The 40924-nt window shown below is 72.1% G+C and carries 38 protein-coding genes (1 of these 38 running past the window's edge); 16 read left to right on the top strand and 22 right to left on the bottom strand.

Annotation, left to right across the window (positions count from 1 at the left end):
• On the top strand, nt 1–228 hold the 3' portion of the coding sequence (locus tag ACIBEA_RS13700) for a Gfo/Idh/MocA family oxidoreductase (RefSeq protein ID WP_399260334.1). 777 nt of this gene lie to the left of the window's left edge; 228 of the gene's 1005 nt are visible here — the last part of the coding sequence; its start codon lies beyond the left edge, outside the window; it ends in the stop codon at nt 226–228.
• A gap of 18 nt (nt 229–246) precedes the next feature.
• Here ACIBEA_RS13700 and ACIBEA_RS13705 read toward each other — a convergent pair whose 3' ends face one another.
• The 3 genes from ACIBEA_RS13705 to ACIBEA_RS13715 all read right to left on the bottom strand — a co-directional run bounded on the left by ACIBEA_RS13705 (nt 247) and on the right by ACIBEA_RS13715 (nt 3231).
• Nucleotides 247–1443 carry a cytochrome P450 gene (locus ACIBEA_RS13705; protein WP_399260335.1) on the bottom strand — a complete coding sequence of 399 codons (1197 nt, stop codon included), beginning with the start codon at nt 1441–1443 and terminating at the stop codon, nt 247–249.
• Nucleotides 1444–1567: 124 nt separating this feature from the next.
• A complete protein-coding gene (locus tag ACIBEA_RS13710; protein ID WP_399260337.1) occupies nt 1568–2497 on the bottom strand; it encodes a DMT family transporter in 930 nt (309 codons plus the stop codon).
• A gap of 125 nt (nt 2498–2622) precedes the next feature.
• Entirely contained in the window at nt 2623–3231 is a 609-nt protein-coding gene (locus ACIBEA_RS13715) for a dihydrofolate reductase family protein (protein ID WP_399260339.1), read from the bottom strand.
• Nucleotides 3232–3403: 172 nt separating this feature from the next.
• Here ACIBEA_RS13715 and ACIBEA_RS13720 point away from each other — a divergent pair, with 172 nt between their 5' ends.
• Entirely contained in the window at nt 3404–4186 is a 783-nt protein-coding gene (locus tag ACIBEA_RS13720; RefSeq protein ID WP_399260340.1) for an SDR family oxidoreductase, read from the top strand.
• A gap of 157 nt (nt 4187–4343) precedes the next feature.
• On the opposite strand, the gene alc is transcribed toward ACIBEA_RS13720, so the two are convergent.
• Nucleotides 4344–5474: an allantoicase gene (gene alc, locus ACIBEA_RS13725; protein WP_399260342.1), complete on the bottom strand. Its 1131-nt coding sequence runs from the start codon at nt 5472–5474 to the stop codon at nt 4344–4346.
• 2 nt (nt 5475–5476) lie between these two features.
• Entirely contained in the window at nt 5477–6820 is a 1344-nt protein-coding gene (gene allB, locus ACIBEA_RS13730) for an allantoinase AllB (RefSeq protein ID WP_399260344.1), read from the bottom strand.
• Between the two features lie 327 nt (nt 6821–7147).
• On the opposite strand from allB, the gene ACIBEA_RS13735 reads away from it, so the two are divergent.
• Complete coding sequence (locus ACIBEA_RS13735) at nt 7148–7954, top strand: IclR family transcriptional regulator (protein ID WP_354383087.1); 807 nt, start codon at nt 7148–7150, stop codon at nt 7952–7954.
• Between the two features lie 177 nt (nt 7955–8131).
• On the opposite strand, the gene ACIBEA_RS13740 is transcribed toward ACIBEA_RS13735, so the two are convergent.
• A complete protein-coding gene (locus ACIBEA_RS13740; protein WP_399260346.1) occupies nt 8132–8833 on the bottom strand; it encodes an ABC transporter ATP-binding protein in 702 nt (233 codons plus the stop codon).
• Entirely contained in the window at nt 8830–9930 is a 1101-nt protein-coding gene (locus tag ACIBEA_RS13745; protein ID WP_399260348.1) for an ABC transporter permease, read from the bottom strand. Before ACIBEA_RS13745 ends, ACIBEA_RS13740 begins: the two co-directional genes overlap by 4 nt.
• 134 nt (nt 9931–10064) lie before the next feature.
• Between ACIBEA_RS13745 and ACIBEA_RS13750 the strand changes: the two genes are divergently transcribed.
• Nucleotides 10065–11393, top strand: a complete 1329-nt coding sequence (locus ACIBEA_RS13750; protein WP_399260350.1) for a sensor histidine kinase — start codon at nt 10065–10067, stop codon at nt 11391–11393.
• Nucleotides 11390–12019, top strand: a complete 630-nt coding sequence (locus tag ACIBEA_RS13755) for a response regulator (protein ID WP_399260352.1) — start codon at nt 11390–11392, stop codon at nt 12017–12019. The genes ACIBEA_RS13750 and ACIBEA_RS13755 overlap by 4 nt, the downstream gene beginning before the upstream one ends.
• Before the next feature lie 17 nt (nt 12020–12036).
• Here ACIBEA_RS13755 and ACIBEA_RS13760 read toward each other — a convergent pair whose 3' ends face one another.
• A complete protein-coding gene (locus tag ACIBEA_RS13760) occupies nt 12037–13524 on the bottom strand; it encodes a PLP-dependent aminotransferase family protein (RefSeq protein WP_399260354.1) in 1488 nt (495 codons plus the stop codon).
• 374 nt (nt 13525–13898) lie between these two features.
• Between ACIBEA_RS13760 and ACIBEA_RS13765 the strand changes: the two genes are divergently transcribed.
• The 3 genes from ACIBEA_RS13765 (at nt 13899) to ACIBEA_RS13775 (ending at nt 17867) form a co-directional block, all read left to right on the top strand.
• Nucleotides 13899–14480, top strand: coding sequence for an NTP transferase domain-containing protein (locus ACIBEA_RS13765; protein WP_399260819.1), 582 nt, complete (start codon nt 13899–13901; stop codon nt 14478–14480).
• 250 nt (nt 14481–14730) lie between these two features.
• Nucleotides 14731–16350 (top strand): malate synthase A, encoded by a 1620-nt coding sequence (aceB, locus tag ACIBEA_RS13770; protein WP_399260356.1) that lies wholly within the window; start codon nt 14731–14733, stop codon nt 16348–16350.
• 326 nt (nt 16351–16676) lie between these two features.
• Nucleotides 16677–17867, top strand: coding sequence for a hypothetical protein (locus ACIBEA_RS13775; RefSeq protein WP_399260358.1), 1191 nt, complete (start codon nt 16677–16679; stop codon nt 17865–17867).
• A 110-nt stretch (nt 17868–17977) separates the two neighbouring features.
• Here ACIBEA_RS13775 and ACIBEA_RS13780 read toward each other — a convergent pair whose 3' ends face one another.
• The 7 genes from ACIBEA_RS13780 to ACIBEA_RS13810 form a co-directional block, all read right to left on the bottom strand.
• A complete protein-coding gene (locus ACIBEA_RS13780; RefSeq protein WP_399260360.1) occupies nt 17978–19360 on the bottom strand; it encodes a nucleobase:cation symporter-2 family protein in 1383 nt (460 codons plus the stop codon).
• Between the two features lie 317 nt (nt 19361–19677).
• On the bottom strand, nt 19678–21081 hold the full coding sequence (locus ACIBEA_RS13785; protein ID WP_399260362.1) for an 8-oxoguanine deaminase: 1404 nt from the start codon (nt 21079–21081) through the stop codon (nt 19678–19680).
• Between the two features lie 189 nt (nt 21082–21270).
• Nucleotides 21271–22194, bottom strand: coding sequence for a factor-independent urate hydroxylase (gene pucL, locus ACIBEA_RS13790; protein ID WP_399260364.1), 924 nt, complete (start codon nt 22192–22194; stop codon nt 21271–21273).
• Nucleotides 22195–22196: 2 nt separating this feature from the next.
• The gene (gene uraH, locus ACIBEA_RS13795) at nt 22197–22586 is read right to left on the bottom strand and encodes a hydroxyisourate hydrolase (RefSeq protein ID WP_399260365.1); all 390 of its coding nucleotides are present in this window, start codon (nt 22584–22586) and stop codon (nt 22197–22199) included.
• Nucleotides 22583–23095 carry a 2-oxo-4-hydroxy-4-carboxy-5-ureidoimidazoline decarboxylase gene (uraD, locus tag ACIBEA_RS13800; protein ID WP_399260367.1) on the bottom strand — a complete coding sequence of 171 codons (513 nt, stop codon included), beginning with the start codon at nt 23093–23095 and terminating at the stop codon, nt 22583–22585. The genes uraH and uraD overlap by 4 nt, the downstream gene beginning before the upstream one ends.
• Nucleotides 23096–23246: 151 nt before the next feature.
• Nucleotides 23247–23645 carry a helix-turn-helix domain-containing protein gene (locus ACIBEA_RS13805; protein WP_399260369.1) on the bottom strand — a complete coding sequence of 133 codons (399 nt, stop codon included), beginning with the start codon at nt 23643–23645 and terminating at the stop codon, nt 23247–23249.
• Nucleotides 23642–23893 (bottom strand): hypothetical protein, encoded by a 252-nt coding sequence (locus ACIBEA_RS13810; RefSeq protein WP_354383872.1) that lies wholly within the window; start codon nt 23891–23893, stop codon nt 23642–23644. Before ACIBEA_RS13810 ends, ACIBEA_RS13805 begins: the two co-directional genes overlap by 4 nt.
• A gap of 125 nt (nt 23894–24018) precedes the next feature.
• Between ACIBEA_RS13810 and ACIBEA_RS13815 the strand changes: the two genes are divergently transcribed.
• The 3 genes from ACIBEA_RS13815 to ACIBEA_RS13825 all read left to right on the top strand — a co-directional run bounded on the left by ACIBEA_RS13815 (nt 24019) and on the right by ACIBEA_RS13825 (nt 27527).
• A complete protein-coding gene (locus tag ACIBEA_RS13815; RefSeq protein WP_399260370.1) occupies nt 24019–24852 on the top strand; it encodes a TIM barrel protein in 834 nt (277 codons plus the stop codon).
• A 75-nt stretch (nt 24853–24927) separates the two neighbouring features.
• Nucleotides 24928–25827 carry a 2-hydroxy-3-oxopropionate reductase gene (locus ACIBEA_RS13820; protein ID WP_399260372.1) on the top strand — a complete coding sequence of 300 codons (900 nt, stop codon included), beginning with the start codon at nt 24928–24930 and terminating at the stop codon, nt 25825–25827.
• A gap of 242 nt (nt 25828–26069) precedes the next feature.
• The gene (locus ACIBEA_RS13825) at nt 26070–27527 is read left to right on the top strand and encodes a catalase (protein ID WP_399260821.1); all 1458 of its coding nucleotides are present in this window, start codon (nt 26070–26072) and stop codon (nt 27525–27527) included.
• 543 nt (nt 27528–28070) lie between these two features.
• Here ACIBEA_RS13825 and ACIBEA_RS13830 read toward each other — a convergent pair.
• Both ACIBEA_RS13830 and ACIBEA_RS13835 read right to left on the bottom strand, forming a co-directional pair.
• Entirely contained in the window at nt 28071–29063 is a 993-nt protein-coding gene (locus ACIBEA_RS13830; protein ID WP_399260374.1) for a nitrilase-related carbon-nitrogen hydrolase, read from the bottom strand.
• A complete protein-coding gene (locus ACIBEA_RS13835) occupies nt 29060–30073 on the bottom strand; it encodes an agmatine/peptidylarginine deiminase (protein ID WP_399260376.1) in 1014 nt (337 codons plus the stop codon). Before ACIBEA_RS13835 ends, ACIBEA_RS13830 begins: the two co-directional genes overlap by 4 nt.
• 174 nt (nt 30074–30247) lie before the next feature.
• Here ACIBEA_RS13835 and ACIBEA_RS13840 point away from each other — a divergent pair, with 174 nt between their 5' ends.
• Entirely contained in the window at nt 30248–30838 is a 591-nt protein-coding gene (locus ACIBEA_RS13840; protein WP_399260378.1) for a TetR/AcrR family transcriptional regulator, read from the top strand.
• 102 nt (nt 30839–30940) lie between these two features.
• On the opposite strand, the gene gcl is transcribed toward ACIBEA_RS13840, so the two are convergent.
• The gene (gcl, locus tag ACIBEA_RS13845) at nt 30941–32728 is read right to left on the bottom strand and encodes a glyoxylate carboligase (protein WP_399260380.1); all 1788 of its coding nucleotides are present in this window, start codon (nt 32726–32728) and stop codon (nt 30941–30943) included.
• 237 nt (nt 32729–32965) lie between these two features.
• On the opposite strand from gcl, the gene ACIBEA_RS13850 reads away from it, so the two are divergent.
• The 3 genes from ACIBEA_RS13850 (at nt 32966) to ACIBEA_RS13860 (ending at nt 35105) form a co-directional block, all read left to right on the top strand.
• On the top strand, nt 32966–33769 hold the full coding sequence (locus tag ACIBEA_RS13850) for a hypothetical protein (protein ID WP_399260381.1): 804 nt from the start codon (nt 32966–32968) through the stop codon (nt 33767–33769).
• A 112-nt stretch (nt 33770–33881) separates the two neighbouring features.
• Nucleotides 33882–34370 (top strand): glutathione peroxidase, encoded by a 489-nt coding sequence (locus tag ACIBEA_RS13855; protein WP_399260383.1) that lies wholly within the window; start codon nt 33882–33884, stop codon nt 34368–34370.
• A 126-nt stretch (nt 34371–34496) separates the two neighbouring features.
• Nucleotides 34497–35105 carry a GNAT family N-acetyltransferase gene (locus ACIBEA_RS13860; protein WP_399260385.1) on the top strand — a complete coding sequence of 203 codons (609 nt, stop codon included), beginning with the start codon at nt 34497–34499 and terminating at the stop codon, nt 35103–35105.
• Here ACIBEA_RS13860 and ACIBEA_RS13865 read toward each other — a convergent pair.
• The 4 genes from ACIBEA_RS13865 to ACIBEA_RS13880 are packed head-to-tail and all read right to left on the bottom strand — an operon-like array spanning nt 35081 to nt 39198.
• Nucleotides 35081–35842: a nucleoside 2-deoxyribosyltransferase domain-containing protein gene (locus tag ACIBEA_RS13865; RefSeq protein WP_399260387.1), complete on the bottom strand. Its 762-nt coding sequence runs from the start codon at nt 35840–35842 to the stop codon at nt 35081–35083. The genes ACIBEA_RS13860 and ACIBEA_RS13865 overlap by 25 nt on opposite strands.
• A complete protein-coding gene (locus ACIBEA_RS13870; protein WP_399260389.1) occupies nt 35832–36707 on the bottom strand; it encodes an alpha/beta fold hydrolase in 876 nt (291 codons plus the stop codon). The genes ACIBEA_RS13865 and ACIBEA_RS13870 overlap by 11 nt, the downstream gene beginning before the upstream one ends.
• A complete protein-coding gene (locus ACIBEA_RS13875) occupies nt 36704–37684 on the bottom strand; it encodes a macrolide 2'-phosphotransferase (RefSeq protein WP_399260391.1) in 981 nt (326 codons plus the stop codon). The genes ACIBEA_RS13870 and ACIBEA_RS13875 overlap by 4 nt, the downstream gene beginning before the upstream one ends.
• Nucleotides 37681–39198 carry an AMP-binding protein gene (locus ACIBEA_RS13880; RefSeq protein ID WP_399260394.1) on the bottom strand — a complete coding sequence of 506 codons (1518 nt, stop codon included), beginning with the start codon at nt 39196–39198 and terminating at the stop codon, nt 37681–37683. Before ACIBEA_RS13880 ends, ACIBEA_RS13875 begins: the two co-directional genes overlap by 4 nt.
• A gap of 58 nt (nt 39199–39256) precedes the next feature.
• Between ACIBEA_RS13880 and ACIBEA_RS13885 the strand changes: the two genes are divergently transcribed.
• A complete protein-coding gene (locus ACIBEA_RS13885) occupies nt 39257–40831 on the top strand; it encodes a CocE/NonD family hydrolase (protein WP_399260395.1) in 1575 nt (524 codons plus the stop codon).
• Nucleotides 40832–40924: the final 93 nt, after the last annotated feature.

Below are 40924 nucleotides of genomic sequence, written 5' to 3' on the forward strand. Positions count from 1 at the left end.
GAACCCCAGGGCCCGCCCCCGGCGACCAAGCCGTGGACGGGCTTCCTGGAGCGGTTCGGGCCCGCCTACGAGGCGGAGCTGGCCGCCTTCGTCAGCCTGGTCCGCGGCGAGGGCCCCAATCCGTGCGACGGCCGGGAGGCGCTGGCCGCGCTGCGGATCGCCGAGGCCTGCGAGCTGTCCCGGCGGGAGCGCCGCCGGGTCGCCCTCGCCGAGCTGCCGGACCTCTGAGCGGGCGCTCACCCCCGGCTACCAGCTCACCGGGAGCCGGGTGACCCCCCTCATCAGGCTGCCGCCGAGCCACACCGGCGGGCCGCCGGCCGGGTCCTCGGCCAGGTCGGGGAAACGTTCCAGCAGCGACCGGACGGCGATCTTGCCCTCCATCCGGGCGAGCGGGGCGCCGATGCAGAAGTGCAGGCCGTGCCCGAAGGCGAGGTGGCCGTGCGGGGCGCGGCGGACGTCGAAGGTGTCCGCGTCCGCGAAGCGGCCCGGATCTCGGTCGGCGGAGGCCAGCGAGACCACCACGGTCGCCCCGGCCGCGATGAGCGTGCCGCCGATCTCCAGGTCCTCGCGGGCGTAGCGGTATGTGGAGTTCTGCACGGGGCCGTCGTAGCGGAGCATCTCCTCCACGGCGCCGTCGATGAGCCCGTCGTAGTCGGCGCGCAGGGCGGCCAGCTGGTCGGGGTGGGCGAGCAGCGCCCGTACGCCGTTGGAGATGAGGTTGACGGTGGTCTCGTGGCCGGCGACCAGCAAGAGGAAGGCCATCCCGATCAGCTCGTCGGGCGAGAGCGAGTCGCCGTCCTCGTCCCGGGTCCGGATCAGCTCGCTGAGCAGGTCCTCGCCCGGGGCCTTGGCCTTGGCCTCGACCAGGTCGGCGAGGAAGGCGCTGAGCGCGCGGTGCGCGCTGCCGTCCCCGCTGCCGGCGGCGGTGGGCGCGACGATCTCGTTGGACCAGAAGCGGAACCGCTCGCGGTCCATGTCGGGGACACCGAGCAGCTCGCAGATCACGGTCATCGGCAGCGGGAAGGCCAGGGCCGCGATCAGGTCGGCGGTGCGCTCGGGCCGGGCGGCCATCGCGTCGAGGAGTTCGTCGGTGACCTGCTGGACGCGGGGGCGCAGCGCCTCGATGCGGCGGCCGGTGAACGCCCGGGCGACCAGTCGGCGCAGTCGGGTGTGGTGCGGGGGGTCGGATTCCAGCATGTTCGCGTTGGCCGCGGTGACGAGGGCGTCGGAGAACTGGCCGGAAGTGCGCCAGTCCTTCGACAGGGCGGGGTGGTTGAGGGCTTGGCGGGCCTCGTCGTGGCCGACGATCAGCCAGCTGGGTTCGAACTCGTCGGCGTAGACGGTGGCCCGGTGGACCGGTCCCGCCGCGCGAAGTCTGGCGTAGAAGGAATAGGGGTCGGCGGTGAAGTCCGCATCGCTCCCGCTGATGTCCACTACTGGCATCGGTCCACCGTACGACCGCCGTTCACCCGGTGGATGCGGCGTTTTCGGCCACTCGCCGACGGTGTACCGCGCCGGCTCGGACGTCCGCCGGTTCGGACGTCCGCCGGCGTGGCGCCCCGCCGGCTCAGACGTCCGCCGGGGTGGCGGTGCGGCGGCCCCACGCGGTGCCCACCAGGACCAGGGCGGCGCCCACGAAGCCGGCCGCGCCCAGGTGTTCGCCGCCGATGGCGATGCCCGCGGCGGCCGCCCAGAGCGGTTCGGTGCCGAGCAACAGGCTGACCCGGGACGGGGAGGTGCGGCGCACGGCCCATATCTGCACGAAGAACGCGAACAGCGTGCACAGGACGGCGAGGAAGGCGAGCCCCGCCCACTGACCGGGGCCGAGGTCCGCCGCCGCGGCCCACGGCGTGGCGCCGGTGCCGGGCAGGGCCGCGAGCAGGGCGAAGACCAGGACGGCGGAGCCGAGCTGAACGGTGGTCAGCGAGAGCGAGTCGGCGTCCTGGAGGGCCTTCATCCGGGCCATCAACAGGACGTGCAGGGTCCGGGCGCAGGCGGCGCCGAGGATGAGCAGATCGCCGGTGGAGGGTGCGGTGAAGCCCGCGCCCTGGGTGAGCAGGACGACCCCGGTGACGGAGACGGCCGCAGCGCCCAGGAAGGCGGCGGGGGGCCGCACCCGGCGCACGGCGGCCTCGGCGAGCGGGGTGAGGATCATGGTCAGGCTGATGATCAGCCCGGCGTTGGTGGCGGAGGTGTGCACCACCCCGTAGGTCTCCAGCAGGAAGATCCCGCCGACGACCAGGCCCAACAGGGCCGCCCCGCGGACCTGGGCGGACCGCAGGGCGCGCAGCCGCCGGGCGCCGGCGATCACGAGGACGGGCAGCACGAGGAGGAAGCGCAGCACCAGGACCGCGATCACGGTGTGGCTGGTGGTGACGCCCTTGGCGGCGAGGTAGCTGCCGCCCCACACCACGGCGACGAGCAGGACCGGCAGGTCGGCGAGCCAGGCGCGGCGGGGTGCGAGGGCGGGCGCCGGTACGGCGGCGAGCGTGGACACGGGTCTCCAACAGTCGGCGGGAGGTGGAGACTTCGGTGGCTCGCACGGATGCGGTCACCGTACCGGAGCACTAGCTGCGGGGTACACCCTGTTTCGCCTGGTGGGCGGGTGGCCCGCCGGGCGCCTCAGAAGGAGCCGAAGGCGGCCCGGCCCGCGGGGCGGTAGGTGAGCACGGCGACCCCGCCGTCGGTGATCCGGGAGGCGGTGAGTTCGCAGGTGGTGGGCGCTCCCCCGACCGGGAAGAGGTGCCGCCCGGCTCCCAGGAAGACGGGGTAGACCAGCAGGTTCAGCTCGTCGACGAGGTCGCGGGCGAGCAGTTCCCCGACGAGTTCCGCGCTGCCCCAGATGTGCACCTCGCCGTCGGTGGCCGCCTTGATCCGGGCGATCTCCGCCTCCAGGTCCGGGCCGAGGACGGTGGCGCCCTCCCAGGCCGGGTCTTCGAGGGTGCGGGAGACCACGTACTTGGGCGCGGAGTTCAGCTTGGCCGCGATGGCGTTGGCGGGGTCGGTCTGCCGGGGCCAGTACCCGGCGAAGATCTCGTACGTGCGGCGCCCGAGCAGGAAGGCGCCGGCCCGGTCGAAGGCCTCGGTGATGAACTCGCCCACGCCCTCGTCCTCGAAGGGCACCTGCCAGCCGCCGTAGGAGAACCCGCCGCTCGGGTCCTCTTCGGGGCCGCCGGGGGCCTGCATCACGCCGTCGAGGGTGAGGAAGGTGATGAGGGTCAGCTTGCTCATGATGGTTCGTCTCCTTGCGAGGGGCTCGTACGCCAATTCAGACTCCCCGCCGCCGCGGAACTCATCGGTGCGGCGCGCGTGAACGCGAGGTCCGATTCCTGCCAGCGCGGGTACCGCCCCGCCGGTTTCATTGAACCCGCAACCACTTAAGGCTTTCCCGCGGAGGAACACGATGGACGCGACCGTGAACACGAACGGCAACACCGGCAGCACCGGCCACGGCACGACGGGCCGGGTCGCCCTGGTCACGGGCGGCAGCCGGGGCATCGGCGCCGCGACCGCGCTGCGCCTGGCCGCCGACGGCGCGGACGTGGCGATCACCTACGTCAGCGACGCGCAGGCGGCGGCGGAGGTCGTCCACAAGATCGAGGCGTACGGACGCCGCGGCCTGGCCGTACGGTCGGACGCGGGCGACCCGGCCGCCGCCGCCGGCGCGGTGGAGCGCACCGTCCGGGAGCTGGGGCGCCTCGACGTCCTGGTCAACAACGCGGGCGTGGGAGTGCTCGGACCGCTGGAGACCCTCACGGTCGCCGATGTGGACCGGGTGCTCGCGGTCAACGTCCGCGGGGCGTTCCTCGCGGCCCAGGCGGCCGCGGCCCTGCTGGACCGGGGCGGCCGGATCATCACCATCGGCAGCTGCATGACCCAGCGCGTCCCGGGGCCGGGCGGCTCCCTCTACGCGATGAGCAAGGCGGCGCTCACCGGGCTGACCAAGGCCCTGGCCCGGGAGCTGGGCGAGCGCGGCATCACGGCGAACCTCGTGCACCCGGGTCCGGTGGACACCGACATGAACCCGGCCGACGGGCCGTACGCCGCCGGGCAGAGCGCGATGACGGCCCTCGGGCGCTTCGCCGCCCCGGACGAGGTGGCGGCGATGGTCTCCTTCCTCGCCGGACCGGACGCGGCCTACGTCACGGGCGCCGAGTTCTCGGTGGACGGCGGCCACGCGGCATAACGGCTCGTCGCGGCGACTCGGTGCGACGGCTCGGCGCGACGGCTCGGTGCGACGGCTCCGCGCACGGACGCCCCGCGGGGCGGACGCCCGGGCACGCCGGTGGGGCGTACCGGTCACCTGGTGACCGGTACGCCCCACCGGGCGGTTCAGCGCGGGATCAGCCGCCCAGCTCCTGGTGACGGGCGGTCAGGGCGGTCGTGCCCTGCTCCGTCAGCGAGCCGAACAGGCGCAGGCGGGAGAAGCCGCCGTCCGGGAAGATGTCGATGCGGACGTGGCTGCCGACCGCCGGGGCGTCCAGCACGAACCGGTGGTTCGTGTCGGGCTGCAGGCGGGTGCGCGGCAGGAACTCCTGCCACTCGCCCTCCTCGCCGGACTTGATGGAGAGCGAGGCCCAGCCGGCCGAGTTGCCCTTGAGGTAGGCGGTGTCGATCTCGACCGCGCGGATCTCGGACTCGGCGACGAGCTGGTAGCGGATCCAGTCGTTGCCGTTGTCGCGGCGACGGGCGGTCTCCCAGCCGTCGTCCATCTTGCGGGAACGGCCCGGGGCGATGGTGTTGGTCGGCGGGGAGTAGAAGCGGTTGGACGCGTCCTGCACCGAACCGCCGTTCTCCAGCGCGACCACGTCGAAGGAGCCGAGCGCGGCGAGCCACTGCGGGTCCGGGACGACCTCGCCGTAGACGCGCAGGCGGGCCACGCCGCCGTCGGGGTGCTGGTTGAGGCGCAGGTGCGTGAAGCGCTGCTCGGCGGTGACCTCGAAGCCGTTGGCCGCGTGGCCGCCGACGGCGGTGCGCGGTACGAGGGTCGTCCACTTCACGTCGTCGCCGAGGAGCTCCTCGGGGGTCGGGGCGCCCGCCACCGAGGCGCCCTCGACGGACACCGCCTGCGGCATGTTGCCGCGGAAGTGCGCGGTGTCGACGACGATGCCGCGGATCACACCGGGGGCACCGAGGCGGATCAGCGCGAAGTCGTGGTCCTCGGGGGTCGGCCAGGGCTGCTCGGCGGAGATGCCGCGGCGGCGGCGGGTCTCCCAGCCGTCCATGACCTTCCCCTTGTGGCCGAAGTGCTCGGGGTCGAAGTGGGCGGCCTCTTCGATGAGCAGGTTCTCCCGCTCGGCGAAGAACTCGTCGTTGGCGAAGGTGACACCGGCCCCCAGGGTGCGGGCGGCAAGGTTCGCGTACTGGGTGAACGGGAAGTCCGCGGTGCGGTAGTCCGCGTACGGGTCGCCGCCGCCGTACGGGTTCGCGTTACCGGTGAAGGAGGCCAGAGGAGTTGAGCGCTGCGCCGTCACAGTCAGTTCTGCCTTTCGAGGAGTCGGCCGGTGGGCTCGTTCGGGGTGCCGTGGTCGGCGATCTGCGTACCGCGCAGCCAGGTGGACTTCACGACGCCGTGCAGGGTCCTGCCCGCGTACGCCGTGACCCGGTTGCGGTGGTGCAGGTGGGCCGGATCCACGGTGAAGGTCTCTTCGGGGGCCAGGACGGCGAAGTCGGCGTCGCGGCCGACCTCGATCGCACCCTTGTCCGGGAGGCCCGCCAGCTTCGCCGGAGCGGCGGACATCCAGCGGACGACGTCCTCCAGGGAGTGCCCGCGCTCGCGCGCCGCGGTCCAGATCGCCGGGAGGCCCAGCTGGAGGGAGGAGATGCCGCCCCAGGCGGTGGCGAAGTCGTTCGTCTTCAGGTCCGCCGTGGAGGGCGAGTGGTCGGAGACGATGCAGTCGATGGTGCCGTCGGCGAGCGCCTCCCACAGGAGGTCCTGGTTCGCGGCCTCGCGGATGGGCGGGCAGCACTTGAACTCGCTCGCGCCGTCCGGCACTTCCTCGGCCGTGAGGGTGAGGTAGTGCGGGCAGGACTCGACGGTGATCCGCACGCCCTCGGCCTTGGCGGCGGCGATCAGCGGCAGCGCGTCGGAGGAGGACAGGTGGAGCACGTGGACCCGCGCGTCCAACCGCTTGGCCTGGGCGATCAGGTTCTGGATCGCGGTGTTCTCGGAGTCCCGCGGGCGGGAGGCGAGGAAGTCGGCGTACTTGGGGCCCGGCACCTGCGGCGCGGACTCCAGGTGGTGCGGGTCCTCGGCGTGCACGATCATCAGGCCGCCGAAGCCGCTGATCTCGGCGAGGGAGGTGGCCAGCTGCTCCTGGTCGAGCTCGGGGAACTCGTCCACGCCGGAGGGCGACAGGAAGCACTTGAAGCCGTAGACCCCGGCGTCGTGCAGCGGGCGCAGGTCCTTGACGTTGTCGGGCAGCGCGCCGCCCCAGAAGCCGATGTCCACGTGCGCCTTGGCCCGGGCGACCTCCTGCTTGACGCGCAGGTTGTCGACCGAGGTGGTCGGCGGGAGGGAGTTGAGCGGCATGTCCAGGATGGTGGTGATGCCACCGGCCGCGGCGGCGCGGGTGGCCGTCCAGAAGCCTTCCCACTCCGTGCGGCCCGGGTCGTTCACATGGACGTGGGTGTCGACCAGGCCGGGGAGCAGGACGTCGTCCCCGAAGTCCTCCAGCCGGGCGCCGGCCGGCACCTCGGCCCCGTACGGCAGTACGGCCGTGATCTTCCCGGCGGCGACGGCGACCGAGGCGGCACGCGTCCCCTCGGGGGTGATGACGCGCGTCGAGCGCAGTACCAGTTCCACGACGTCGGCGGACACCGGAACCTCCCCATCTACTTCCACAGAGCGAAATTCAACGTTCTGTTGACGGAGTCTTCACGCCGATGCGGAGCCAGTCAAGAGCCCCCGGACGGACCACTGACACGCCTCCATCTCAATTGGATGTTTCCACAGGATGGAATTAAGATTTCGCTCTACAGAATGTAGCTACCACCACCGGGGCTCCGGCGGAGGTCCCCGCAAGGTTGTCCGGCACCCGGACAAACCACCTCTGACCGGCAGGGACGGCCTGGCCCCGGCACTAGGGCCGGTGTCGACCGCCGGGTAGGCTGCTGCCTTGCCTGCCAGCACCGAAAGGACCGCGCCGTGCCGACGTCCAGCGCCAGCACCACCGACGCTTCCGCCAAGAGCCCTGCCGCCAGCGGTGGCGTCCAGTCCCTTGAGCGCGCCTTTGATCTGCTCGAACGCATGGCCGACGCCGGGGGCGAGGTCGGCCTGAGCGAGCTGTCCGCCGCCAGCGGTCTGCCGCTGCCCACCATCCATCGCCTCATGCGCACCCTGGTGGCGTGCGGCTACGTCCGGCAGCAGCCCAACCGACGGTACTCCCTCGGCCCCCGCCTGATCCGCCTGGGCGAGTCGGCGTCGCGCCTGCTGGGCACCTGGGCCCGCCCGTACCTGGCCCGTCTGGTCGAGGAGACCGGCGAGACGGCGAACATGGCCCTGCTCGACGGGGACGAGATCGTCTACGTCGCCCAGGTGCCCTCGAAGCACTCCATGCGCATGTTCACCGAGGTCGGCCGCCGGGTGCTGCCGCACTCCACCGGCGTGGGCAAGGCGCTGCTCGCCTACACCCCCGCCGACGAGGTACGGGCCCTGCTGGCCCGCACCGGCATGCCGGCCGCGACCGAGAAGACCATCACCACGCCCGAGGGCTTCCTCGCGGCGCTGGAGCAGGTCCGCGAGGTCGGTTACGCCGTCGACGACAACGAGCAGGAGATAGGGGTCCGCTGCCTCGCCGTCTCGGTGCCCAACTCGCCGACGGCCGCCGCGATCTCCATCTCGGGCCCGGCCGGCCGGGTCACCGAGGCCCTGACCGACTCGATCGTGCCGATCCTCCAGGGGATCGCGGCCGAGCTGTCGGTGGCGCTCGCCACGCAGAACCCGGCGCAGTAGGTCCCGCCCCCCAACCACCGGCCCCCGGCCGCCCCCCCCCCCCCGGGGGGGGGGGGGGGGCCGGGGCGGGGGGGGGCCCCCCCCCCCCCCCCCCCGGCGCCGGCGGCCCCCCCCCCCACCCCCCCCCCCGCCCCCCCCCGGCGGGGTGGGGGGCCGGGGCCGTCGTTCGTGGGCGGGTCAGGCTGCGGGGACCGCGGGGACCACCGGGGCGGTCGCCGTCAGGCGGCCGTCGTTCATCGTCACCGTGCGGTCCATCCGCTCCAGGTGCGCGTGGTCGTGCGTCACCAGGACGGTCGCCGTCGCGCGCTCCCGGGTGAGGCCGACCAGCAGGTCGAGGACGGCCGCGCCGCGCTCGTGGTCCAGGGCGCTGGTCGGTTCGTCGACGAGGAGTACCGCGGGCTCGTTCATCAGGGCGCGGGCGATGTTGACGCGCTGGCGCTGACCGCCGGAGAGCTGGTGCGGGCGCTTGTCGGCCTTGTCGGACAGGCCGACCGCCTCCAGCAGCTCCAGGGCCCGTCGGCGCAGCTGCCGGGAGGGCCGACCCGAGAGGTGGGCCATCACCTGGAGCTGTTCGGCCGCGGTCAGCGAGGCCAGCAGGTTCGGCTGCTGGAAGACGATCCCGATCCGCTCGCGGCGCAGCCGCGCCTTGTCGGCGGCGCTGAGCGTCGCGGTGTCCTCCCCGGCCACCACGACCCTGCCCGAGTCCGGGGTGACCAGGGTGGCCGCCACCGCGAGCAGGCTGGACTTGCCGGAACCGGAGGGGCCGACCACCGCCGTGAGGGTGCCCGCGGGAACCTCCAGGTCGACCGCGTCCAGGGCGGTGAGCCGGGTGTCGCCGTCCGGGTAGGTGAGCGTGACGTCGTGCACGAGGAGGGTCATCGGGCGCTCCCGAGAGCGGTCAGCGGGTCGACGGCGGTGATCCGCCGGATGGACAGGGCCGCCCCGACCACGCCCAGCGCGATCATGACGGCGGCGGGCACCAGGACGGTGGCGGTGTCGAGGACGAAGGGCACGGCGCCGCCGCTGATCAGCGCGCCGAAGCCGGCGGCGAGGGCGCTGCCGAGGCCGGTGCCGACGGCGAGCATGACGACGGCCTGGCCGAGCGCGTCCTTCAGCAGGTACGGCGTGGACGCGCCCAGGGCCTTGAGGACGGCGACGTCCCCGCTGCGCTGGATCGTCCAGACCGTGAAGAAGGCTCCTATGACGAGGGCCGAGATGGCGAAGAGGAATCCGCGCATCAGCTGGAGCGAGCCGTTCTCGGCCTGGTAGGAGCCGATGGCACCGAGTGCCTCGTCGATGGTCCGGCTCGTGCTGGCGGAGGCCTTGTCACCGGCCGCCCAGTCCGTGGTCCCACCGCCGTCGAGGGCGACGACGGTGGCGAGGGTGTCGAGGGAGGTGCCGGGGTTGCCGATGCGCTGCCAGTCGTTCAGGTCCATCCAGACGACCGGGGTGTGGCTGTAGGAGGCGGTCCCCGAGACGGCGCCGACGGCGAGCTCCAGGGAGCCGATCTTGAGCTTGGAACCGGCGCGCAGGCCGCCGAGCTCCTTGGCGGCCTTCTCGCTCAGGACCACCTTGCCCGGGGCGAGGGCGCCGGCTTCGACGGCCCCCTTCGGGGCGAGCCGACCGGTCGGCTCGACGCCGAAGACCGAGACGGCGGCCGTGCGCTCGCCCGAGAGCGCGTTGGTGGTGCGGATGCCGAGCGGGTCGGCGGCCTTCACGCCGGGCTGCCCCCGCCAGGCCTTCCAGGCGCTCTCGGGGAGCTGGGAATTGGTGAAGGACACCTTCTGGTCACCGGCGGGCGCGGCGAAGGCGAGGCGGGTGGCGGGCAGGCCGGTGATGGCCGAGATGTTCTCCCGGGCCAATCCGGAGGTGAGCCCCGACAGCAGGCCCACGAGCAGCGTGATCAGCACCACGACCGCACCCATCAGGGCGAAGCGGCCTCTGGCGAACCGTAGATCTCTCCATGCGACGAACATGCTTCCCACCTTGGTCTTCACCGTGGACACAAGGCATCGCGCCACAGGATCGATCCTCGTATCGAAGGGCGGAAGGAGACATCAAACTTTTGGTTGACCGGGGCCGGGCGGCGGCGACCTACGCTGGTCGGGCCATGGAATCCGCCCGTACCACCCGCCGTTTCCGGCCTTCGCGGCCCGCGCCCGCCGCCACCGGCCGCGCGCTGACCCCCGTCTCGCGGGTGCTGCGCCTGTGCCTGCACGCCCTGCTGTTCGGGCTGCTCGCCCTGGCCGCCGGGCGCGCCGTGACCGATTCCGCGCCCGGCGCGGGGTGGGTGGTCACCGCCTGCGCGCTGCTGGCCGTCCTCTACGTCGCCGGGGTACGGGCGCCCGTCGTGCACCGCTCGCCCGGCGCCGGGGCGCTCTGGCTCGCCGGGCTCGGCGCGGCCTGGGCGGGGCTGCTCGTGGTCTCCCCCGACGGGCTCTGGATCGCCTTCCCGCTGTACTTCCTCGAACTGCACCTGCTGCGGCTGCGCTGGGGGGTCACGGCCGTCGCGCTGACCGCGTGCGCGGCGATCGGGGGGTTCCTGGGCCACAGCAGCACGGTCACCCCGGGGGCGTTCCTGGGGCCGCTGATCGGGGGCGCCGTGGCGGTGGCGACCGTACTCGGCTACCAGGCGCTGTACCGGGAGAGCGAGCGCCGCCGCGAGCTGATCGAGGAGCTCATCACCACCCGGGCCGAACTGGCCGCGGCCGAGCGCGACGCGGGCATCCTGGCCGAGCGCGAACGGCTGGCCCGGGAGATCCACGACACCCTCGCCCAGGGCCTGTCCTCCATCCAGCTGCTGCTCCGCGCGGCGGAGCGCTCCCTCGGCGACGGCCCGCCCCCGGCGGGGCCGGCCGAGGACGGGGGCGGGGGCCGGGGCGCGGGCGGGGAAGCGGGCGGGCGGGCGGCGGCGCTCGGGCACATCGCCCGTGCCCGGGAGGCCGCGCAGGACAACCTGGCGGAGGCCCGGCGGTTCGTCCGTGCGCTGAGCCCGCCCGATCTGGAACACGGGTCGCTCGCCGCGGCCCTGGAGCGGCTGTGCGTCGGCGCCCCGGGGGTGCGGGCCCGGTTCTCGCTGAGCGGGAGCCCCACCGAGCTGCCGACCCCGTACGAGGTGGCCCTGTTGCGCATCGCCCAGTCCGCGCTGGCCAATGTGGTCCGGCACGCGGGCGCCGGCCGCGCCGAGATCACCCTCACCTTCATGGACGCCTCGGTGACCCTGGACATCGTCGACGACGGCCGGGGCTTCGACCCCGCCGCCGGCCGCTCCGGGGGCGGCGACGGCACGACCGGGGGCGGCGACGGGGGCGGCTTCGGGCTCCCCGCGATGCGTTCGCGCGCCGAGACCCTGGGCGGCACCTTCACCGTGGAGTCCGCGCCGGGCCAGGGCACCGCCGTGGCCGTCACCCTGCCCCTTCCCGTGGAGGCCCCCCGATGACCATCCGGCTGCTGCTCGCCGACGACCACCCGGTGGTGCGGGCCGGGCTCCGCGCGGTCCTGGACACCGAGCCCGGTTTCACGGTCGTCGCGGAGGCCGCGACCGCCGAGCGGGCCGTGGAACTGGCCGCTTCGGAGCCGGTGGACGTGGTGCTGATGGACCTCCAGTTCGGCTCCGGGATGCACGGATCGCAGGCCACGGCGCTGATCACGGCCCGGCTGGGCGGCCCGCGGGTGCTGGTCCTGACGACGTACGACACCGATGCGGACATCCTGGCCGCGGTCGAGGCGGGCGCCTCCGGCTACCTCCTCAAGGACGCGCCGCCGGAGGAACTGGCCTCGGCCGTACGGACGGCCGCCGCGGGCCAGTCGGCGCTGGCGCCCGCGGTGGCGCTGCGCCTGATGGACCGGATGCGGACCCCGGCCGAGGCGCTGACCAAGCGGGAGCTGGAGGTGCTCCAGCTGGTCGCCGACGGGCTGTCGAACCAGCAGATCTCGAAGAAGCTGTTCCTGAGCCAGGCGACGGTGAAGTCCCACCTGGTGCACATCTACGCCAAACTCGGCGTGGATTCGCGCACCTCGGCCGTGGCGGCGGCGAGCGCCCGCCGGCTGATCCGCACGCCCTGACCCGGGCGGCGGGCGGCTCAGGCCACCCAGTGCGGGCGCTCGACCGCGGGGGCCAGCGGGACCCCGTCGTGCAGGGCCGTGGCCAGGCGGCGCACGGCTTCGTCGAGTCGGTCTGCAGGGAGCGTGTAGGGGATGCGCAGCCGGTGTTCGAAGGTCCCCGGGTCCACGCCGAAACGGGCGCCGCGGCCGATGTGGACCCCGCCGGCCCGGGCTCGTTCGGCGAGGGCGGAGCTGACCGGTTCGCCGAGGTCCACCCAGAGCGAGAGCCCGCCGGGCGGTAGCTGCCAGCTCCACTCCGGGGCGTGCCGCTGGAGCGAGGCGACCAGCGCGGCGCGCTGTTCGCGCAGCTGCGCGAGCCGCTCGGGCAGCGAGCGGTGGAGTCCCTCCAGCAGGGGCAGCGCGACGAGCTGGTCGAGCACGGAGCCGGTCATGTCGGCGCAGACGCGTACGGCCGTCAGCTCGGCGATCAGCTTGGCGCTGGCCCGGATCCAGCCGACCCGGAGCCCGCCCCAGTGCGTCTTGCTGAGCGAGCCGATGGTGATCACGTGGTCGGCGCCGCCGCGCGGGGCGAGCGAGGCCAGTGGCCGCGGCGCCGGCACGTCGAGGGCGATGTCGGCGATGGTCTCGTCGACGACCAGCCAGGTCCCGGTGCGCCGGGTGGCGGTGAGCAGCCGCAGCCGCTGTTCCTCGGGCATCAGCGCCCCGGTGGGGTTCTGGAAGTCCGGGATGACGTAGGCCAGGCGCGGCACGGTCTGGCGCAGGGTGGACTCGGCGATCTCCATGTCCCACCCAGCGTCGGAGACGGCGATCGAGGCCGTGCGCAGACCGACGCGACGCAGCGCGTCGAGGGCGTTGGCATAGGTCGGGTTCTCGGTGACCACCCGGTCCCCGGCCCGGCACAACAGGCTGGTGACCAGTGCGAAGGCCTGCTGGGCGCCCGAGGTCACCAGGATCTGTTCGGGTCGGGTCGCAAGACCCCGGCGGGTGAAGCGGTCGGCGACCGCCGCGCGCAGGTCGGGCAGGCCGAAGGGGTGGTAGCCGGGGCTGCGGGCGAGGGCGGGCAGCCGGGGCGCGGCCCAGGCCAGGGCGTCCGCGAGGCTGCCGTCCGGTGCGCCCATCGCGGCGATGGCCAGGTCGATGCCGGGGTCGCCGTCGGCGTTGTAGCCGCCCCCGCCGAGGAGGGCGTGCGCGCCGACCGGGACGTGCCCCTCGGGCAGTTCGGTCCAGGTGCCGGAGCCGCGGCGGCTGCGCACGTACCCGCTCTCGCGCAGCAGGTCGTAGGCGCTGGAGACGGTGGCACGGCTGGCGGCGAGGGCCTCGGCCAGGTCGCGTTCGGCGGGCAGGCGCACGTGCAGGGCGATCCGGCCGTCGAGGATCAGGGTGCGGACGGCGTCGGCGAGGCCCCGGTAGCCGGGGCGGGCGCGGACGTCCGCGGGGAGCAGGGCGGCGAGCTGGCGGCTGCCGATGGCCCTGTCCGCCGTGTGGACCACTCGCTCGTTCGCCATGCCAACCTCCCCTGATTGGCTCTGCCTGCCAGGCCAATCGAGGTCCAGACTCTCGGTATTGGCCCCTGATTGGCAAGGACGGACCGAAAAATGCTGACCGACCGTGACGAACGCGCGCTGCTCCTGGCCACCGAGGACCGGATCTCGACCCCGCTGCGGCTCCGGGCCGCGCTGGCCGCCGTACGCACCCTCCTGCGGTCGACCCGCCGGGGCGCGGGGAGAGAATCGGAGGCATGTCAGACTCCTCCGCCACCCCGGCCGTACCGGCTCGCCCCGGCCCTTCGCCCCACGCCGCGCCCCGCACCTCGGCCCTCGGCTCCCCGCTCATCGACCCCGCGGGCCCGGTGATCGCGGGCCCGGTGGCCGCACGCCCGGTGATCGCGGGCCTGCTGCTCGCGGCGGGCGGCGGGCGGCGGCTCGGCGGGCGCCCCAAGGCCCTGCTGCCCCACCACGGCCGACCGCTGGTCGAGAACGCGGTGCGGGTGCTGCGCGAGGCGGGCTGCGCGCCGGTGCACGTGGTGCTGGGCGCTGCCGCGGACGAGGTCCGCGAGCGGGCCGACCTGAGCGGCTGCGTGGTGGTCGACAACCCCGACTGGGCCGAGGGCATGGGCTCCTCCCTGCGGGTGGGGCTGGGCTCGCTGGCCGGTACGGACGCGGTCGCGGCCCTGGTCTCCCTGGTGGACCAGCCGGGCATCGGCGCGGTCGCGGTGGCCCGGGTGCGGGAGGCGTACCGCTCCCCCGCGAGCCTGGTCGCGGCGGCGTACGCGGGCGAGCGGGGCCACCCCGTGCTCTTCGGGGCGGACCGGTGGGCGGACATCGCGGCGACGGCGACGGGCGACAAGGGCGCCCGGGTGCACCTGTCCCGACACGCCGACGAACTGGTTCTCGTGGAGTGTGCGGACGTGGCCGAGGCCTTCGACATCGACACGCCCCCCGACCTGGCACATCTGGGTTGAGCGGGGCGTGACCGTCATGGCACCGAGGGCCACCGGAGATCGGAATCTGTCGACCCGGAGAATCTCGACATCAACAAACCATTGAACTTCCACCATGAGGAAATTACTATCCACTGGTCAGAAGCGCCCTGAACCACAGACGGCGCCCGCGACCGTTTCACGGAACTCTCTCCAGTCCGCGGCACTGCGTGCCGCATGCGCGAGCATTCCCCCGCGGCCGCCAGGCACCGCCGCTGAAGGAGTGACAGTTATGTCCGCACCAGCGCCGTCCCCGCTGGCCATCGTCGACGCCGAGGTCCTGCCCCGGCAGGACGAGGTCCTCACCGAAGCGGCCCTCGCCTTCGTGGCCGAGCTGCACCGGCGGTTCACCCCCCGCCGTGACGAGCTGCTCGCCCGCCGCGCCGACCGGCGCGCCGAGATCGCCCGCACCTCCAGCCTCGACTTCCTCCCGGAGACCGCGGAGATCCGCGAGGGCGACTGGAAGGTCGCGCCGGCCCCGGCCGCGCTCGACGACCGCCGCGTGGAGATCACCGGTCCCACCGACCGGAAGATGACCATCAACGCCCTGAACTCGGGCGCCAAGGTCTGGCTCGCGGACTTCGAGGACGCCTCGGCTCCCACTTGGGAGAACGTCGTCACCGGCCAGCTCAACCTGATCGACGCCTACGCGCGGAAGATCGACTTCACCGACGCCCGCACGGGCAAGTCGTACGCCCTGAAGCCCGCGGAGCAGCTCGCGACGGTCGTCATGCGCCCCCGCGGCTGGCACCTCCAGGAGCGCCACCTCCAGATCGACGGCCGCCCGGTCCCCGGCGCCCTCGTGGACTTCGGCCTCTACTTCTTCCACAACGCGCAGCGGCTGATCGACCTCGGCAAGGGCCCCTTCTTCTACCTTCCGAAGACCGAGTCCCACCTGGAGGCGCGCCTCTGGAACGAGATCTTCGTCTTCGCGCAGGACTACGTCGGCATCCCGCAGGGCACGGTCCGCGCGACCGTCCTCATCGAGACGATCACCGCCGCGTACGAGATGGAGGAGATCCTCTACGAGTTGCGCGACCACGCGGCCGGCCTGAACGCGGGCCGCTGGGACTACCTCTTCTCGATCGTGAAGAACTTCCGCGACGGCGGCGGCAAGTTCGTCCTGCCGGACCGCAACGCGGTGACGATGACCGCCCCGTTCATGCGGGCGTACACCGAGCTGCTGGTGCGCACCTGCCACAAGCGCGGGGCGCACGCCATCGGCGGCATGGCCGCCTTCATCCCCTCCCGCAAGGACGCCGAGGTCAACAAGGTCGCCTTCGAGAAGGTCAAGGCCGACAAGGACCGCGAGGCGGGCGACGGCTTCGACGGTTCCTGGGTCGCCCACCCCGACCTGGTGCCGATCGCGATGGCCTCCTTCGACGCGGTGCTCGGCGAGAAGCCGAACCAGAAGGACCGGCTGCGCGAGGACGTCTCGGTCGCGCCCGGTGAACTGATCGCGATCGACTCCCTGGACGCGAAGCCGACGTACGAGGGCCTGCGCAACGCGGTCCAGGTCGGCATCCGCTACATCGAGGCGTGGCTGCGCGGCCTGGGCGCCGTCGGCATCTTCGGCCTGATGGAGGACGCCGCCACCGCCGAGATCTCGCGCTCGCAGATCTGGCAGTGGATCAACGCGGGCGTCGTCTTCGAGAACGGCACCCTGGCCACCGCGGAGCTGGCCCGCGAGGTCGCGGCCGCCGAACTCACCGCGATCCGCGCCGAGGTCGGCGAGGAGGCCTTCGCGAACGGCAAGTGGCAGCAGGCCCACGACCTGCTCCTCCAGGTCTCCCTCGACGCCGACTACGCGGACTTCCTCACCCTCCCCGCGTACGACCAGCTCACCGGCTGACCGATTCCCACCCCCGGCCTCGACTGAACTCGCACAGCAGCCGAAGCCACGACGAACACGAAGGTCCGGCCCGGTACCACCAGGTACCGGGCCGGACCTTCGTCGTGCCTTCATCTTCGTCGGCGCATGGAACCCGGAGCTCTCACGACCAGGCAGGACCGAACGTACGGTCGGGCGTTACCTCATCGTAATGTGCGGCTACCTAGCGGTAACAACGTGTGGCGTGTCACCTTTCCGGTTGCCACCGGCCGGCGGTACCCCCACTTACGCAGCCATACACCGGAGTTGTTCCCGACTTCGGCGTGGCCGACCGCAGGAGTTCCGCAGTGATCGGATTCCGCACCGTCAGCAAGATCCCGACCGGAAGTCGTGTGCGACGACTTGCCGGGGCCTCGCTCGTCCTTCCGCTCGCCGTCAGCGCGCTGTTGGCCGGTGGAGCCGGAACCTCCGTCGCCAGCCCCGGGACCGGACCCACCGCCGTGGTCTCCATGGGCGACAGCTACATCTCCGGCGAGGCCGGGCGCTGGAAGGGCAACAGCCTGACCAACAGCGGCAGTCGGACCGGCACCGACCGCGCCTGGGTCAGCGGCAGCAGCTACGACCCGGCGAAGGTGTACGGCGCCACCGCGGGCGGGTGCGACCGTTCGGACTCGGCCGAGGTCCGCAGCGCGGGCCCGATCGCCGACGTGGCGGTCAACCTGGCCTGCTCGGGGGCGGTCACCGACAACGTGTTCCGCGCCTCCAACGGCGGCGTGCCCTTCAAGGGCGAGGCCCCTCAGGCCGATCAGCTCGCCGGGGTGGCCGCGACCAACAACGTCAAGGTCATCGCCCTCTCCGTGGGCGGCAACGACCTCGGCTTCGCCGACATCATCAAGGAGTGCGCGTACGACTTCGTGCTCTGGGGCTCCTACTGCTACGACGACCAGCAGGAGGTGGTCAACCGGCAGATGGACGCCGTCATGGCGAAGGTCGGCAAGTCCGTCGACGAGATCCGCGCGGTGATGCGCACCGCCGGGTACGCCGACTCCTCGTACCGGATCGTGCTGCAGTCCTACCCGTCGCCGATCCCGCGCGGCGCCGAGAACCGCTACACGCAGAGCGACTGGAGCCGGCTGAACACCGGTGGCTGCCCCTTCTGGAACAAGGACTCCGACTGGGCGCGCGACGCGCTCGTACCGCAGATCGCGAACCGCCTGAAGGCCGTCGCCGCGTCCAAGGCCGCCCAGTTCCTCGACCTGCGGGACATGATGCAGGGCCGCGAGGTCTGCGCCAAGGCGAGCAAGCAGGTGACCACGGCGGCGCCCGCTTCGGCGAAGACGAGCGAATGGGCGCGCTGGATCGACAGCAGCGAGACCCAGGGGCCCATCCAGGAGGACATGCACCCGAACTACTTCGGGCAACTGGCCGTCGGACGCTGCCTCTCGCTGATCTACGCACAGCCCGCGAGCGGCAACTTCGGCTGCCGCAACACCGCCGGCGCCGACCAGACCGGGATGTACCTGACCCCGGCCTCGTAGTCCCGGCCTCCTGAAACCCCCGCCTCCCGGGCCGCGGACGCATACGGCGGTGGGGGGGGGGCCCCCCCCCCGCGGGGGGGGGGGCCCCCCCCCCACCGCCGTACGTCCGCTCAATGCGCCGGGACCGCTTCCGGGGCCGCGGCCTGCGCCGCGCCCTGCCTGCTGCCCAGGTGATTGAAGGCCAGGTTGAGTGCGATCGCCACCACGCAGCCCGTGCTGATCCCGGAGTCGAGGACGACCAACAGGTCCTTCGGGAAGGCGTGGTAGAAGGTCGGGGCCGCGATCGGGATCAGGCCGATCCCGAGGGAGGCGGCGACGATCAGGGCGTTCTCGCCCTTCTCCATGGCCGCGCCCGCCAGGGTCTGGATGCCGCTGGCCGCGACCGAACCGAAGAGGACGATGCCCGCGCCGCCGAGCACCGGCAGCGGGACCAGGGCGATGACGGACGCCGCCATCGGGCACAGGCCCAGCAGGATCAGGATGCCGCCGCCGGCCGCGACCACGAACCGGCTGCGCACCTTGGTCATGGCGACCAGCCCGATGTTCTGGGCGAAGGCGCTGCACATGAAGCCGTTGAAGAGCGGGCTGATGGCGCTGCCGAGGGTGTCGGCGCGCAGTCCGCCCTCGATGGTCCTCGCGTCCGCGGGTCGGCCCACGATCTTGCCCAGGGCCAGGATGTCGGCGGTGGACTCGGTCATGCAGACCAGCATGACGATGCACATCGAGATGATGGCGGCGACCTGGAACTGCGGGGCCCCGAAGTGGAACGGGGACGGGAAGCCGACCAGGTCGGCGTTCTTGATGGGGGCGAAGTCGGTCATGCCGAGCGGGATCGCGATCAGCGTGCCGACGACCAGACCGAGCAGGATGGCGATCTGCTGGAGGAAGCCGCGCAGGAACTTGCGCATCAGCAGGACCACGACGAGGGTGACGGCGGCCATCCCGATGTTCCGCATCGAGCCGTAGTCGGTGGCGGTGCGGTTGCCGCCCTGGGACCAGTTGAAGGCCACGGGCAGCAGCGATACGCCGATGAGGGTGATCACCGTACCGGTGACGACCGGCGGGAAGAAGCGGACCAGCCTGCCGAAGTAGGGGGCGGCGAAGAAGCCCAGCAGACCGGCGACCATGATCGCGCCGAATATGACGGGTATGGCATCGGCGCCCTCGCCCTTGCCGATCGCGATCATCGGGGTCACACCGGCGAAGGAAACGCCGTTGACGAAGGGGAGTTTGGCGCCGATCTTCCAGAACCCGAGGGTCTGGAGGAGGGTGGCGAGTCCTGCGGTGAAGAGCGAGGCGCCCATCAGGAAGGCCGTCTCGGTCGGGGAGAGCCCGACGGCCGGACCGACGATCATCGGCGGGGCGACCACGCCGGCGTACATGGCGGCCACGTGCTGGAGACCGCTCGTGAACATTTTCAGCGGAGGCAGGGTCTCGTCGACCGGGTGCTTCTCCTCCGCTACTGCGACTGCGTCTTTGCGAAACCTGGGCATTGCGGCCACGGCTTCCTCCGGTCGGTTAAACACGTCGGCAGGGACGTGGGTGTCTTGGAGGTGGTGCGAAAGCTGTGCGAGTCGAGCCTGTGAACCTGTGTGAAGTTGTGGGGGGGCGGCGGGGTGGCGGAGGGCTGGAGGTGCCGTGGCAGTGGCGCGGGGTGCGCGCGGTGGGGAGAGCGGAGCAAGTGGCACGAGTCACCGTCCCCGGGGGCGCCGAAAAGAAAGCGGCACCACCCGGGAGCGGCTGCCGCGGACCCCGCTCGGGTCCGCGGCGACCGGTCGGGGGCCGTCCCCCCCTACCGGACTCCGTGGGATCAGGCCTGCGCGGAGATCCGCGCGAGGCGCTGCGCCTCTTCACGGGTGGACACCGCGATGGCGTCCTCGTCCGCGAAGAGCAGTCGGTTGTTCTCGACGATCTGCTTGCCGTTGACGAACGAAGCCGTCACCGGGGCCGCGGCGCCGAAGACCAGCGCGGTGACCGGGTCGGCGATCGAGGAGTGCAGGAAGGTGCTGAGGTTCCACATCACCAGGTCGGCGCACTTGCCGACCTCCAGCGAACCGATGCTGTCGGCCCGGCCGAGGACCTGGGCGCCGCCGTAGGTGCCCAGGCGCAGGGCCTGGCGCGCGTTGAGGGCGCGCTCGCGGTGGACGGTGTTCAGGCGGTTGATGAGGAGCGCGTTGCGCAGCTCGGTGTGCAGCTCGCCCGACTCGTTGGAGGCGGTGCCGTCCACGCCGAGGCCGACCGGAACACCGGCGGCGAGCATGTCCGGGACGCGGGCGATGCCCGCGGCCAGGCGCGCGTTGGAGGACGGGCAGTGCGCCACGCCGGTCTTGGTACGGGCGAAGGCGGCGATGTCGGAGTCGTTCATGTGGACGCTGTGCGCCATCCACACGTCCTCGCCGAGCCAGCCGGTCGACTCGAAGTAGTCGGTCGGGCCCATGCCGAACAGTTCCTTGCAGAACTGCTCCTCCTCGACGGTCTCCGAGCCGTGCGTGTGCATGCGCACGCCCAGGCGGCGGGCCAGCTCGGCGCCCTGCTTCAGCAGCTCGGTGGAGACCGAGAAGGGGGAGCAGGGGGCGACGGCGACCTGGGTCATCGCGTCGAAGGAGGCGTCGTGGTACTTCTTCACGGTCGCCTCGGTGTCGGCGAGCGCGCCGTCGAGGGTCTCGACCGCGTGGTCCGGCGGCAGACCGCCGTCCTTCTCGCTGCGGTCCATCGAGCCGCGGGCGAGGGTGAAACGGACGCCCATCTCGGACGCGGCGCGGATGATCGAGCCGGAGAGGTCGCCGGAGCCCTTGGGGAACACGTAGTGGTGGTCCATGGCGGTGGTGACGCCGCCCTTGGCCATCGCGCCGAGGGAGCCCTGTGCGGCCGTGTACGTCATCTGCTCGTCGATGCGCGCCCAGGTCGGGTACAGCGCGACGAGCCAGTTGAAGAGGTTGTGGTCGGTGGCCAGACCACGCGTGATCCACTGGTAGAAGTGGTGGTGCGTGTTGACCAGACCGGGGGTCACGAGGTGCCCGGTGCCGTCGATCCGACGGACGACGTTCTCGAGGTTCTCGGGGGCCTTGCCCGCGCCGATGGACTCGATCTTGTTGCCGGCGACGACGACGTGGCCCGAGGCGTACTCGGTGTCCTTCGCGTCGACGGTCGCAATCGCACAGTTCTCGATGACGATGCGCTCTACCGCGCCGTCAATGGCTGCCGATGCTGCCATGGGACTTCCTCGTGCTTTCAGTGGCGGTACGGGCACGGCAAAGCCCAGGGGTTTGAGTGCCGGAGCCGGGGGCCTTGACAGCTGACAGTACTGCCGCCCCGTGTGGTGCGTCCGGGTGCCGATTCAGGAAGTTGAAGGGTGTCGCGCGGTCCCGGGGCCACTGCGGAGCCCCGGGACGCGCGTGCCGCGTCAGAGGTTGGTCATGTCCACGGGGATGCGGGCGTCGACGCCGTCCCGGAGGACCGTCGCCTCGATGAGACCGTACGGGCGGTCCGCGGCGAAGTAGACCTCGTTGTCGTTCTTGAGGCCGAAGGGCTCCAGGTCGACGAGGAAGTGGTGCTTGTTCGGGAGCGAGAAGCGGACCTCGTCGATCTCCGAACGGTGGTTGATGATGCGCGAACCCATCTGGTACAGGGTCTGCTGCAGCGACAGGGAGTAGGTCTCCGCGAAGGCCTGCAGCATGTGCTTGCGGGCCTCGGCGTAGGACTTCTCCCAGTTGGGCATCCGCTGCTCGTCGTCCGACCAGTTGAAGCGCCAGCGCGCGGAGACCTGGGTCGCCAGGATCCGGTCGTAGGCTTCCTTGAGGGTCGTGTACTTGTCCTTCACGTAACCCCAGAACTCGGAGTTCGTGGAGTTCATGACGGTCAGGTCCTTGAGGCCGGAGATGACCTCCCAGTTCTGACCGTCGTACGTGATCTGGGTGACCCGGGTCTCCTGGCCCTCACGGACGAAGGAGTGGTTCACCTCGTCGGAGCCGATGAACTTCGAGTTGGCGTCCGAGGTGGCGATCCGGCTCCAGGAGTACTCCTCGATCCGGATCCGGGCCTTCTTGATCGGCTCCTGGCTGCCCACGAACCAGCGCGCCAGGTGGATGCCGAACTGCTCGGCGGACTCGATGCCGTGCTCCTTGGCGAACGCGTACACCGTGTTCTTGGTGGTGTCCGTCGGAAGCACGTTGGCGTTCGAGCCGGAGTAGTGGACGTCGTCCATGTCGCCCGAGAGGGCGACCGAGACGTTCAGGTCCTTGATGTGGTGCGTGTCGCCGTCCCGCGTGATCTTGACGACGCGGTTCTCTGCTTTGCCGTACTGGTTCTGGCCCAGAATCGTGGCCATGACTAGCTCCCTCGGTAAACGGAGTAGCCGAACGGGTTGAGCAGCAGCGGTACGTGATAGTGCTCGCCCGGGTTGACCGCGAACGTGATGGTCACCTCGGGGAAGAACGCACCGCTGTCCCTTACGCGGGGGGCGTCCTGCTGCGCCTCGGCTTGCTTCTTTGCGAAGTACGTCTCGGTCTCGAAATCGAGGCGTACGTGGGTGGTGCCCTCCGGCAGAGCCGGCAGGTCCTTGCAGCGGCCGTCCACGTCGGTGGCGGAGCCGCCCAGGGCGGTCCACGCGCCGTCGAGGCCCGTACGGGCCGACAGGGCGATGGCCACGCCTTCGGCGGGGCGGCCGATGCTCGTGTCCAGAATGTGCGTGGACACGGAAGCGGTGGTGTCGGTGCTCATGCGCTCTCTTCCTCGGCGAGTCGGGTCAGGCGGATCCGGTTGATCTTCACCAGTTCGCCGCGGGCGATCTCTCGCTCCTGCTCCGGCGAGTGGGCGATCCGGGTCTTGACCGCGTCCCGCATGAACTCACCGGTCGCACCGGTGGCGCAGATGAGGAAGACGTGTCCGAACTTCTCCTGGTAGGCCAGGTTCAGTTCGAGCAGCTCGGTCTTCAGCTCTTCGGAAGCTCCGGCCATCCCCCGCTGTTCGCGGGCGGAGGTCGGGTCACCAGGCTTCGGCCGGCCGATCGGCGCGTGTCCCCCCATCGCCTCGCCCAGGTCCTCGGCGGTCAGTTCCGCCATGGCGGACTCGTTGGCCGAGAAGAGGGTGTCGATGGTGGCGAAGGGGCGCTGGGCGAGCATCTTGCTCCCCCAGGCCGAGCTGGCGCACACCTCGTGCAGCTCAGCCGTGGCCGCGCTGTCGTCCAAGGTGTTGATCCGGGTGAGACCCGGGGTCGGACTCGAAGTCACGGTAGGCCTCCGTGGCCTTGTTGCTTAACGGGCTGGGCATAGCTAACGCCCTCGACAACACGGCGTCAACACTTTGTTGAAACTTCCCGTACACAAAAGCCGCCGCCCGGGTGAATAGGGCGGCGGCTCGTCACTGTAGGTCAAGCAATGTTCACTCCGGGGTCGGCTTGCCGGCCGCTTTGGGAGGGTTCGACTCCCTGTTCAAGTAGTTGTAGACGGTGAAGCGGCTGACCCCGAGGGCGCCCGCGACCGTCTCCACGCCGTGCCGTACCGAGAAGGCGCCGCGCGCCTCCAGTATCCGCACGACGTCCTGCTTGGTCTTGCGGTCCAGCTGCGACAACGGTACGCCGTGCCGGCGCTCCAGCGCCGACAGGATGTGGTCCAGCGAGTCGGACAGCTGCGGGAGCCGTACGGCGAGCAGGTCCTGCCCCTCCCAGGCGAGCACGACGTCGTCGGGCTGGGCCAGGGCGGGATCCATCAGCTCGCCGCCCATCGCGTCCACCAGCGGCTTGACCGCGGCGACGAACGGGTGGTCGCGGGGTTCGGTCACGGCGTTCCCTCCCCGATGACATTGACCTGGAGGGACACCCGCGTGGCGCCGGCGCCGAGCGCGTCGCGCAGCAGCGCGGTGACCGCGTCGAGCACGGCGTCCGACTCGCCCTCGGCGGTGTTGCCGAAGGGACCGACGTCCATCGCGTCCAGGTGCGCCCGCCGCATGACCTCGCGAGCGGCCACGGCATGGGCAGGAGCCTCTTCGAGGTCGAAGGGCTCGGTCGTGAACTCCACTCTCAATCGCACGCGGTCAAGCTACCCCGCACTCGGGATTTTTCGGGAGTCCGCACTTGACAGCCACGCGAACCTCGATGCAGTCTTCCATCAAGCAGAAAACAACTTCCGCAATACGGAAGGAGCGCACACCCCTCATGGGATACACGGACCAGCGCTTCGATGTGAACCTCTCGATCCTCTTCACGGAACTCCCGCTCCTGGAGCGTCCCGCGGCTGCCGCCGCGGCCGGCTTCACCGCGGTCGAGCTGTGGTGGCCCTGGATCGAAACCCCCACTCCCGCCCAGTCGGAGCTGGACGCCCTCAAGAAGGCTCTTGAGGACGCCGGCACCCAGCTGGTGGGCCTGAACTTCTACGCCGGCCAGCTGCCCGGGCCGGACCGCGGTGCGGTGTCCGTGCCGGGCGAGGAGTCGGACCGCTTCAACGCCAACATCGACGTGGCCGCGGACTTCGCCGCCTCGGTCGGCTGCAAGGCCCTGAACGCCCTCTACGGCAACCGCGTCGAGGGTGTGGACCCGGCAGTCCAGGACGAGCTGGCCCTGGAGAACCTGGTCGTGGCCGCTCGCGCCGCCGACCGGGTCGGAGCGATCCTCCTGATCGAGACGCTCAACAAGCCGGAGTCGCCGCTCTACCCGCTGGTGAGCGCCCCCGCCGGCATCGAGGTGGTGGACAAGGTGAACGAGGCCACCGGCCTCGGCAACGCCAAGTTCCTGCTCGACCTGTACCACCTGGCGATGAACGATGAGGACCTCTCCGAGGTCATCGAAAAGTACGCCGCCAAGACCGGGCACGTCCAGATCGCGGACAAGCCGGGACGCGGCGCCCCCGGCACCGGCGAGCTTCCCCTGGAGGAGCTCCTGGACCAGCTGAAGAAGGCCGGATACGAGGGCTACGTAGGCCTCGAGTACAAGGCCGCCGACGCCGCCGCGTCCTTCGAGTGGCTGGCCGCCGAGGCCCGCGCCGCGAAGTAGGCGGACAAAGTCCGGGCGATCAGCCAGGCACGCCACACACTTTTCGTACAAAGCATTAAGAGAAGGACCCTCATCATGAGCAACCCCACTGCGCGCCCGTCGATTGCTTGGATCGGCCTCGGAATCATGGGCTCCCCCATGGCCGAGAACCTCCTGAAGGCCGGCTACCCGGTCACCGGCTTCACGCTGGAGCAGGACAAGCTGGACCGCCTGGCCGCCGCCGGTGGCAGCGCCGCCGGCTCGATCGCCGAGGCCGTCAAGGACGCCGACGTCATCATCACGATGGTGCCCGCCTCCCCGCAGGTCGAGGCCATCTCGTACGGCCCGAACGGCATCCTCGAGAACGCCAAGTCCGGCGCGCTGATCATCGACATGTCGTCGATCACCCCGCAGACCTCGGTCGACCTGGCGAAGAACGCGGCCGAGAAGGGCATCCGCGTCATCGACGCGCCCGTCTCCGGCGGCGAGGCCGGTGCCATCGAGGCCGTACTGTCGATCATGGTCGGCGGCGAGCAGGCCGACTTCGACGAGGCGCTCCCGGTCCTGGAGACCCTCGGCAAGACCATCGTGCTCTGCGGCCCGCACGGCTCCGGCCAGACGGTCAAGGCCGCGAACCAGCTCATCGTCGCGGTGAACATCCAGGCGTGCGCCGAGGCCGTCGTCTTCCTCGAGAAGTCCGGCGTGAACCTCCAGGCCGCCCTGGACGTCCTCAACGGCGGTCTGGCCGGCTCCACGGTCCTGACCCGCAAGAAGGACAACTTCCTGAACCGCGACTTCAAGCCCGGTTTCCGGATCGACCTGCACCACAAGGACATGGGCATCGTCACCGACGCCGCCCGCAACGTCGGTGCGGCCCTCCCGGTCGGCGCGGTCGTCGCCCAGCTGGTCGCCTCGCTGCGCGCCCAGGGCGACGGCGGCCTGGACCACTCCGCGCTGCTGCGCGCGGTCGAGCGCCTCTCCGGCGCCCAGATCTGAGCCCGCGGCCCGCACGCCGGGCCGCCGCTCCCTCCCCTTCGGGGGACCTGAGTTTCCGGATGGTGCCGGTGCTGACACCTGTCCTGTCGCGCCCAAGCGCCGGCACCGTCCGGATCACCTCACCTCCAGCCTTTCTTCATCTTTCTTCAACAAACTGTTGACGTTGAGTTCTTGCCGAAATTAGGCTCCTCCGCATGACGGAAGACTCTTTCCGCCAGCAGTTACCCGTACGGAAGGTCACCATGTCGAAGCGCACGCTGACGACCGAGTCCGGCGCCCCGGTCGCCGACAACCAGAACTCCGCCACCGCCGGCGTCGGTGGCCCGCTCCTGATTCAGGACCAGCAGCTCCTTGAGAAGCTCGCCCGCTTCAACCGCGAGCGCATCCCGGAGCGCGTGGTGCACGCCCGCGGCAGCGCCGCGTACGGCCACTTCGAGGTGACGGACGACGTCACCGCGTACACCAGCGCCGCGTTCCTGAACACGGTCGGCAAGAAGACCGAGACCTTCCTGCGGTTCTCCACCGTGGCCGACTCGCTCGGCGGCGCGGACGCCGTGCGCGACCCCCGCGGTTTCGCCCTGAAGTTCTACACCGAAGAGGGCAACTACGACCTCGTCGGCAACAACACCCCGGTGTTCTTCATCAAGGACCCGATCAAGTTCCCCGACTTCATCCACTCCCAGAAGCGCGACCCCTTCACGGGCAAGCAGGAGCCGGACAACGTCTGGGACTTCTGGGCGCACGCCCCCGAGGCGACGCACCAGATCACCTGGCTGATGGGTGACCGCGGCATCCCGGCGTCCTACCGCCACATGAACGGCTACGGCTCCCACACGTACCAGTGGACCAACGCCCAGGGCGAGTCCTTCTTCGTCAAGTACCACTTCAAGACGAACCAGGGCATCCGCTGCCTTTCGGGCGAGCAGGCCGCCGAGCTCGTCGGCTCGGACGCGAACTCGCACCAGACCGACCTGCTCCAGGCGATCGAGCGCGGCGTGAACCCGAGCTGGACCCTCTACGTCCAGATCATGCCGGCCGCCGAGGCCGCGGACTACCGCTTCAACCCCTTCGACCTCACCAAGGTGTGGCCGCACAGCGACTACCCGCTGCAGCGCGTGGGCCGCCTGGTCCTCGACCGCAACCCGGACAACGTCTTCGCCGAGGTCGAGCAGTCGGCGTTCTCCCCGAACAACTTCGTCCCGGGCATCACCGCCTCGCCGGACAAGATGCTCCAGGGTCGCCTCTTCGCCTACGCCGACGCCCAGCGCTACCGCCTCGGTGTGAACCACACCCTGATCCCGGTCAACGCTCCGAAGGCGACGAAGGCCGACAACTACGGCCGCGACGGCGTCATGGCGCTGCGCAACGGCTCGCGCCACGACAAGAACTACGAGCCCAACTCGCACCAGGGTCCGGCCGAGACCGGTCTGGCGCTCGGCGCTCCGCTCGCGGTCAGCGGCTACACGGGCACGCACGAGGCCCCGGCCCACACCAAGGACGACGACTTCTTCCAGGCCGGCGAGCTCTACCGGCTGATGTCCGAGGACGCCAAGCAGCGTCTGGTGGCGAACATCGCCGGTGGCCTCTCGCAGGTCACCCTGGAGGACGTCATCGAGAAGAACCTGGCTCACTTCCACGCCGCGGACGCCGACTACGGCAAGCGCGTCGAGGAGGCCGTTCGCGCCCTGCGCGAAGGCTAGGAGCCCACAGGCTGCGTCCGGAATTTGACGGGAGGTCAGATTCCGGGTGCTGAGCCCGCACCGCGAACCCGGATGAGGGGTGGTACGCGGTGGGGGCAGGACGAGGACCGCGGTGGTGTCGAGCCAGTGCGGTGGTAAAGGCCCAGCGGCTTGTCTCTTGACCTGAGGGAGACGGAGCCAAGGTGTCCTGTCGCCACCACCGCGGTCCCAGCCACTCCTCTCCTTCTCCTTATATATAGGGGGCCACGCACAGAGCCCCCTGTGGACCACGGAGAACGAGCAGGACCACCTCCCCCATGAACCCCGCCCGGCGGGTGCGAATGTCCCCTTCCGGACGCCGCCCTCGCACGCTGCGCGGCTTCGGCCCGGCTGCGCCGGACTCCGTCCGTCGGAGTCACAGCAGCCCCCCATACCCCGCCCGGCGGGTGCGAATGTCCTGTCGCGCCAGCCTCGTCCCGTCGGGCGGTAACAGACCAGAGCGCCGAGTCACGGACGGTCCCGTGACTCGGCGCTTTGTCGTGTCCGCAGCGGCCGGTACGGGTGTCAGCCGGTCCGCTCGGTGAGCTGGCCGTAGAGCTCCGGGCGCCGGGTCTGCATCAGGCCGAACTCCAACCAGTCCCGGCGCTGGTCGAGGTCGAGGTCCGCGACCAGGACGGCGGGGCGGTCGCGGGGGGCGCGGAGCACGACCCGGCCGTAGGGGTCGGAGATGAACGAGGACCCGTAGAAGGTCGAGCGGCCCTCGGTGCCGATCCGGTTCGGCACGATCATGAAGAGGGCGTTGGCCAGGCCGTTGGCGCTGATCGCGTGCTCCCACATGGGCCGGGTGTCGAAGTCCGGGAGGTCCACCTCCGATCCGATGGCCGTGGGATGCACCAGGATCTCCGCCCCGTGCAGGCCGTAGGCCCGGGCCAGCTCGGGGAACCACTCGTCCCAGCAGGTCGGGAAGCCGAAGCGGGCCCCTTCGAGGCCGACCACCGGGAATCCGCTGTCACCGGGGCGGAAGCACAGGTCCTCGCGGTAGCCGGGGAAGGCCGGGATGTGGTTCTTGCGGGTGCGGGCGACCAGCTTGCCGTCCGGGTCCACGCAGACGGCGGTGTTGTAACCGAGGCCGCCGTCCTCGGCCCGCTCGTAGAGCGAGGCGTGCACGGTGATGCCGAGGCCGGTGGCCAGTTCGCCGATCAGCCGGACGGTCGGGCCGCTCTCGACGTCCTCCAGGTAGCGGGCGGCGCCGTCGGCCATGGGGTCGTCGGTGTTGCAGAAGTAGGGGCTGCGGGTCAGCTCGGGCAGGCAGACCACCTTCGCGCCCTCGGAGGCGGCCAGCGCCACGCCCTCGCGCAGCCGCTCGTCGTGCTCGGCCTCGTCGGCGTACCAGCGCATCTGGACCAGGCCGACGCGCAGCGCGGGGCGCTCGGCGGGCTGGAACCGGGCCGGGGAGCCGAGCGGGGAGCCGTAGCAGGTGTGGAGCTCGTACCCGTCGGCCGACGCCGTGGCGGTGACGGTGCCCGCACCGGTGGCGGGGGCGGCGGCGGTGCTCATGCGGTGAGGTCCTTCGGGATCTGCTGCGTGATGCAGTGGACGCCGCCGCCGCCGTAGGCGAGGACCGGGGCCGGTACGCCGACCACCTTGCGGCCGGGCAGGGCCTCGGCGATGACGGCGAGGGCCGCCTCATCCGCCGCGGTGCCGCCGACCGGGACCACGCAGCCGCCGTTGGCCAGGTAGAAGTTGAGGTAGCAGACCTCGACCGGGGCGCCGTCCACCTCGCCGTAGACGGTCTGCGGGACCTTGACGATCTCCAGGGCGCGGCCGCGGGCGTCCGTACTGGCCTCCAGGACGGCGAGGTTGGCGCGCATCCGGGCGTAGTCGGGGTGCGCCGGGTCCTCGGGGAGGGAGACGACGACCCTGGCGGGCGCGGCGAAGGCGGCGACGCCGTCGACGTGTCCGTCGGTCTCGGTGTCCTCCAGGCCCCCGTAGGGCAGCCAGATCACCTTCTCGACGCCGAGCCGGCGCTTCAGCTCGTCCTCGATCTCGGTGCGGCTCATCCGCGGATTGCGGTTGGGGTGGAGCAGGCACTGCTCGGTGGTGATCAGGGTGCCCTCGCCGTCCACGGTGAAGGCGCCGCCCTCCAGGATCATCGAGGAGTGCACGCGCGGGATGCCGAGGCGGTCCAGCAGCAGCGCCGAGAGCTTGTCGTCGGCGGCCCAGGGGTGGTGCTTCTCGCCCCACGCGTTGAACCGGAAGTCGACGCCGACGCGGGCGCCGTGCTCGTCGTAGGCGAAGATCGGTGCCGAGTCGCGGAGCCAGGAGTCGTCGAGCGGCAGCTCGGTGACCTCGATGCCGGGGTCGTCGCCGCAGAAGGCGCGGGCCTCCTCGGCGCGGCCGGGCGCCGCGATCATGATGACCGGCTCGAAGGCGGCGATGGCGCGGGCCACGGCGGCGTACTCGTGCTTGGCGGCCTCGAAGGCGGGGCCCCACAGGGACGGACGGGTCGGCCAGGCCATCAGGCAGGCTTCGTGCTCGGCCCACTCGGCGGGCATGCGCGGATTCATCGGAGTACTCCCTCGGTACGGCGGGCCCCGGCCCCATGTGACTGACATGTAGCTGACTGAATTTTTAGTCAGAACGATTGGCCTGAAAGGCGAGTCAGGAAGGCCGGTGAGGGCTATCGTGATACCTGACTGAAAGGTCAGTCAAGGGGTTACCGACTGGAAGGTGCGATCCGCGTGGCAGATCGTCAAGTGCTGATCCTCGAAGCAGCGGTACGGGTCATCGCGCGCAGCGGCGTCAGAGGCCTGCGCGTCGAGGAGCTGGCGGCCGAGGCCGACGTCTCGACGGCGCTGATCTACTACCACTTCAAGGACCGCGCGGGGCTGATCCGGCGCACCCTCGACTTCATCAGCGCCCGCGCCACCGGCTACACCGACGAGGCCCACAGCAGCGCGCAGGACCCCCGCGCGCTCCTCCTCCAGCTCCTGCTAGGCGAGCTCCAGGACACCGCCCGGGTGCGCGAGAACAGCATCGCGTGGGGCGAGCTGCGGGCCAGCGCCAAATTCGACGACGACCTGCGCGAGACGCTGGCCCGATCCACGCGCACCTGGTGCCGCGACACCGCCGATTCGGTCGCCGATGCCCAGGCGGCCGGACTCGCCGATCTGCGGGCCGACCCGGAGGACGTCGCGGCGCGGCTCACGGCGCTGGTGGAGGGGTTGAGCGAGCGCTGGCACAGCGGCTCGCTGACGGTCGAGCGGGCCCGCGCCCTGCTCTCCGGCGCGGTGGACGCGGAACTGGGCCGGCGGCCCGACGAGCCCGTCTAGGACCGGGCCCGGATGTGACGCGGAACGGCCCCCGTCCCTCCTGGAGGAGGGACGGGGGCCGTTCGGTGCTGCTGGACCGGCCTGGTGGAACCAGGAGTGGAACTAGGCGGAGATCGGGCGGATCGCGGTCGGGGCGTGACCCGGCTCGGTCGCGAGCTCTTCGAACTCGGTGACGTCGCTCATGTCGACCGTCTTGCTCATCGAGATGTTGGTGACGCGCTCCAGGATGGCCTCGACGACGACCGGGACGCTGAACTCGGCGGCCAGCTTCTTGGCCTCCTCCAGGGCGGCACCCAGCTCGTTCGGGTCCGTGACGCGGATGGCCTTGCAGCCGAGACCCTCGACGACCTTGACGTGGTCGACGCCGTAGACGCCCAGCTCGGGGGCGTTGATGTTCTCGAATTCGAGGTTGACCTCGAAGTTGATGCCGAGACCACCCTGCGCCTGACGGATCAGGCCCAGGTAGGCGTTGTTCACCAGGACGTGGACGTACGGGATCTTGTGCTGCGCACCGACGGCCAGCTCCTCCAGCATGAACTGGAAGTCGTAGTCGCCGGAGAGGGCGACGACGGGGGTCTGCGGGTCGGCGGTGGCGACGCCCAGCGCGGCCGGGATGGTCCAGCCGAGCGGGCCGGCCTGGCCGCAGTTGATCCAGTGGCGCGGCTTGAAGACGTGCAGCATCTGCGCACCGGCGATCTGGGACAGACCGATGGTGGTGACGTAGCGGGTCTCCGGGCCGAAGGCCTTGTTCATCTCCTCGTAGACGCGCTGCGGCTTCATGGGGATGTTGTCGAAGTGGGTGCGGCGCTGCAGCGAGCCCTTGCGCTCCAGGTGCGAGGCGACCCAGGCGCTGTAGTCGGGCAGCTTGCCCTCGGCCTTGAGCTCCTTGGCGACCTCGATGAAGGTCGTCAGCGCGGCCTTGGCGTCGGAGACGATGCCCAGGTCCGGGGCGAAGATCTTGCCGATCTGGGTGGGCTCGATGTCGACGTGGACGAACTTGCGGTCGCCGCGGTAGGCGTCCAGGTTGTAACCGGTGTGGCGGTTGGCCCAGCGGTTGCCGATGCCCAGGACGAAGTCCGACTCCAGGAACGTCGCGTTGCCGTAGCGGTGCGAGGTCTGGACGCCGACCATTCCGGCGGCCAGCTCGTGGTCGTCCGGGATGGTGCCCCAGCCCATGAGGGTGGAGATGACCGGGACGCCGACGAGCTCGGCGAACTCGACCAGCAGGTCGGAGGCGTCGGCGTTGATGATGCCGCCACCGGCGACGATCAGCGGACGCTCGGAGGCGAGCAGGTACTGGATCGCGCGCTCGGCCTGCTTGCGGGTCGCGGCCGGCTTGTGCACGGGCAGCGGCTCGTACAGGTCGGGGTCGAACTCGATCTCGGTCAGCTGGACGTCGATCGGGAGGTCGATGAGGACCGGGCCCGGACGGCCGGAGCGCATCAGGTAGAAGGCCTCCTGGAACACGCCGGGGACCTGCGCGGCCTCCAGGACCGTGGTGGCCTTCTTGGTGACCGGCTTGGCGATCGACGCGATGTCGACGGCCTGGAAGTCTTCCTTGTGGAGCTTGGAGACCGGGGCCTGACCGGTGATGCACAGGATCGGGATCGAGTCCGCGATGGCCGAGTACAGGCCGGTGATCATGTCGGTACCGGCGGGGCCTGACGTACCGATGCAGAGCCCGATGTTGCCCGGGGTCGTGCGGGTGTAGCCCTCGGCCATGTGCGAGGCGCCCTCGACGTGGCGGGCGAGGGTGTGGGCGATGCCGCCCACGTTCTTGAGCTCGCGGTAGAACGGGTTGATCGCAGCGCCGGGCACGCCGAACGCTTGCGAAACGCCCTCGCGCTTGAGGATCTCCACTGCAGCGGCGGCGGCTGTCATACGAGGCATCGAGTTCTCCTGCGGGTCTGACGGTCAGGCTTTTCCGTAATCCGGAAGTTTTGTTCTGCTATACGGAACAAGCTAAGCGGCGGCCTCCCGCACGTCAAGGCGGTGGGGAACCCCGGAAAGCACCAAAAGGCGCGATCTTCTCGGTGAGTTGCACTAATGACCGGGTCCGGAGGCACGGCGGTGGTGGAGCATGGACCCACCCGCGGGGGTGCGCGGCGACGGAGGGGGCACACGGCCATGGCGGAATCGATTCCGGTGCGCTGCCCGGCGTGCCTGCGCGAGAACGGCTACACCGCCCCCGCCTTCCCGTGCGCCTGCGGGAGCCCGGTCACGCCCCCGCTGGACCGCTCGGCGGCGCCCCGCCCGCTGACCCGGCGCACCTGGTCGGAGGCCTGGGTCGCGGTGCGGTGCGGGGCCTGCGGGCGGGTGGGCGAGTGGCCGCACCCCGAGGTGGGCTGCGGGTCGTGCGGGACGGTGTGCCGGGTGCCGGTGCATCCGGTGGACCCCCGAGATCTCCGAGATCCCGGAGATCCGGGAAGTCCCCGGGACCAGGGGCGCCCGGTGGGTCCGCGGCGCCTGGTGGATCCGAGGCACGTGGTGGATCCGGGGGCCGCGCACGTTCCGCTGCCGCCGACCGCGCCCGCGCCGCGGCCCGCCTTCCGGCCGGTGACCATCCGTACGGCCGGGGACGCGGTGTCGACGGCCGCCCTGTACCTGCGCTGGCTGGGCTTCACGGACGTGCGCCGCCCCGACGGGCCGGCGGTGCCCGCCGCGGCGGTCGACCTGCGGGCGCCCGGACTGGTCGCCCAGGTGGATCCGACGACGGCGCCGACCGGGCTGCGCGCGGTGGAGTGCGTCTGGCTGAACGGCCTGACCGCGTCCTCTTCCTGCGCCTACTTCTCCCTGGCCGGGTACACGCAGGACGCGCGGGAGCGCGCGGACGACCTGGGCATACCGCTCTTCGTGATGGACCTGACCGGAATGCCCCAGCCGGTCAACGACCCGGCGGACGAACTGGTGGGGACGGGGGCCGGGGGCTGAGCCCGACGGGATCTCCTGGGGTCGGGGCGCAAACGCGCGTCCCGGGGCGGAACACGTCGTTCGCGCGCGTTGTTGCTCCCTCTGTCAGTCCTGCCCTTCCGAGGAGAGCGCCTTGAGCCTGTACGACATCCCCCTGACCACCCTGTCCGACGAGCCCACCAGCCTCGCGGCGCACAAGGGCAAGGCGATCCTGCTGGTGAACACCGCCTCCCAGTGCGGGCTGACCCCGCAGTACTCGGGACTGGCCCGCCTCCAGTCCAGGTACGCCGAGAAGGGCTTCACGGTCATCGGCGTGCCGTGCAACCAGTTCGGCGGCCAGGAGCCCGGCACGGCGGACGACATCCAGACGTTCTGCGCCACCGGTTTCGGCGTCACCTTCCCCATGCTGGAGAAGTCCGAGGTCAACGGTGAGAACCGGCACCCGCTGTACACGGAGCTGGTGAAGACCGCCGACGCCGAGGGCGAGGCGGGCGACATCCAGTGGAACTTCGAGAAGTTCCTGATCTCCCCCGAGGGCGAGGTCGTCGGCCGCTTCCGTCCGCGCACGGAGCCGGAGGCCCCCGAGGTCCTCGCCGCCATCGAGGCGCTGCTCCCCGCCTGACCCACCGCAGCCGTCCCGGCCGGGTCCGTCCCGGCCGGGCCCGGGCCTGCGGGCGGGGGCCGCGCGGGGCGCCGTAACCGGCTGAAACCCGCCCCTACCCGGGCAGGACGGTCGTAGCCTCGCGCCATGACCACTCCTTTGCAGACCCCCGACACCGACGGCGCGGCCTACGCGCTCCGGGCCGCCCGGCCCGAGGACGCCGAGGCCATCGAGGCGCTCGACGGGTCCTTCACCACCGCGAGCGTCTTCCGGGTGGCGGTCACCGCCGACGGCTTCGCGCTGCGCGAAGTCCCGGTGGATCCGCCCCTGACCAAGGTCTTCCCCGAGGACGACGGCAGCGGCGGCGCGGGCCAGTCCACCGACGGCGAGGACGGTGGGGACGGCGAGGAGGACGGCGACCACACCGTCGTGGCCGTCGGCGCCGACGGCGGGCTCGCCGGCTTCGTCACCGTCTCCTACAACCCGTGGAACCGCCGGCTGACCATCGAGGACATCGAGGTCGCCCCGGAGCACCGGGGCCGGGGCGTGGGCCGGGCCCTGATGGGGCGCGCGCGGGACGTGGCGCGCGAGCGCGGCGCCGGGCACGTCTGGCTGGAGGTCACCAACGTCAACGCCCCGGCCGTGCACGCCTACCGCCGGATGGGCTTCACCTTCTGCGGCCTGGACACCACCCTCTACCAGGGCACCGAGTCGGAGGGCGAGCACGCCCTCTACATGAGCGCTCCCTGCCCCTGAGCCGCGAGCAGCCGGTGGACGCCGGGGGCGGCCCCGTCGCCCGGCGCCACCTCGACGGTCAGCAGCCAGGCGGCGGCGTCCGGGCCACCGGCCGGCGCGTACCACTCGACGCGCGCGTCGAGCAGGCGGTCGCCGGACTCGCGGCGCTGCGCGTACCACTGCCGGAACTGCGCGCTGCGCCACACCGCCAACGGTACGGAGCGCTCCGCGCCGGCCCGCTCCTCTCCCGGGCCGGCGACGCGCAGGGCCGCGGCGGCGGCGCCCCCGACGGTCCGTTCCACGGGTACGCCCAGCGCCTCGGCGAAGTGCAGCAGGTACGCCATGCGCTCGGCCTGCGGCGGCGCGCCGAGCACGGCGCGCCCGGAGCCGCACCAGGTGCCCCACTTGATGTTCGAGACCAGGCCGGGCAGCCGCTCCATGTCCCGGGGGATCCAGAAGAGGATCGCGTCCGAGCGGCGCATGGCCTCCTCCTCCCAGGCGATCTGGTCCGCGTACGGGGGGTAGCCGCCGCCGGGTGCCGGCTCGGGCAGGAAGACCGCCAGCCTGCCGGCGCCCGCCCACGCGGCCCGCAGCGCGGCCACGGCGTCCGGGCGCCAGGAGGGCTCGGCGGGGTCGACGGGGGTGGGGCCGCACAGGTACACGGCCGCGGCCCAGGAGTCGGGCGCCTCCTGACCGACGTGCACTACATCGACCATGGAAGCGGTGGCTGGGGTGGCGGGGGCCGTTTCAGTGGACACGGGCTGCTCCGGGGTCGGTCGGGGCCAGGGCGGCGAGGAAGTCCAGCAGGAGGGCGTTGAAGGCGGTGGGCCGTTCCAGGAAGCCGAGGTGGCCGGTGTCGGGCAGCACCGTCCAGCGGGCGCCGGGGATCGCCCCCGCCACCTCCCGGCCCAGCGGCGCGGGCGCCAGCAGGTCGTCGGCGAAGCCCACGACCTGCACCGGTGCGGTGATCCGGGCGTAGTCGGCCAGCCGGTCCCGGTCCGGCGCGGCCGGGCCGTGGAGGGTCGCGGGTCCGGTCAGCGCCCCGATTTCGAACAGGTCGAGCCATTCCTCGACCGCGCCCCCGTCGGCCAGGGTCCGCGGCGAGAGGTTCTGTCCGAGGCGGACGAAGGCCTCGTACGCGGGCGGCAGGCGGTTGCCGCCCGCGTCGGCGAGGGCGGCTTCGGCGCGCGCCATCGCCCGACCGACCGGATCGGGCCGCCCCCGGGTCGCGGCGAGCAGCGCGCCACTGGCCAGCCGCGGCTCCTCCAGGAGCAGCTCCTGGACGGCGAGGGCGCCGAGGGAGTGGCCGACCAGGGGGCAGGGCGGCAGGCCGAGGTCGCCCATCAGCTCGCTCACCGCGCGGGCGAGTCCGGCCGGTCCGCTCGCCCCGGGCGGGTGGTCGAAGGTCACCACCCGGTGCCCGGCCGCGGTCAGCGCGGGCACCTGATGGTGCTCCCAGATCCGCCCGCTGCCGCCCGCCCCGGCGACCAGCACCACCGGTACGTCCCCGGCACCGGCCGGGGCGTGGAGGGTGTACGCCGCTCCCCCGGGCGTGCGGCCCGTCGTACGGGCCGGCATGTGGTCCGGCACGCGGTCCGGCTCCGCGCCGGCGGGCCCGGTCACGGCGCCATCCTGGTCAGTGCCGTGCGCACCCAGGCGGGGCGGCCGGTGTCCAGGCCGCGCAGGGCCACGTGCACCCACAGGAACGAGGCCCGCGCCAGGACGTGCGCCCGCATGCCGGCGCGGACCTCGCCGCCCGCCGCCCGGTAGGCGTCCAGGAGGCGGTCGAGGACCTCGGTCCCGCCCGCGTAGAGCATGTCGACGAAGTCGGCCGCCGGGTCGCCCACGGCGGCGTTGGCCCAGTCCAGCAGCCCGGACAGGACCGGCGGGCCGGCCGGTGGGCGGACCACGAGGGTGTGCCCGGGGTGCACGTCACCGTGTACGAGCGTCAGCCGGCGCGGCCACAGGTCGTCGTCGTCGAGCCAGCTCTCCCAGTGCCGGATCCCCCGCGCGGGGAGCGGGAGTTCGGCCCGGGCCCGGGCGAGCCGGGCCGCGATCGCGGTGCGCACGGCGTCGGGTCCGGCCGGGGCGGGGCCGGGCAGGAGCGGGGCGCCGTCGGCTCCTTCCAGCGTGGTGGCGTGCACCGCGACCAGGGTCCGGGCGAGCGGCTCCAGGTAGCCGGCCGGATGGGCGAGCGGGTCCGTCGACCAGCCGTAGACCAGGGTGTCGGGGTCCTCGCTCCCGGCCGGTTCGCCGGGCAGTCGGGGATAGGCCACCAGGTCCGGGGCGTGCAGGCGCCAGTCGGGCACCGGGACCGGAACGCGGTCGCGCACGGCGGCCAGCACGGCGCCTTCCACGGTGAGTTGGCGTGCGGCCTCGGGTCGCCGGGGGCTGCGCAGGATCCAGGGGGTTCCGTCGACGGCCCGGATGTGGATGACCCGGAAGTCCCAGCCGGTGTCGTCGGGTCGGGCGCTCGCCGGGTCGAGTTCCACGCCGAGCTGCCGGGAGGCGCGGGCGGCGAGGGCGGCCGTGTCCGCACCGGCGTCGGTGTTGGTGTTCGTGTTGGCGTTGGCGTTGGCGTTGGTGGCGGTGTCGGTCATCGGGGCGCCGCCGCGGTCGGCACGTGCCGGTCACGGGTGGCGTCGCGGTCCACCTTGCCCGTGTGCGTGCGTTCCAGCTCCGCGACCGGGACGAGGAGGCTCGGCACCAGGTGCGGGGGCGCGGTGCGGGCCAGTCGGGCGCGGACCGCGGCCGCGACGGCGCCCGGGTCGTGGTCCGGCAGCGGTACGAAGAACGCGGCCAGCGTGCTGTGTTCGGCCCGCTCCACCCGGGCCGCGGCGACGGCCAGCACGCCCTCGCAGCCGCCGATGAGGGCCTCCACCGCGATCAGGTCCACCCGGTGGCCGCGGATCTTGACCTGGTGGTCGGAGCGGCCCCGGAAGACCACGGCGCCGTCGGCCGTCTCGGACACCAGGTCACCGGTGCGGTACCAGCGGGTTCCGTCGCGCTCGGCGAACCGGGCGGCGGTGCCCGCCGGGTCGCCGTGGTAGCCGAGGGCCAAGCCCGGCCCGGACAGGTGCAGTTCACCGGTGGCGGCGTCGACGTACTGGCCGACGTGCGCCAGCGGACGCCCGAGGGGCAGGTCGCCGTCGGGGTCGGCGAGTGCGGGTGCGCCCGGCCCGGCCAACTGCACCGCGTGCGTCACCAGCGCGGTCTCGGTGGACCCGTAGGTATTGAGCAGCCGTACGCCGGACGCGCCGAGGCGCTGCCAGCGCCGGAGCATGTCGGCGCGTACGGCCTCGCCACCGATCACCACCGTGTGCAGGGACGCGGGGAGTTCGGCGCCCCGGTGGAGCAGGTCGCCGGTGAGGGCGTACCAGAAGCCGGTGGGCAGGACGGCGACGGAGACCTGCTGGTCCTCGACGACCTCGGCGAAGCGCTCGCGCGCCGCGTCGTCGATGACGAGGGTCGCGCCGGCGGTCAGGGTCGGGAGGATCTCCTCCAGGCTGGTGTCGCCACCCGCGCCGTGGAAGTGCAGCACGCTCTCGCCCGGTCCGACGCCGTACAGGTCGCGCAGGAGCGGCACCACGGCGGCCGGCGCCCGGTGCGGCACCACCACGCCCTTGGGCTCGCCGGTGGAGCCCGAGGTGAACAGCACGTACGCGGGGTCCTCGGGGCCCGCGCCGGAGCGGGGGTGCGCGGCTGCCCGCGCGGGGGTCACCGGCGCGGGCGTCCAGCGCGGGCGGTGCACCACCGGGACGGGGGGCTGCCAGCCGGTGTCCGCGGTGGCGACGGCCTCGCGGACACCGAGCCGGTCCAGGACCGCTTCCAGCCGGGCCGCGGGGTGGTCGGCCTCCAGCGGCACGTAGGCGCGGCCCGCCGCGAGCACGCCCAGGACGGCCGCCACGTCCCGGGCCGAGTGGTGCGCGACGATCCCCACGGGCGGCTGCGGCCGCCCGGTGCGCGGTGCGAGGGAGCCGGCCACCTCCAGGGCCCAGGCGGCGAGGGTGCCGTAGCCGACGGCGAGCCCGTTGTCGACGACGGCGGGGCGGGCCGGATCGGCGCGGGCCGTCGCGAAGAAGGGTTCCAGAAAAGCGATTCCGGCGGACTGCATTGTGATCGTCCTCGTCCTGTTGGAATATGAGCGGGTGCGAATATCGATAGAACAAGACGTGAAAATACCCCTGCGGGACGGCACTTTATCGAGCGCCGACCTCTACCTCCCCGAATCGACCGGCCCGGTCCCGGTCCTGATCCGCCGGACCCCCTACGGGAAATCCGGAGCACCCGGCGGCGCCTCCGTCGACGGGCTGCGCCTGGTGCGCCGCGGCTACGCGCTGCTGGTGCAGGACGTGCGCGGCCGGTTCGACTCCGGCGGCGCCTTCGAGCCGTACTGGAACGAGGCGGCGGACGGCGCGGACACCGTGGCCTGGGCGGTCGACCAGCCGTGGTGCGACGGCACCGCCGGGCTGTTCGGGCGCTCGTACGAGGCGATGGCGGCGCTGCTCGCGGCCGGTGAACGCCCGCCCGGCCTGGGCGCGGTCGTCCCACACGTCGCCGGCTCCGGCTTCGACGAGGGCTGGACCCGCCAGGGCGGCGCCTTCCAGCTGGGGTTCCTCCTCTATTGGGTGCTGTACGACCTGCTGCTCGACGGGGCCGGCCTGGCGGCGGCCGACCTCGCCGAGGTGGCCGGGGCCGTGGACCGGATCGACGAGCTGTACCGCGACCCGGAGGCCGCCGCGGAGCTGCTGGACCGGCTGGCCCCGTACTGGCGGCAGTGGCGCGAGCACCCCGGCGGCGACCCGTACTGGCGGCGCGCCGCCCCCCGCGACGCGTACGCGGCGATCGACGTCCCCGCGCTGCACCTGACCGGCTGGTACGACATTTTCCTGAACGGCGCCCTGGAGAATTACCGGGGAATTCGAGAATCCGGCATGAATTCCCGACTGGTGGTCGGGCCGTGGTCCCACTGCGTGACCGACGGGATTTTCCCGCAGCGCCGTTACGGATGGGCCGCGGACGAAAGTCGGCTCGATGTCACCGGCCTCCATCTGGAGCATTTCGACCGGCACCTGCGGGGCCGGGGCGGCGCGCCCGAACCGGAGCCCGTGCGGCTCTTCGTGACCGGCGCCGACGCGTGGCGCACCTTCCCCGACTGGCCGGTCCCGGGCACCGAGGACCTCGTCCTGCACCTCGCCGGCCGGGCCCTGCGGCCGGGTCCCGCGCCGGTCCGCGCCGGCGCCGACCCGCTGCGGCACGATCCGGCCGACCCGGTGCCGACCACCGGCGGGGCGACCGCGCTGCCCGGTCAGTTCACCGGCGGCGACTGCGGGCCGCTGGACCAGCGGGAGGTGGAGCGGCGCGCCGACGTGCTGTGCTTCACCGGCGAGCCGCTCACCACCGCGCTCACCGTGCTCGGGGACACGGTGCTGACCGTGTACGTCACCCCGGACGCCGCGGGGGCGGACGTGACGGGCAAGCTCGTCGACGTCCACCCGGGCGGCCGGGCCGAGCTGTTGTGCGACGGCATCCGCCGGTTGGATCCGGCGGCGACCGGGGCGGTCGAGGTCACCGTGCGGCTGGGCGCCGTCGGGCACGTGTTCCGCCCGGGGCACCGCGTCCGCGTCGAGGTCGCGGCGAGCAACGCGCCGCGCTTCGACGTGCATCCGCCGGTGCTCGCGCACCACACCGTCCACCACGGCGGTGACCTGCCCTCACGCCTGCTGCTGCCGCGCCTCGCCGACTGACGGCGAGGCGGGGCCCGGGGCGGCGGGGGGCGGGGGGGGGGCCCCCCAGTTGGGGCCCCTGAGGGTACGCCCGCCCCCCCCCCCCGGCGCCCC

The sequence above is a fragment of the Streptomyces sp. NPDC051555 genome (assembly GCF_044454405.1).
In the GTDB taxonomy this organism is placed as follows: domain Bacteria; phylum Actinomycetota; class Actinomycetes; order Streptomycetales; family Streptomycetaceae; genus Streptomyces.

Coding starts and splice junctions, on each gene's coding strand:
- ACIBEA_RS13740 (WP_399260346.1), bottom strand. CDS start 8,833: ATGACCCTCCTCGTGCACGACGTCACGCTCACCTACCCGGACGGCGAC.
- gcl (WP_399260380.1), bottom strand. CDS start 32,728: ATGCCTCGTATGACAGCCGCCGCCGCTGCAGTGGAGATCCTCAAGCGC.
- ACIBEA_RS13785 (WP_399260362.1), bottom strand. CDS start 21,081: ATGGCAGCATCGGCAGCCATTGACGGCGCGGTAGAGCGCATCGTCATC.
- ACIBEA_RS13705 (WP_399260335.1), bottom strand. CDS start 1,443: ATGCCAGTAGTGGACATCAGCGGGAGCGATGCGGACTTCACCGCCGAC.
- ACIBEA_RS13760 (WP_399260354.1), bottom strand. CDS start 13,524: ATGGCGAACGAGCGAGTGGTCCACACGGCGGACAGGGCCATCGGCAGC.
- pucL (WP_399260364.1), bottom strand. CDS start 22,194: ATGGCCACGATTCTGGGCCAGAACCAGTACGGCAAAGCAGAGAACCGC.
- ACIBEA_RS13750 (WP_399260350.1), top strand. CDS start 10,065: ATGGAATCCGCCCGTACCACCCGCCGTTTCCGGCCTTCGCGGCCCGCG.
- aceB (WP_399260356.1), top strand. CDS start 14,731: ATGTCCGCACCAGCGCCGTCCCCGCTGGCCATCGTCGACGCCGAGGTC.
- ACIBEA_RS13825 (WP_399260821.1), top strand. CDS start 26,070: ATGTCGAAGCGCACGCTGACGACCGAGTCCGGCGCCCCGGTCGCCGAC.
- ACIBEA_RS13820 (WP_399260372.1), top strand. CDS start 24,928: ATGAGCAACCCCACTGCGCGCCCGTCGATTGCTTGGATCGGCCTCGGA.
- ACIBEA_RS13720 (WP_399260340.1), top strand. CDS start 3,404: ATGGACGCGACCGTGAACACGAACGGCAACACCGGCAGCACCGGCCAC.
- ACIBEA_RS13755 (WP_399260352.1), top strand. CDS start 11,390: ATGACCATCCGGCTGCTGCTCGCCGACGACCACCCGGTGGTGCGGGCC.
- ACIBEA_RS13815 (WP_399260370.1), top strand. CDS start 24,019: ATGGGATACACGGACCAGCGCTTCGATGTGAACCTCTCGATCCTCTTC.
- ACIBEA_RS13880 (WP_399260394.1), bottom strand. CDS start 39,198: ATGCAGTCCGCCGGAATCGCTTTTCTGGAACCCTTCTTCGCGACGGCC.
- ACIBEA_RS13745 (WP_399260348.1), bottom strand. CDS start 9,930: ATGTTCGTCGCATGGAGAGATCTACGGTTCGCCAGAGGCCGCTTCGCC.
- ACIBEA_RS13850 (WP_399260381.1), top strand. CDS start 32,966: ATGGCGGAATCGATTCCGGTGCGCTGCCCGGCGTGCCTGCGCGAGAAC.
- ACIBEA_RS13875 (WP_399260391.1), bottom strand. CDS start 37,684: ATGACCGACACCGCCACCAACGCCAACGCCAACGCCAACACGAACACC.
- uraH (WP_399260365.1), bottom strand. CDS start 22,586: ATGAGCACCGACACCACCGCTTCCGTGTCCACGCACATTCTGGACACG.
- ACIBEA_RS13830 (WP_399260374.1), bottom strand. CDS start 29,063: ATGAGCACCGCCGCCGCCCCCGCCACCGGTGCGGGCACCGTCACCGCC.
- ACIBEA_RS13715 (WP_399260339.1), bottom strand. CDS start 3,231: ATGAGCAAGCTGACCCTCATCACCTTCCTCACCCTCGACGGCGTGATG.
- ACIBEA_RS13835 (WP_399260376.1), bottom strand. CDS start 30,073: ATGAATCCGCGCATGCCCGCCGAGTGGGCCGAGCACGAAGCCTGCCTG.
- ACIBEA_RS13780 (WP_399260360.1), bottom strand. CDS start 19,360: ATGCCCAGGTTTCGCAAAGACGCAGTCGCAGTAGCGGAGGAGAAGCAC.
- ACIBEA_RS13860 (WP_399260385.1), top strand. CDS start 34,497: ATGACCACTCCTTTGCAGACCCCCGACACCGACGGCGCGGCCTACGCG.